The organism is Nocardia huaxiensis, assembly GCF_013744875.1.
Lineage (GTDB): Bacteria > Actinomycetota > Actinomycetes > Mycobacteriales > Mycobacteriaceae > Nocardia > Nocardia huaxiensis.
Map to the genome: position 1 here is coordinate 1,950,510 of NZ_CP059399.1, position 57,671 is coordinate 2,008,180.

The window sequence follows — 57,671 nt, forward strand, 5'->3', positions numbered from 1 at the left end:
CCCGCGACATCACCGGCAGCGACGTCGATTTCGGCGCGCTCACCCGGCAGATGTTCACCTATCTCGAAACCGCCGGTGTCTCGGTGCATCTGCGCAACGAGGTGCGCGGCCTGCGCCAGAACAACGACGGCTCCTGGCAATTGCGCATCCACCACCACACCGACAACGACCGGATCACCCATCGGGTCGACGCCCGCTTCGTGTTCGCGGGCGCGGGCGGCTGGGCGCTCAAGCTCCTGCAGAACGCCGGACTGCCGGAGGTGCAGGGGTATGGCCTGCTGCCGGTGAGCGGACGCTTCCTGCGCTGTGACAACCCCGAACTGGTCGACCTGCACGACGCCAAGGTGTACGGCCGCGCCCCCGCCGGCGCGCCGCCGATGTCCATGCCGCACTTGGACACTCGCCTCGTGGACGGTCGCCGCAGCATCCTGTTCGGACCCTTCCCGGGCATCAATCCCCGCTTCCTGAAACATGGTTCGATCCTGGACGCCCCGGGTGCCCTGCGCCCGAACAATATCGGCCCCCTGGCGTCGATGCTGAAGGGCAATACCTCCCTGGCCTGGCTGCTGGCCTCCCAGGTGGCCTCCACCCGCCGCAAGAAGTTCGCCGCCCTGCGCGAATTCGCCCCCGACGCCCGCACCGCCGACTGGGTCATGATCACCGCCGGTCAGCGCGCCCAGATCGTGAAACCCGATCCCGTCCGCGGCGGCGTCCTCCAATTCGGCACCGAAGTGGTTGCCGCCCAAGACGGTTCGATAGCCGCGGTGCTGGGGGCGTCCCCGGGTGCGTCGACCGCCCCGGCCATCCTCCTCGAGGTCCTGGAACGCTGCTTCCCTCGCTACCGCACGCTCTGGGCCCCGCGCCTGCGCGAGTTGATGCCCACCCTCGGTATGAGCCTGGGTGCCGACCCCCGCCTGGCCCGCTACACCCTCGCCCGCACCGCCGAAGCCCTGGGCCTGGCGGCACCCGAGCCCAGCGCCTGAAGGGGGTTCGGGGCCTTGCCCCCAAATCTCCCTCGCCCGCGTGCCGACGGCGCGCGTATGGACAACCCTGCCGACTCTCGGTATGAAACATAGAACACGTTTCAATTTTGCGGGGCGACGGGAGTCGAGATGGATATTGCCACCATGGGTGACCTGGTGATGGAGGGCTTCAAGAAGCTGGGCTTCATCCAGTTCGCCGGAATCGAGGCGGTCGAGTTCGCCGTCGGACGCAATGTCGTGCGCATGGCCGCCCGCCCGGAGCATCTCAATCACAATGGCGACCTGCACGCCGCCGTGCTCTTCGGCCTCGCCGAAACCGCGGCCATGGGCGCGTCCGTGTCCGGCATCGTCGACCTGATGGGCGAGACCTTCATCGTCGCCCGGGACGGCCGCATCGAATACCTGGCGCGTGCCAAGGGCGAGGCGGGTCCGTTCCTCGCCACCTCGGAGCTGTCGGCGGAGACCATCGAGAAGGTTCGCGCCGACATCCAGGCCCACACCGAGATCGAGCTCGCGGTGCCGGTGACCATTACCGACGACACCGGAAAGGCCGTAGCCGCAGCCACTTTCACCGCTGTCATGCGGCCCCGTCGCAAGTAGGGGTTCAGTGTTCGCTGTCGAGCATTGCCATCTGCTCGGCGGCGTACCGCGAACCGGCCACCTGCCCGGCGGGCACGGCCGCCTCGATGGCCGCCAGCTCCCCCTCCGACAGCCGGATATCCACCGCGCCAACGGCTTCGGCCCAGCGTTCCGGGCGGCGTGCGCCGATGACCGGCACGATGTCCGCGCCCCGCGACAGCGCCCAGGCGATGGCCAGCTGGGCCACGCTCACCTCGTGTTCGGCCGCGATCCGCGCCAGCGCCTCCACCAATCGCAGGTTGGCCGTGAGGTTCTCGCCCTGGAAGCGCGGGCTGTGCGCGCGGAAATCATTGGCGGCGAACGCCTGTCCATTCCGCAGCGAATCACTGAGCAGCCCCCGCGACAGCACCCCGTACGCGGTGATGCCGATACCCAGTTCCCGTGCGGTGGGCAGGATTTCGTCTTCGATGCCGCGCGAGATCAGCGAGTACTCGATTTGCAGATCGGCGATCGGATGCACGGCCGCGGCCCGGCGCAGGGTCTCCGCGCCGACCTCGGACAATCCGATGTGCCGCACGTATCCCGCCTGCACCAGCTCCGCGAGAGCGCCGACGGTCTCCTCGATCGGCACGGCCGGATCCAGCCGCGCGGGCCGATAGATGTCGATGTAGTCGGTGCCCAGCCGCTGCAGTGAGTACGCGAGGAAATTGCGGATGGCCGCGGGCCGGGTGTCCACGCCGCCGAAGCTGTGGTCCGGTCCGCGCAGTGCCCCGAACTTCACGCTGAGCAGCACATCCTCCCGTTTGCGGTCGGTGAGTGCGGTGCGGATGAGCGACTCGTTGTGCCCCATCCCGTAGAAGTCGCCGGTGTCGATGAGGTTCGCCCCCGAGTCGATGGCCGCGTGCACGGTCGCGATCGAGGTGGCGTCGTCGGACGAGCCGTACATGCCCGACATGCCCATGGCCCCGAGCCCGATACGGGAGACGACCGGTCCGGTCTTGCCGAGCTGAACCTGTGTGAGTGTCTTGGTCATGGCTTCGAGCCTGCGCGCCACATCGGGGGACCGGGAGAGGACGTCTTATCGGAGGATCGCCGATCCCTCGTTATGCCGTCGCGTACTACTCCAGTTCGTGCGGCGATGTCGTCAGCGCAACCGGGCAGGTTCGCCGGAGATCTTCCGGTCAAGCGCAGCGGGGGACTGACAACCCCTGGATAACCGTCCCACCGCGCGCGAGAGTGGACCCGTGGACCGAACCGAACTCGCGGACTTTCTGCGCCGCCGCCGTGAACAGCTGCAACCGGTCGCCGTCGGCCTGTCGGCCGGTGCGCGCCGGCGTACCCCCGGCTTGCGCCGCGACGAGGTGGCGCTGCTGGCGGGCATGTCGACCGACTACTACACGCGCCTCGAGCAGGCTCGCGGTCCGCGCCCGTCCACCCAGGTGCTGGCCGCGCTGGCCCGAGCCCTGCGGCTGACCGACGGCGAACGCGACCACCTCTATCACCTGACCGGCCATCAACCGCCCGCGCGCGGCGGCGATACGCATGTGACCCCGGGCCTGCTGCACGTGCTCACCAAACTGGACGACACTCCCGCCTGCGTGATCTCCGACCTCGGGGAAATCCTGGTGCAGAACCGGATTCACGCCCTGCTGTTCCAGGACTACACGCACCTGCGCGGCCTGGACCGCTGTGTGCCGTGGCTGTGGTTCACCGAGCCGCACCGCCGCGACCGCTTCCCGGAAGCCGACCGGGATGCCTTGAGCCGCAAGCATGTTGCCGATCTGCGTGCCACCGCCGCCCGCCGGTCGGGGGATTCCGACATCACCGAGCTCGTCGCCCGATTGCGCACGGCCAGTGCGGAATTCGACCAGCTGTGGCACGAGCACGAGGTCGGCACCGGCGCGGAACTGGTGAAACGCGTACTCCATCCGGAAGTCGGCCTGCTGGAACTGATCTGCGACCCGCTGGTCACACCCAGCGCCACCCGGCACCTGCTCGTCTACTACCCCAAGCCCGGCAGCGACACCCAGGACAAGCTGGATCTGCTGCGGGTCATCGGCACCCAGACCCTCACCGGCTCGTGAAATCCCTACTCGCCCTGCGGATGCCCGGTCGCGGTGGCGCTGCCGGGGGCCTCCGGGTTCTCTGATCGCACCAGCCGACGCGCCACCCAAATGGCCGCGAGCGCGGCAATGGCCGCCGCTCCGGCCGCCGTCTGGAACCAGAGGCCCGCGGCGGGATCCACCTCGGTGAGCATGCTCCCGTCGTCGTTTTGTGAATTGCGGACGATGGCTGCGCTGGTCACCACGATCAGCGTCATGACCAGGAGCAGCCCGGCGGCGATCGAACCGCGCAGGCGGGAACGTGCGCCGTCGAAGCCGCCGCCGCCGACCAGCGGTGCGGAGGCCAGTGCGGCGCCGACGGCGATCAGCACCAGCGGCACGCCGAGCACGTTCAGCCCGGTCGAGCCGCCGTAGTCGAACCAGGCGGTGAAATGATCCACCGGAGTCATACGCAGGCTGACCAGATCGAGTCGCCCGCTGTCCGCGAGCCCCTGCTGCCAGTCCTCGGATGCCTTCATGATCCGGAGTGTCAGCAGGGGCGCCAGCGAACCGAGTCCCGCCGTGACCGCGCCGGTCAGTAGGCAGACGCTACCGAGTCGATCTTCCGATAGCCGCTGTGCCGGTGTATCGCTGCCGGCATGTGGCACAGCGGATTCCGTTCCCCCCGGATACATACCCTCAGAACTTCCGTTTTCGTGGTTTCAGATGCAGTCCCGGCAGTGGCGGCGCGGGAATCCGCTGGTCCGGTGTGTGCCCGGCGATGTCGGCGAAGCGGTCGAGATCGTGGTTCTCCCAGTCGGTACGGGCGGATTCGATCTCTTCGTGACTGCGTGCCACGAAATTCCACCACATCACCAGGTCTTCGCCGAAGGGCTCGCCGCCCACCAGGAGCACGTGCGCACCCGCGGTGCTGGACAGCGGCAGCTCGGCACGATCGGAGCCGAGGTAGAACAGGCTGCCGGGCGTCACCGGGACGCCGTCGGCGGCAATCTCGCCGTCGATCACCAGGAGTGCGTGCTCGAACTCCGGATTCATCGGCAGCGACAGTCCGGCTCCCGCCGAAATGCGAAGGTCCGCACCGACAATCGGGGTGTACGCCGTGGCGGGTGAGGTCACGCCGCCCAGCGATCCGATCAGTACGGTTCCGCGCAGTCCGGGCAGCTCGAATTCCGGAAGATCCCGATGCTGTTCGAAATGCGGTGCGACATCCCGGCTTTCATCCGGCAGTGCGACCCACAGCTGCAATCCGTGTCCGGAGGCGTGTCCCGGCACCCGGTACTCCGAATGCGCGATCCCGTGCCCGGAGGTCATGATGTTCAGTTGCCCCGGCCAGATCTCCACATCCGAGCCGACGCTGTCGCGATGCCGGATGCGGCCGTCCAAAGGCCAAGTGACCGTTTGCAATCCGATGTGCGGGTGCGGATCGATATCGTGCCCCTGCGGTTTCGACGGTCCGCTGGAACCGAAATGGTCCAGGAAGCACCACGCGCCCACGGTCGGCAGATCGCGTTGCGGCAGCGACCGGTGCACGGTCACCCCGCGCACCCCGCCGAGTGGAACCTCGCGCGCGGGAAAGAATTCCGCGCGCGGCCCGGGTCGCCCGGAGCATTCGCACAGCGATTCCTCCGGCCGCGACTCCAGGTCGCTCATCGTTTGATGCCTTTGCCGACGACGTGCTCGTCGTAATCGGGGTGCTTGTCGAGCCAGCCTTTGATGAACGGGCAGCGCGGCACGATGACGCGCCCGCGCGCGATCACGTCGTCGATGGCGTCCTGTGCCAGCTTGTTGCCGAGACCTTTGCCGCTGAACGCGCCGTCCACCTCGGTGTGGATGAAGACGGTGTCGTTGTCGCGCTCGCGGTACTCGCTGAAGCCGGCGAGCGAGTTCCCGTACCAGACCTCGTACCGGTGTTGCTCATCGTTCCGAACGACGGTGGCCACCAATGCCTGTTCGCTCATTGGTCAGTTCTCCTTCCGCACCCGCACCGGATGTTTGCTCAGGATCGACACGCGATTGAACGCGCCGATCGTGGTCGCGGCCCAGATCAGGACAGACATCTGGTCATCCGACAAATGTTGCCGCGCAGCAGCATACTCACGCTCCAGGATCGTTTCCCCGGGAAGCGTGGTTACCGCTTCGGCGAGTGTGAGGGCCGCTTGCTGCTGTTCGGTATAGAGCTCGGGGGACCGGCGCCAGGCGTCCAGGACGGCGAGTTGCTGTGCGGTGACTCCGGCTTCCCGCGCGAGCCGCACATGCAGATCGAGGCAGAACGCGCAGGTATTGAGCTGTGAGACGCGCACATTCACCAATTCCATGACCGCGCGGTCCAGATCGGCGGTGGCGGCGGCATTGCGGATGGTCAGTGCGACGCTGTTGAGCGCGTGAAAGATTTCAGGATGCTGTTTGTCGAGCCAAATCCGGTCGTGATCATGAGACCCCATAGTGGAGGCATCGTAAGCACAGAAGTTGAAGCGTGCCCTCCGGTATGAATATTTCGGGCATAACCGGCGTGCCCGTGCTGTTCAGAGCAATCATGAGCGGCACCACCACCGTCGAGGCGAGCGTGCGCACCCGTGTGCGCATCCCGCTGACCTTCGCCGACGGCTACTCGACCACCGCGCACGCGGTCACCTTCGACGGACTCGCCGACGGACGCGAACACCTCGCCCTGGTCCTCGGCGAACCCGGGGCAACACCGCTGGTCCGCCTGCATTCGGAGTGTCTCACCGGGGATGTGTTCGGCTCCGCGCGCTGCGACTGCGGGCCGCAACTGCGCGAAGCCGTCGAACGCATCACCGAGGCCGGCGGCGTACTGCTGTACCTGCGCCAGGAAGGCCGCGACATCGGGCTCTACAACAAGCTCGACGCCTACGCCCTCCAGGATTCCGGCCTCGACACCTACCAGGCCAATACCGCCCTCGGCCTCCCCGAGGACGCCCGCGACTACACCGCCGCCGCCCAGATGCTCGGTGCACTCGGCATCGGCGAACTCGACCTGCTCACCAACAACCCCGACAAGGCGCGGCAGCTCGACGCCCTCGGCGTGCGCGTGCGCCACACCCTCCCCACCGGCGTCCACGCAACCCCGAACAACCTCCGCTACCTCCGCGCGAAGGCCGAGCACACCGGCCACACGATCGACCTAGCCGGTTGAGGGGTGAGGAAGGGGAACGGGGGCTGAGCCCCCGGACCCCCATAGGGCTGCGCCCGGCTCTTGGCTGCGCCTGAGCCCTTTGGGCTTTTGCTCGTTCAGCGCGAGAGGCCCGCACGGAACTCGTGCGGGCCTCTCGCTTTTGAATTGTGTCCCAGTGTTATTCGCGGCCGGCCGAGGTGAAGTTCATGTCGGCGTAGCGGTTTCCGGTGACCTGGGCGGCGATCGGTTCCAGGGTGGCGAGTTCTTCGGCGGTCAGGACGATCGTTGCGGCGGCGACGTTTTCGGCCAGGCGGTTCGGGCTGCGGGTGCCGGGGATGGGGACGACCGGGACGTTGTGGACGGTGGCGCGGGCGTGTACCCAGGCCAGGGCGACCTGCGCGGGGGTGAGGCCGCGCGCCTGGGCGATGGAATGCAGTGGTGCGAGCAGTTCCTCGTTGCGGGCCACATTGTCGTCGGCCCAGCGCGGCATGTGCTTGCGCACGTCGCCGTCGGACAGTCCGGCGGTGGCGGTGGCCGAACCCGTCAGGAAGCCGCGCCCCAGTGGCGAATACGGCACGAAGGTGACGCCGAGTTCGGCGGCGGCCGGAACCACGCCGTTCTCCACGTCGCGGGAGAACAGCGACCACTCCGACTGGACGGCCGCGATCGGGTACACCTCGTGCGCCGCCCGCAGTTCGGCGCCGGTCACCTCGGACAGGCCGATCTGCCGAATTTTGCCCTGCCGCACCAGATCCGCCAGCACCGCGACGGTGTCCTCGACCGGCACGCCCGGCTGCTTGCGGTGCATGTAGTACAGATCGATGACATCGATGCCGAGCCGCGACAGGCTGGCGTCCACCGCCTGTCGAATGTAGCCGGGGGAGTTGTCGATTCCGCGATAGGTCGGATCGTCCTGCTTGCGCACGATGCCGAATTTCGTTGCCAGCACCACGTTCTCGCGATTCGCCCGCACGAATTCGCCGAGGAACGTCTCATTGTGCCCGTCGCCGTACATGTCGGCGGTGTCGAACAGCGTCACACCGAGTTCGAGTGCCTTGTCCAGCGTGGCCCGCGCCGAGGTGGCGTCTGTCGGCCCGTAGAACTCGCTGATGCCCATGGCCCCGTACCCCTGCGCGCCGACCTCGACGCCGGCATTGCCGAGGGCGGTGACGGGAAGAATCTGCGTGGTGGTCATGCCTGAATCCCTTCGCTAGCGCGCCTTTTTCGACACGGTCCGCCAGTCGGCCGCCGGATTGCCCTCGTACAGGGCGATCTTGCAGTCGAGCACGGCCACTGTGTTCTGCAGTTCCTCGATCTGGGCGAGCACCTCTTCGCGGGTCCGCCGGAACATCTCGAGCCGCTGCGGGTACGTGGCATCCCCGGCACGTACCAGCTCCGCGTACCGCACCATGTCGGCCACCGACATGCCGGTCCGCCGCAGCTTCCCGATCAGCTCCAGCCAATCCAGGTCCCGGTCGCTGAACCGCCGCTGCCCGGTGTGATCCCGGCCCACGTAGTCCATCAACCCGATCCGCTCGTACCAGCGCAGCGTGTCGCGGGTGAGCCCGCACCGCTCGGAGACCTCTCCGATCGAGTACCGCGGCCGCTCGTAGTCGGCCCCGCGAACCACTTCCCGCTGCGCTGGAACGCCCACTGATCTCGCCCTTCCGTGTGGAACATCGACGACGCTAGTCACCTGGAGTGCACTCCAAGCAAGCTCGATTCTGCCGAACCCGCTAGTGCCGCGCCGCGCCGAGCTGCTTCGGCAGCCCGAACGCGACCGCGAAGGACGCCACGGTGAGCAGCACCGCCACCCCGGTGACCGTCCGCATCGCGCCGAGCGCCACCTCGGGCCCGTCGCCGATCGCGAATCCGCTGAAGAAGACCGTCCCCAGCGCGGCCACGCCGAGCGCCGCCGCGCCCTGCTGGAAGGACTCCAACAGCCCTGAGGCCGAACCGATCTCGTGATCTTCCAGTTCGCCCACGATGATCCCGAACAGCGGCACGAAGATCAGCCCCATACCGAGTCCGTAGCCCAGCAGGGCGGGCGCCAGCGCCGCCGGTGTGGGCGCGACGGTGCCGCCGAATTGGACGAACAGCGCGAGCAGTCCGGCCGTCATGCCCGCCAGACCCAGATGCAGCACACCGCGCCCCAGCTTGGGCGCCAGCGCCGCGCTCAGCCCGGAACCGAGGAAGGCGCCGACCGCCCAGGGCGCCATGGTCAGGCTGGCCCGCAGTGCGCCGTAGCCGAGGCCCATCTGCAGGAAAAGCCCGACGGCCAGCGAGAATCCGCCGATCCCGCCGAAGAACACGGTGACGAAAACAATGCCCGAGGTGTACGAGCGCTTCGCGAAGACGCCCAGCTCGACCAGCGCGACGCGGCCACTGCGCGAGCGCCGCACCTGATCGGCGGCGAACAGGGCCAGCACCGGAATCGAGGCGGTCAGCATGGCCATCGTCCACCACGGCCAGCCCAGCTCCCGGCCCTCCACCAGCGGGTACAGCAGCAGCGCCATGCCGGAACCGGCCACGAGCGCGCCGCGCAGGTCGAGGGTCAGTCCGGGCAGCGGTTGCGCGGCCGGCAGGATCCACGCCCCGAGCGCCAGTGCGACGATCCCGAGCGGCAGGTTCATCAGGAAGATGGCGCGCCATCCGGTGCCGAGCAGATCGGCGTCGACGAGCAGCCCGGCCACGATCGGCCCCGCGATGGTGGCGACCCCGATGAGCGGGCCGAAAGCCGCATAGGCTTTGCCGAATTCGCGTCCGAACAGGTCGCGGATGAGGCCGAAGCACTGCGGCACCATCACCGCGGCGAACAGCCCCTGGGCGACCCGTCCGATCAGCAGCAGCTCGATCGTGGTGGCGAGTCCGCACAGGATCGAGGCGACGAGGAATCCGGTCAGCCCGATCAGCAGGACCCGCTTGCGGCCGAACATGTCGCCGAGCCGGCCGCCGGTGAGCAGTCCGATGGCCATGGCGAGGGTGTATCCGGCGCTGAGCCACTGCACGGTCGCGACCGAGCCGCCGAGATCGTTGCGGATGGCGGGGGCCGCGACGGTGACGATGGTGGCGTCCAGCAGGTTGAGCAGGGTGGCGGCCAGGATGGCGATCAGCCCGAGCCAGCGTCGTGGCACCGCCGATTCGATTGTGGCGGTGGGGTTCTCGGCGGGCGGGCGTTCGACTGCGAGTGTCACGGTGGTCTCCCGGAAGCTCTGGATCTCAAGAACGGAATGTTTCGTTCCGTTCTGATTGAAACAGAATAATTCGTTCCGTTCAAGACTGGAACAGATCATTCCGTTCTGATACAGTGAGTGACATGCGGCCGATCGGGCCGCGCATCTCGAAGGGAAGAACTCATGTACCTCGTTGTCGGCGCCACCGCTCACTTCGGCCGCGACACTGTCGACGCCCTGCACGCCGCCGGCCTGCCGGTGCGCGGGCTGACCCGGCAGCCGGAGTCCGCGGGCCTGCCCGCGGGCGTCGCGGTGGCGGGAGACCTCACCTCGGAAGAGTCTCTGGTGCAAGCGCTTTCGGGCGTCGAAGCGATCTTCCTGGTGCTGCAGTACGGAATGGACGTGGCGCCCCTGCTGGCCGCCGCGCAGCGGACGGGCGTGCGGCGCATCGTATTCCTGTCCTCGGGCGCGGTGGTCGACGGTGACGAGCCGCAGCCCGACGTCATCGCCGAATACCACCGGGCGGTGGAGCGGGCCGTCGAGGCGTCCGGCATCGAATGGACGTTCCTGCGCCTGCTCTTCCCGGCCATCAACTCGCTGACCTTCGCCATGCAGCTGGCGGGCGGCGACGTGATCCGGGCCGCGTACGGAGCGGCCGCGGCATCGGTTGTGCACGAGAAGGATGTGGCCGCGGTCGCCGTGGCGGTGCTGGCCGGCGGGCACGCCGGGCAGATCTACAACCTCACCGGGCCGGATTCGCTCACCCAGGTGCAGCAGGTCGAGATCCTCGGGCAGGTGCTGGGCCGCCCGCTCACCTTCGAGGAACTCGACGACGCCCCGGTGCGGGAGCAGATGGCGCAGTTCATGGATCCCGCGTTCATCAATGCCCTGTTCGATCTGATGGCCGTGACGGTCGGCAAGCCCGCCGAGGTCAACGATGTCGTCGAGCGGCTCACCGGCCGGGCCCCGCGCGGCTACGCCGAATGGGTGGCCGACCACCTCGCCGATTTCTCCTGATCGATCGACGCGGCACGGGCGCAACGGCATTCGCGTCACACCGGGCCGTCGGCGCCCATGACGCCTATTGGACGCTGGCGGCGCAGCCGTCCTTGAACCGCGCATGGCCGGAGCGAATGCGGAGGTACGCCTACCCTGGGGGCATGTCCAAGGAAATCGATCGGCAGCGGGCTCGCACGGCGCTGGAGACGATCAAGGAACAGCCGGTCATCGCCGCCATCGCGGCGCTGCCGGTGCTGGCGATAGTGATCGTGGTGGGCGTGGTGACGAACTGGTTCGTCGCCCTGCTGCTGCTCATCGCCTTCGGCGGCTTCGTGGCGTGGAAGGGCAAGCTCTTCGGCTGAGTCCGGCCTAGCGCGGCACGTGGAATCTCACGAGATCTCCCGTGCCCGGGTCGGCGCTTGCCCAGGGCCGGTCGAATTCGATGACCGCGAGCGCCGAGGTGGGGAATTTGCGGCTCAGCTCCTCGGCGGCCGTGGAGCTGCGATTGCTCGCCAATTCCCATGCCGTCCACGGCATTCCGGGGGAGTGCCCGACCAAGAGCAGCGTCTGCACGGAATCATCGGTGAGCTGGATCATTTCGATGAGCGTGTGCGGAGACGCCTCGTAGATGGCCGATTCGAACGACACCGGGGCCTTGATGCCGGTGGCCTCCAGGGTCTCCCGGGTGCGGGTCGCGGTGGAGCAGAGCACCGCGTCGATGTCCGGCTGGGTCGCGCGCAGCCAATCGCCCGCCAGCCCGGCCTCGCGCAGTCCGCGCGGGGCCAGTGGCCGCTCGTGGTCACCCACTCCGTCCGGATAGCCGGATTTCCCATGCCGCATCAAGATGAGGGTTCGCGCCATGCGGGTTACGGTATTCGGCACGCCTGTGCCGAGAGGTGGCAACCCTCACACTCGAGGCACACTGAAGGTGACGTCACACCGGGGTGGCGAACTGCCCCGGAACGACACCTATATTAGAACGTGTTCTACCGACCCTGCTCGAACCCGAGCTGAGTAGCACCGCGACTGTTTCGAGGATCTGCGAGATATGGCCTATGTGATCACGCAGCGTTGTTGCAACGACGCCAGCTGCGTACCCGAGTGTCCGGTGGACTGCATTCGCCCCACTCCGGAGCAACGCGAGTTCGCCACCACCGAACAGCTCTACATCGACCCCGACACCTGCATCGACTGCGGTGCGTGCGTGGATGCCTGCCCGGTGGACGCCATCTTCTCCGAGGACGACCTGCTCGCCTCGCTGGGCCGGTTCCGCGACATCAATGCCGCCTACTTCCAACGGCATCCGCTGGAAACCAACTTCGACCCGCTGGTCGCCCCGAGCCGCGCGCCCAAGGAACTGGGCACGCTGCGGGTCGCCGTCATCGGTGCGGGCCCGGCCGCCTGCTATGCCGCCGAGGAACTGCTGCGCCGCGCCGATGTGGAGGTGGAGCTGTTCGATCGGCTACCCACCCCCTACGGCCTGGTGCGCGCCGGCGTTGCCCCCGACCATCCGGGCACCAAAGCCGTGGCGAACCTGTTCGAATCGGCCTTCCGGCGCGAGGCGCTGCAATACCGGCTGAATGTCGAAGTCGGCAAGCACATCTCGCACGCCGAACTCCTCGAACACCACCACGCGGTGGTCTACGCCGTGGGCGCGGCCACCGACCGCAAGCTCGGCGTGCCCGGCGAGGACCTGCCCGGCAGCTACTCCGCCACCGAATTCGTGGCCTGGTACAACGGGCACCCCGACTACGCGGACCGCGAATTCGACCTGTCCGGCGAACGCGCCGTCATCGTCGGCAACGGCAACGTCGCGCTGGACGTGGCCCGCGTGCTCACCGTCAGCCCGGACGAACTGGCCAAGACCGATATCGCCGACCACGCCCTGGACGCGCTGCGCCGCAGCAATATCCAGGAAGTGGTGGTGCTGGGTCGCCGCGGCCCGCTGCAGGCGGCCTACACCTCCTCGGAGTTCCTGGCGCTGGGGTACCTGAAGGGCGTCGACATCATCGTCGACCCGGAGGATCTCGTCCTCGACGCGGCCTCCCAGGCCGAGCTCGACTCCCCGGACGTGGAGCCGTCGCTGCAGCTCAAGTACACCCTCGCGCAGGAGTACGCGAACGGTTCACGCAATCCGGCCAACAAGCGGATCGTGTTCCGGTACCTGGTCTCCCCGACCGCCGTCACCGGCGACGGGAAGGCCGAAGCGGTCACCTACGTGCACAACGAACTCGTCGAGGAGAACGGGCGCACCATCGCCCGCGCCTCCGAGCGCACCGGGGTGCTCGACGCCTCGCTGGTGCTGCGGTCCATCGGCTACCGGGGTGAGCCCGTCGCCGACGTCCCGTTCGACGAGGCCAACGGCACCATCCCGAATGCGCAAGGGCGCGTGCTGCACCCGGACGGCGAACCGGTGCAGGGCGTGTACGTCTCCGGCTGGATCAAGCGCGGCCCGCGCGGCGTCATCGGCTCCAACCGGGTCGACTCGCAGGAGACCGTCGACAAGCTGATCGAGGACTTCACCCAGGGCAAACTGGCCGCGCCCCAGCGCAATCGCGCCGACCTCGACGCGCTGCTCGCCGAACGCCAGCCCGACCAGGTCGGCCGCGACGGCTGGAAGGCCATCGACCAGGCCGAGAAGACCGCGGGCAAGGCCGCAGGCCGCCCGCGCGTGAAGTTCACCAGCGTGGAGAACCTGCTCAAGGCCGCCAAGGGCTAGGCTGGTCCGCCTCTCCGCCATCTTGCGGACAGAGGCCCCCACCCGATGGGTGGGGGCCTCTGCCGTTCGTCATTGTCACGCGGCGCGAGTAGCTCAGCGCAGCGAGATGATCAAACCGTCCTTGGTGCAGGCGGATCCGCCGGCGGTGGCGGCGCAGTTCCAGCCCTGCACGGTCAGCGCGTCGCCGGTCGTGATGGTCTGCGCGTATTCCGTCGCCACATTGATGGCCTCGGTGCAGCCGACCACTCCGGTGGAGGTGCCGACCGCGACCACGGAGCGGGTGCCGCCGCCCGCGTCGGTGACGGTGCCGCAATCGACGTCGGCGATCGGCTTGTCGGTCGTGGTGGGCGGCGGGGTGGTGGTCGTCGGCGGGGCCGGGGGATTCGGCGCCGCGTCGCCGCGCAGGCCGATGAGGAAACCGTCCTTGAAGCAGATGTGCGGAACCGCGGTGTCCGGCTGCGGTTCACAGGTCCAGCCGTCCACCTCGACGGCGTCGCCGGTGCGGGTGGCATTGACGTAATCGCTGGCGACGGTGATGGCCTCGGTGCAGCCGGGGATGCCCGCCTGGTTGGCGTACGCGATCACATTGGCGCTCTTGCCGTTCGCGCCAGTGATCGGCCCGCAATCGACATCGTGCAGGGTCTGCGTGGTCGGCACCGGCGGCCGGGTCGGGTTGGGCGGCAGGGGCTTCGGTGCCGTCGTCTGACTGACGACCGCCGCGCCGGACGTGGTCGTCGCGGCCGCGGAAGTGGTCGTGCTCTTGGCCGAATCCGAGGACTTGCCGCAGGCGGTGAGCCCGACGACGAGCGCGGGCGCGGCCGCGAGCAGGGCGAGGTGAGCGAGCCTCATGGTGACGTCTCCTGTTCTCGATCACCCCGTGGTGATCCCTGCCGAGTGTGTCAGGCAAACAGGTAGCTATTGCGATTTTCGCTGGGAATGTCGTGGCGGCACGCGCTTCGGCGCTCAGCTCGGCAGCGGGCCGATCCGCACCGTCGTGGTCGTCACCCCGCCCACCACGAACCACAGCCGCAGCACCGGATGCCCGGTCCGATCGCCCGGCTCGTACCGGCTGCGCACACTGATGTGCTGGCGCGACAGCACCGGCGCGATGTACTCGATCACCGCGCGATGCGGCCCGGCCACCAGCTTCGGATAATCCACCAGATACTGCTCCACCGCCTGCCAGTACATGGCGTTGTTGACGTGGTTGTACTGGTCGATATCGGTGGCGCGCACCGGGAACGGCATATCCGTATCCGACTCCGGCGGCGTGTGATCGGTCAGCCACGGCCGCCAGCGCAGCCGATGCTCGTTCGTGGTGCGCGAGAGCGAGGCCAGCATGTCGTCGCTGATCCGCGTCGGCATATTGGTGAACTCGTTGATATTGATCCAGAACCCCTCGGTCTCGATGAGACCGCCGCTGTCACTGGTGATCCGCACCCGCATATTCGTCCACCGGGTCGACATGGCCGAGCACCAGCGCCGCAACTCCACCCGGTCCGGCCAGTGGATCGGCCGCACCACGTCCACCACCGTGCGCCGCACGATCCATGCCGGATCGGTGCGCTGGAACGCGCCGGAATGCATTTCCTCCCAGGCGATGTCCTGGAGATAGCGGGCGGTCGCGTCGAAACGCAGCCGCAGATACGGGTCGATGTCGCCGGCTCGGACGGGCCACGCCGTGGCGAAACCCGTGCCCTCCTGGGGAAGCGGGGCGAGTGGCTGATCGAGTGACACTGGTGCTCCTCGCGCTGCACGGGGTGCCGCGTTCTTGCGTTGCTGTTCCGACATGACTTTACGGGCCGTGCGTCCTACCCTCGCGTCGAGTCGGCTCAACTCTTTCCGGGGGCATGACAGTGCGCGCGCAGGCCCGTAGCCTGTTCTGTTGTATATCCACGGCAGCGGGGAGGCGAGCCGTTTGGCGGCGGGCGACAGGGCCGGCACGCGATTCGGGCAGTATGAGTTGCGCAGACTGCTCGGTGTCGGCGGCATGGGCGAGGTGTACGAAGCGCACGACACCGTGCGCGATCGCGTCGTGGCCGTCAAGCTGCTCGACGTCGAACTGGCCAGGTCGCAGACCTATGTGGAGCGCTTCCGGCGCGAATCCCGCACCGCCGCCAGATTGCAGGAGCCGCACGTCATTCCGGTGCACGACTGGGGTGAGGTGGACGGGGTCCTCTACATCGACATGCGGCTGGTGCGCGGCCGGGACCTGAAGGCGCACCTGCACGCCGAAGGACCACTCCCGGCGGCGCACGCGGTGTCGGTGATCGAGCAGATCGCGGCCGCGCTGGACGCCGCGCACGAGAGCGGCCTGGTGCATCGCGACATCAAGCCCGCCAATATTCTGCTGACCGGTGAATTGTTCGCGTACCTGGTGGATTTCGGCATCGCCTACGCGGAATCGGATGTGCAGCTGACCAGTACGGGCAGCGCCATCGGATCCTTCGCCTACATGGCGCCCGAACGGTTCGAACAGCACGCCATCGTCTCGCCCACCGCCGACATCTACGCCCTCGCCTGCGTGCTCTACGAATGCCTCACCGGCGAAGTGCCGTTCCGAACCGACAGCAATATGGCCACCATCCGCGCCCACATGCTCACCCCGCCGCCCCGGCCCAGCGTGCGCGCCGGCGTCCCCGACACCTTCGACCAGGTCATCGCGGTCGGCATGGCGAAGGATCCGGCGCGGCGCTACACCTCGGCGGGGCAGCTCGCGCGGGCGGCGCGCGCCTCGCTCCTGCGGGCCGAGCACTCGGATCCGACGCGGACCATGGTGCGTCCACCGCCCGCCGGATACCCGTCGCACGAGGCGGCCGCGCGGGGCTATCCGCCCGGTGCGGGCACCCCGCCGGAAGGGTATCCGCAGGGTTCACGCGGCGGGCCGCCGCTCGAAACATCCACTCCGCCAGGTGGATACCCGTTCAGCGGAGTGCCGGGTGCGTCCGGAGCCGGGTACTACGGAAGCGATACCGGCGGGTCGTCGGAACGACCGCTGCCGGATCATCCGTCCGGCCCGGTCGGCTACCGTGCCGGACCGTTGCGCGAACACCCTTCCGCCCCACTGCCTCTGCCGCCGCAGCAGCGCGGCTCCATACCGCTGCTGCTGGGCGCGCTGGCCGGACTGGTGGTGGTGCTGGCCGGAGTTCTCGGCTGGGTTCTGCTGTCGGACAACGGGTCCGACGGCGGCACCGCCACCGGCGGCGGCACGCAGGCGGGCACCACCTCGCCGGTCACCCAGCCGCCAACCACCGCGCAGCAGACCGCCCTCACCTCCGCGGCCACCACGAATCCGGTCGTGACCACCACCGTGGCCCCGCTCGCCGGCACCGTATCCGGAACGGACGGACAGGGTTTCATCGGCACCGCGGGCGCCCGCTGCAATGCCGACAACCCGGCCTACGCCATCGGCCGCACCTCGCAATCGCGAGTCGTGGTGTGCCGCACCGGAGTCGGCCGCTACTACTACAAGGGCGTGCGCATCAGCGACGGGGCCGGCATCGAACTCGACGACCCGGTGCCCGACGGCGCGGGCGGATTCACCGTCACCAACCCCTCCGACGGCACCCGATACCTGGTCACGCCGCAGGCCCTCACCATCGTCAAAGACGGCAATATCCTGGCCGATCAGCCCATGATCGAGTACGCCCACCGCTGACCTGCGGAAAATCCGCTCGGGACAATTCCCGCGGTCATGCGTTAAGTTCGCTGATATCAGCAGTGGGAATGATCGGAGTTGATCGACTATGCGCGCAGCCGTGGTGAGCAAGCTGGAAGGCCCGGAAGCCATCGAGGTCCTCGACATTCCGGAGCCTGCCGCCTATCCCGGCGGCGTCGTCATCGACGTGCACGCGGCCGGCATCGCCTTCCCGGACGTGCTCATGACGCGCGGCCAGTACCAGATGAAGCCGCAGCTGCCGTACGTCGTCGGCTGCGAGATCGCGGGCATCGTGCGCGAGGCCCCCGAGGGCGCGCACGTGCGGCCCGGTGACCGCGTGGTCGCGCTGACCCTGCTCGGCAATGCCGCCGCCGAAGTGGCCGTCACCCCGGCCGAAATGGTCTTCAAACTGCCCGACAACGTGTCGCTGGAATCCGGTGCGGGCGTGCTGTTCAACGACCTCACCGTGCACTTCTGCCTGCGCAAGCGCGGCCGCCTCGCCGAGGGCGAGACCGTGCTCGTGCACGGCGCGGCCGGCGGCATCGGCACCTCCACGCTGCGGCTGGCGCAGGCGCTCGGCGCGGGCCGCGTGATCGCGGTGGTCAGCACCGAGGAGAAGGCCGAAGTGGCGCGGGCCAATGGCGCGACCGATGTGGTGCTCACCGACGGCTGGCTGGACGCGGTCAAGGAGCTCACCGGCGGGCGCGGCGTCGACATCGTGCTCGACCCGGTCGGCGGCGACCGGTTCACCGACAGCATCCGCTCGCTGGCTTCCGGCGGCCGCCTGCTGGTGGTCGGCTTCACCGCGGGCGAAATCCCCACGGTGAAGGTGAACCGCCTGCTGCTCAAGAATGTCGAGGTCGTCGGCGCGGCCTGGGGGGAATGGGCCATGACCCATCCGGGCTACCTGCAGGAGCAGTGGGCCGAGGTGGAACCCCTGCTCGCCAACGGCAAGATCGTCCCGCCCGAGCCGGTGATCTACACCCTCGCGCACACCGCCGAGGCCGTCTCCGCGCTCGACAAGCGCACGGCCACCGGCAAAATCGTCGTCAGCCTGCGCTGAGTGTGAATCGTGAAGCTGTCCAACCGGGTTCTGAATCGCACCCTGCTCGCCCGCCAGCATCTGCTGGAGCGCTCCGATCTGAGCGCGGCCGAACTCTGCGATCACCTGATCGGATTGCAGGCGCAGGACATGCTGCCGCCCTTCGTCGCATTGTGGAGTCGCGTAAGGGATTTCGATCCGGCGGTGGTGTCCGCCGGGCTGGAGGACCGCTCGCTGGTGCGAATCACGCTGATGCGCGGCACCATTCACCTCGTCACCCCGCCGGATGCATTGCGGATCGCCCCGCATATTCAGCCGGAGCTCGAAAAGGTGCCCTTCCGTAAGGGTTTCAACTACGGCGCAATGGTCGGCCTCGATCCCGACGAGGTGCGCGCACACGGCGAATCCGTCCTCGGCGACGAACCCATGTCGGCGGCGGACATGCGGGAGCGTGCGGCCGAGCTCTACCCGGACCGCGATGCCGGAGCCATCCTGCAGACCTGGCTCTATCAGCTTCCCGTGCTCCAGACCCCGCCGCGCGGTCGCTGGAAGGACAGCAGCCGCCCGGTCTGGTCGCGGGTGGAACCCTGGCTCGGCGCACCCCTGGACCCGGACTATCCGCTCGAAGAGCTGCTCCTGCGCTACCTGCGCGCCTTCGGCCCCGCCACCACCATGGACATGCAGACCTGGTCCAAACTCACCGGCATGAAACCGGCCGTCGCCACACTCGGCGACCGCGTCCGCACCTACACCGACGACCGCGGCCGCACCCTCTACGACGCCGCCGACGCCGACCTCGCCGACCCGGACCAGCCCGCCCCCGTCCGCTTCCTCGGCTGGTACGACAACGCCCTGCTCTCCCACCAGGACCGCACCCGCATCATCCCCGACGGCGCCGCCCCACCCCTGCGCGCCTTCGCCAGCCAGGTCTCCGCCATCCTCGTCGACGGCTACCTCGCCGGCCTGTACAAAGTCTTCCCCGAGCGCGAAGCCGCCCGCCTGCGCATCATCCCCACCCGCGCCTGGACCCCGGCCGAACACACAGCCGTCGAAGCCGAAGCCCACGAACTCGTGAAATTCCTCGACCTCGACACCCCCGCCCGCGTCGAAATCCTCGATGTAGGAGCCGATCTGCGCCCCTGACCGGCTCGCGGATCCTGAGCGCTGGGGCGAAGCCCCTCAGCGTTTACGAGTTGTTCAATGCGCGTTGCGATATGCGGGCGCTTTGCTCGACCCCGACGGGGTGAGCGTCCGCAGCAGCGGCAGCGTGCGGTGCTCCACCACCGTCGACAGCACGATCACGCTGTGCGACCGCACCACCGAGGAACTCCGGTCGATGCTCAGCAGCACATTCTGCAGTCCCGCATGGGAATCCGCGCCGATACGGCACAGCACATCCCCGGACCCGGTGGTCGCGTACGCCTCCAGCACCCCCGGAATGTGCTCCAGATCCGCCGCCACCGCGTCCAGCGCCCCCTGCGAGATCTCCAGCGTCACGAACGCCTGCACATCGAAACCCGCTGCCGTGACATCGATCTGCGGATCATAGGAGGCGATCACCCCCGCCTCCTCCATGCGCGCGATCCGCGACTGCACGGTCGCCCGCGCCACCCTGGTCCGCCGTGACAGCTCCAGAATCCCCGCCTTCTGGTACTCGTGCATGGCGGTGAGAATGGCCAGATCCAGTTCGTCCAGCTTGGCGGGAGTGCGTGCCACGGCGGGACCTCCGCTCGATTCGGTGCGCCGACGATCCGACCGCACTCCCGGAGAGGTTCGAGGGCAAACCCTGGTGGGTCCGAGGGCGAGCCCTGTGAACCTCGGGGGTTCGAGGGCAAACCCTGGTGGGTCCGAGGGCGAGCCCTGTGAACCTCGGGGGTTCGGGGGCGGAGCCCCTGAGGGTCCCGGGAGTGGGTGGATCCTTCTATTCAAATTGTCCAGCACAATCCGGCAGATGGTGGCGTAATCCGCCAGGGTGTCTACCCGAATCGCACGATATTGCTCATTCCCGGCGGCAGCGATTTCCTAGGTTCATGAGCATCGAGGTAGCCGCCCACCGGCCCCCGGACCAGCCCGAACCCGACGATCTGCGCCGGCTCGTCGGCCTGGTCGATCACGATGCCGCCACCGACCCGTTCCCCGTGCTGGGCTGGGATGCGCTGGTGTGGGTGGTCGGCAATGCCACCCAGACCGCGCACTTCCTGGAATCCGCCTTCGGCCTGCGCTTGGAAGCCTATTCCGGCCCCGAGACCTGCAATCGCGATCACAAGGCGTTCGTATTGCGCAGCGGCGGCGTCAGATTCGTCGTCAAGGGTGCGGTGGATCCCGCGAGCCCGCTTGTCGCGCACCACGATCGGCACGGGGACGGGATCGTGGACATCGCCCTGGAGGTCCCCGACGTGGACCGCTGCATCGCCCGCGCCCGCGCGCAGGGGGCCACCGTCCTGGTCGAACCGCACGACAGCACAGACGAATTCGGCACCGTCCGCTCGGCCGCCATCGCCACCTACGGCGACACCCGCCACACCCTCGTGGACCGCTCCCGCTACGACGGCCCCTACCTGCCCGGCTACATTCCCCGCCGCTCCACCTACGCCCCGCGCGCCAAACGCGTCGTCCAGGCCATCGACCATGTGGTCGGCAATGTGGAACTGGGCCGCATGGACCACTGGGTCGAGTTCTACCGCCGCGTCATGGGTTTCGAGAATATGGCCGAATTCGTCGGCGACGACATCGCCACCGACTACTCGGCGCTGATGAGCAAGGTCGTCGCCAACGGCAATCATCGCGTGAAGTTCCCGCTCAACGAACCGGCGGTCTCGCGCAAGCGCTCACAGATCGACGAATACCTCGAGTTCTATCAGGGCCCCGGCGTCCAGCACATCGCCCTGGCCACCTCCGACATCCTCACCGCCGTCGACACCCTCCGCCACGAAGGCGTCGAATTCCTCGACACGCCGGCCACCTATTACGAGGATCCCGAACTGCGCGCCCGCATCGGCCGCGTCCGAGTCCCCGTGGCGGACTTGCAGTCCCGCGGCATCCTGGTGGACCGCGACGAGGACGGCTACCTCCTGCAGATCTTCACCAAGCCGCTCACCGACCGCCCCACCGTCTTCTTCGAGCTCATCGAACGCCACGGTTCGCTCGGCTTCGGCAAGGGCAACTTCAAGGCGCTCTTCCAGGCCATCGAACGCGAGCAGGCCGCGCGCGGAAACCTCTGATCACACGCATTCGCCGGGCGTCGGTAGAGTCGGCGCCATGCGGCTTGCGTCGGCGATTGTCACCGGGGTGTCACTCGCGTTGCTCTTGTCGGCATGCGGGGGAAACGGTGACGGCGATGACTCACCGACCGGCGTGCGGACCCCACCGAAGGTGGCAACGCTGGGACCGTTCGTGGGGGAGTGCGGTCATGTGACCGATGACGAGATCAGGCAGATCTCGGGGGTGTCCGGTTCATTGCAGGTGTACCGCAACTCGGTGGGCTGCCATTGGAAGGCGTCCGGCTCGAGCGCGGAGGTGACCTTCGCGTCCTATCGCGGCAGTCCGCTGGCGCGCGAGCAGGCGTGGGAGTCGCTGCAGGGCCGCAATCCGGAGGCGATCACGGTCGCGGGGAAGCCCGGATTCCAGGCGTATGCCATTTCGCTCGGCGGTGAACTGTGCGATTTCGCGGTGCAATTGGATGACGACTTCTTCGAGTGGTCGTTCGCGGGCCCGGTCCCGGCCGGGCAGACCGCGTGCACGGTGTCGCGCCAGTTCGCCGAACTGACCATGCAACGGCTCGGGTAGGGGACAGTCATGAAGCCTGACGCACGTGCCGTGTGCGGAGCCGCCGCGCTCCTGCTGCTGTCGGTGTCGCTGGCCGGTTGCGGTCGCACCGTCGAGGGCACCGCGCTGCCCGCGGGCGGCACCACCGGCACCCAGAGCAAGGTCAATACCAAGTTCGACAAGCTGCTGCGCGAATGCGAGGTGGTGACCGTCGACGAGATCGCCAAGGCGGTCGGTGACGGCACCCTGCCGCTGGGCTCGTTCAGCGGCGCGGTGTGCATGTGGGATCTGTCGGGCGGGTCGGCCGGCAGCGGCATGGTCACGCTGAATTGGTACGAGAACGGATCGCTCGCCAACGAGAAGTCGAACAACGATCGCCTCGGCTATGTGACGAACGACATCACGGTCGAGGGTCGCCGCTCGCTGGAGACCCGGCGCCCGAATGATCCTGACTCGTGCGGTGTTTCGGCTCCGGCCGCGGACGCCGGAATCGTCGGCTGGTGGGTCAACTACCGGGCCGGCTCCGCCCATGCCGACCCCTGCGCGGCCGCCGCCAAGCTGGTCGAATTGACCCTCAATGTGGCGCGATAAACCCCTCTACCAGCCCGGGTTCGGGGACCCCTTTTTGCCCCTCGAAAAGGCTGCGGGTATCGTGGACCGCTGTGCCCGGAAGCATGCGGGCAGGTTTGTGCGCAGTACGTAGGCCAGCGAGAGCGGCTGACCGTTTCGGCGTGTCCGGGTTTCGGATAACGCGCTGAGCACGACACGCCCGACCTCGTGGCAAGGAAATGCCGGGAGAACAGGGCGAAAAGCTCGAATGACACAGACATGAAGTTCCAGACACCTGGTTACTAATAAGGAAAGCCGGTCTATGCCAACCATCAACCAGCTGGTCCGCAAGGGTCGCCGCGACAAGGTCGCCAAGACCAAGACTGCGGCCCTCAAGGGGAGCCCGCAGCGTCGTGGCGTGTGCACCCGCGTGTACACCACGACCCCGAAGAAGCCGAACTCCGCGCTCCGCAAGGTCGCGCGTGTTCGCCTGACCAGCGCGGTCGAGGTCACGGCTTACATCCCGGGTGAGGGCCACAACCTGCAGGAGCACTCGATGGTGCTCGTTCGCGGCGGTCGTGTGAAGGACCTCCCGGGTGTGCGCTACAAGATCATCCGCGGCTCGCTCGACACCCAGGGTGTCAAGAACCGCAAGCAGGCCCGCAGCCGCTACGGCGCCAAGAAGGAGAAGAGCTAATGCCGCGTAAGGGCCCCGCTCCCAAGCGTCCCCTGATCAACGACCCGGTCTACGGCTCCCCGCTGGTGACGCAGCTGGTCAACAAGATCCTGCTGGACGGCAAGAAGTCGACCGCCGAGCGCATCGTCTACGGTGCCCTCGAGCAGGCTCGCGAGAAGACCGGCACCGATCCGGTCGTGACCCTCAAGCGCGCGCTGGACAACGTCAAGCCCGCCCTCGAGGTCAAGCCGCGTCGTGTCGGTGGCGCCACCTACCAGGTGCCGGTCGAGGTCCGTCCGGGCCGCGCCAACACCCTCGCGCTGCGCTGGCTGGTCAACTACTCCCGCGCTCGTCGTGAGAAGACCATGATCGAGCGTCTGGCGAACGAACTGCTGGACGCCAGCAATGGTCTGGGCGCTTCGGTGAAGCGTCGCGAGGACACCCACAAGATGGCCGAGTCCAACCGGGCGTTCGCGCACTACCGCTGGTGATTTGCTACCCGGCACCCCGTTCGGATGTGCCGGGATGCGAGTCACTGCCTGGCGTGGCACTTCGCAGCCACGCCAGGCGTTGACACAGTGATGACCGCTGGAGAAGCCAGGGTCGTTCCCGAAGATCCCAACTAGCTACGAGCGGGGAAGATTTCCGTGGCACAGGAAGTGCTCACCGACCTCAACAGGGTCCGCAACATCGGCATCATGGCGCACATCGATGCCGGTAAGACGACGACGACTGAACGCATCCTCTTCTACACCGGCATCACGTACAAGATCGGTGAGGTGCACGACGGCGCCGCCACCATGGACTGGATGGCGCAGGAGCAGGAACGCGGTATCACGATCACGTCGGCCGCGACGACCTGTTACTGGAAAGACAACCAGATCAACATCATCGACACCCCCGGGCACGTCGACTTCACCGTCGAGGTGGAGCGTTCGCTCCGCGTCCTCGACGGCGCCGTCGCGGTGTTCGACGGTAAGGAGGGTGTCGAGCCCCAGTCCGAGCAGGTGTGGCGCCAGGCCGACAAGTACGACGTCCCGCGCATCTGCTTCGTCAACAAGATGGACAAGCTGGGCGCTGACTTCTACTTCACCGTTCAGACCATCAAGGATCGCCTGGGCGCGAAGCCGCTGGTCATCCAGCTGCCGATCGGCGCCGAGGACACCTTCGAGGGCATCGTCGACCTGGTCGAGAACAACGCCAAGGTGTGGCGTGGCGAGACCAAGCTGGGCGAGTCCTACGAGGTCGTCGAGATCCCGGAGGATCTGAAGGAGCGCGCCGAGCAGTACCGCCAGGAGCTGCTCGAGACCGTCGCCGAGTCCGATGAGTCCCTGCTGGAGAAGTTCTTCGGCGGCGAGGAGCTCTCGGTCGAGGAGATCAAGGGCGCGATTCGCAAGATGACCGTCAACTCCGAGCTGTACCCGGTGCTGTGTGGTTCCGCGTTCAAGAACAAGGGCGTTCAGCCCATGCTCGACGCGGTCATCGACTACCTGCCGTCGCCGCTGGATGTCGAGTCCGTGCAGGGCCACGTGCCCGGCAAGGAAGAAGAGGTGCTGACCCGGAAGCCGTCCTCGGACGAGCCTTTCGCGGCGCTGGCGTTCAAGATCGCCACCCACCCCTTCTTCGGCAAGCTGACCTACGTCCGCGTGTACTCGGGCAAGGTCGACTCCGGCGCTCAGGTCATCAATGCGACCAAGGGCAAGAAGGAGCGTCTGGGCAAGCTGTTCCAGATGCACTCCAACAAGGAGAACCCGGTTCCCGAGGCCGTGGCCGGCCACATCTACGCGGTCATCGGTCTGAAGGACACCACCACGGGTGACACCCTGTGCGATCCGCAGAACCAGATCGTGCTGGAGTCCATGACCTTCCCGGATCCGGTCATCGAGGTGGCCATCGAGCCGAAGACGAAGGCCGACCAGGAGAAGCTGGGCACCGCGATCCAGAAGTTCGCGGAGGAGGACCCCACCTTCAACGTGAAGCTGGACCAGGAGACCGGCCAGACCGTCATCGGCGGCATGGGCGAGCTCCAGCTCGACATCTACGTCGACCGGATGAAGCGCGAGTTCAAGGTCGAGGCCAACATCGGCAAGCCGCAGGTTGCTTACCGTGAGACCCTCACCAAGACCGTGGACAAGTACGAGTACACCCACAAGAAGCAGACCGGTGGTTCGGGCCAGTTCGCCCGCGTCATCATCGGCCTGGCTCCGCTGGTGGACGCCGAGGACGGCGCGACGTACGAGTTCGAGAACAAGGTCACCGGTGGCCGCGTTCCGCGTGAGTACATCCCGTCGGTGGACGCCGGTATCCAGGACGCCATGCAGTACGGTGTGCTCGCCGGCTTCCCGCTGGTGAACGTGAAGGCCACGCTGCTCGATGGCGCCTACCACGAGGTCGACTCCTCGGAAATGGCGTTCAAGATCGCCGGCGCGATGGCGCTGAAGGAAGCGGCCCGCAAGGCCGGTCCCGTCATCCTCGAGCCCCTCATGGCTGTCGAGGTCACTACGCCCGAGGATTACATGGGTGAAGTGATCGGCGACCTGAACTCCCGCCGTGGCCAGATCCAGGCCATGGAGGAACGCAGTGGTGCCCGTGTCGTCAAGGCGCTGGTTCCGCTCTCGGAGATGTTCGGTTACATCGGTGACCTGCGGTCGAAGACCCAGGGCCGGGCGAACTTCTCCATGGTGTTCGCTTCGTACGCAGAGGTTCCGGCCAATGTGTCGAAGGAGATCATCGCCAAGGCGACCGGCGAGTAATTCGCTTCGGGACGGGTTTGCGAGAATCCGTCCCGAGTCGGTCGTCGAACGACCCCCTGTAATACAAACCGCACTGCTGCAAAAAAGCACGCACTAACTAGTCCAGGAGGACAACAGTGGCGAAGGCGAAGTTCGAGCGGACGAAGCCCCACGTCAACATCGGCACCATTGGTCACGTCGACCACGGCAAGACCACGCTGACCGCGGCGATCACCAAGGTGCTGGCTGACAAGTACCCGGACCTGAACGCGGCCTTCGCGTTCGACCAGATCGACAAGGCTCCGGAGGAGAAGGCTCGTGGTATCACGATCAACATCTCCCACGTCGAGTACCAGACCGAGAAGCGCCACTACGCGCACGTCGACGCCCCCGGTCACGCGGACTACATCAAGAACATGATCACCGGTGCCGCCCAGATGGACGGCGCGATCCTGGTCGTGGCCGCCACCGACGGCCCGATGCCGCAGACCCGTGAGCACGTGCTGCTCGCCCGCCAGGTCGGCGTGCCCTACATCCTGGTCGCGCTGAACAAGTCCGACATGGTCGACGACGAGGAAATCCTCGAGCTCGTCGAGATGGAGGTCCGCGAGCTGCTGGCTTCGCAGGAGTTCGACGAGGATGCCCCCGTCGTGCGCGTCTCCGGCCTGAAGGCCCTCGAGGGTGACGAGAAGTGGGCGCAGTCCGTTCTCGACCTGATGAACGCCGTCGACGAGTCGATCCCGGACCCGGTCCGTGAGACCGACAAGCCGTTCCTGATGCCGATCGAGGACGTCTTCACGATCACCGGTCGTGGCACCGTCGTCACCGGTCGTATCGAGCGTGGTGTGATCAACGTGAACGAGGAAGTCGAGATCGTCGGCATCCGCGAGAAGGTCACCAAGACCACCATCACCGGCATCGAGATGTTCCGCAAGCTGCTCGACAACGGCCAGGCGGGCGACAACGTCGGTCTGCTGGTCCGTGGCATCAAGCGCGAGGACGTGGAGCGCGGCCAGGTCGTCATCAAGCCGGGCACCACCACCCCGCACACCGAGTTCGAGGGCCAGGCGTACATCCTGTCGAAGGACGAGGGCGGCCGCCACACCCCGTTCTTCAACAACTACCGCCCGCAGTTCTACTTCCGTACCACGGACGTGACCGGCGTCGTGACCCTCCCCGAGGGCACCGAGATGGTCATGCCCGGCGACAACACCGAGATGAGCGTCAAGCTCATCCAGCCGGTCGCCATGGACGAGGGCCTGCGTTTCGCGATCCGTGAGGGTGGCCGCACCGTCGGTGCCGGTCGCGTCACCAAGATCGTCAAGTAAGACCCTGTTTTACTGAAAGGGCCGTTCCCCCATGGGGAGCGGCCCTTTCGCTATGCTGTGGCGGTGTCCAGGATTACGTTCGACCCGAATCAGCTCGGGGGCCGGCCGTGTATCCGCGGTATGCGGATCCGGGTGAAGGACGTTCTCGAACTCCTCGCCGCTGGTGAAACCGAGGACTCGATCCTCGAGGACTACCCGTATCTGGAGCGGGAGGATATTCGCGCCTGCCTGGCGTTTGCCGCGGCGGAAGCAGATCACCCGATCTTGCGGCCCGCATCTTGAAATTCGTCGTAGATGCCCAGCTGCCACCAGCGCTGGCCCGTGCGCTGGCTGCCGAAGGACATGAGGCTGTTCACGTCTGCGATCTTGGAATGACCTCTGCGTCTGATCGCGAGGTATGGAACGAGGCGCTCGAGCGCGAGGCAGTCATCGTGACGAAGGATGAAGACTTCGTCACGATCGGTCGTGCCCAGCCGAATGAGCCTGTGCCCGCGATTGTTTGGATTCGTATCGGAAATTGCTCGCGGAAGGCGTTGCTCGAATCGCTGTTGCCATTGCTGCCGACAGTGGTGGAGCTACTGGAGGCTGGGGAGCGCATCGTCGAGATACGGTCTCCGCAAACTCATTCCTGAGTGTTCTTGGCCTCGGCGCGTTCGGCGACGGGGTTGCCCTCCTCGTCGACCCAGTCGGCGACGGCCGTGCCCGCTACCGTGCCGTCGGTGCCGGGGAGCACGGTGTGCGGGCGGTCGTCGCGGTAGGTTTCGGCCATTCTGCGGGCTTCGTCGCGGCGTTTGTCCTGGACTTCGGGTTCCGGAATCACCTGCCGGTCATCCTGTTTCGCGGATTCCTGGTGGATCTGCCGTTCTTTTTCGGTCATGAGGCAGACCTGCCCGTCTGGGCGCGGGGCAAACCGTCAGGACAGGCAGGCGTCGGCGGGGGTGGCGCCGAGGAGGCGGCCGGAGTCGAAGGCGGCCGCGGCGGTGGGGAGTTGAGCGGGGCGGCCGGACGCGAGGATGCGGACGGTGCCTTTACCGATGGTGGGGCGGCCGAGCGCGTCCATGCGGCGCAGGGTTTGGGCGGCCACGGCTTCGGCGCTGTCGAAGATGCGGACGCCGTGCGGGAGGGCGGCGAGGATGGCATCGAGGACGAGGGGGTAGTGGGTGCAGCCGAGGACTATGCCCTCGGTGCCCTCGGGGGTGCGGGCCGCCGCGTCGGCGATGGCCTCGGTGACGGCGGGGAGGTCGCCGCGGTCGATGGCGTCGGCGAGGCCGTGGCAGGCGACGCCGGTGACTTCGGCGTCGCCGGCGAAGCGGGCGATCAGGTCGGCCTGATAGGCGCTGGCCGTGGTGGCGGCGGTGGCCCAGACCGCAACCTTGCGGCAAGCGGCGGCGGCGGGCTTGATGGCGGGGACGGTGCCGATCACCGGCACTTCCGGGCCGACCATGGCGCGCACGTGTTCCAGGGCGGTGACACTGGCCGTATTGCAGGGCAGCACAATGACTTCCGCGCCCTCACGCAGCGAGACGCGGGCGATGTCGAGCACCCGATCGATGACCCACTGCTCGGGTTTCGGGCCCCACGGCGCGCCGTCGGGATCGTTCTGCAGCAGCAGGTCGAGATCGGGCCGCAGCTTCCGCAACCATGCCGCGGTCGGCAGGAGCCCTAGTCCGGAGTCGATGAGCGCCACGATCACCCTTGTCACGGTAGTGAATGAGACACCCGGACCGGTAATGGGACCGCCCAGCGTCGCGCCCCGGGATGACGAAGGGCTGCTCAGGAGACGGGCTGGGCTCCCGCGAGCTGGGCGCGCATCTTCATGACCTTGCCGGCCATGCTGCCGCCGACCACGGCGACCAACTGGCCCGCGCGCAGGTAGTGCGCGAGGAACTTGCGGCCCTTGTCCTCGACGATCTGCACCTCGTCGGCGAGGGCGGGGATGCCGAGCACCTGGATCTTGAGGTCGTACTGGTCGCTCCAGACGTAGGGGACCTGTACGGGCGGCAATTCCTGGCCGAGCAGCGCCGCGGCGAGCAGGGTGGCCTGTTCGCCCGCATTGGTCCAGTGCTCGACGCGCTTGTTGCGTCCGCTGCGGTGCGGCCAGGCGGCTACGTCGCCGACCGCCCAGACGCCGTCGACGCCGGTGCGCCCGACTTCGTCGGTGAGGACGCCGCCGCCGTCGCCGGGCATGGCGAGCGGGATGCCGGAGCCGTCCAGCCATTCGGTGGCGGGCACCGAGCCGACGCCGACCACCACCAGGTCGGCGTCGATGACGCTGCCGTCGCTGAGCTGTACGCCGCTGACCGAATCGCCTTCGGCGGCGAGGCTTTTCACGCCGACGCCGCAGCGCAGCGCGACGCCTTCCTCCCGGTGCATGCGCGCCACCAGCGCGCCGACCTGTTCGCCGAGGGAGGCGGCCAGGGGAGTGGCCTGTGGTTCGACGAGCACGACCTCGAGCCCGCGGGAACGGAAGCTGGCGGCGAGCTCGCACCCGATGAAGCCCGCGCCCACGATGACGGCCTTGCGTGCGGTTGCCAGATGTTCGCGCAGCCCGGTCGCATCGGCGTGCGTACGCAGCACGTGTACGCCGCGCAGCTCATGGAAGCCGGGAATCCGCCGGGGTCGCAGCCCGGTGGCGATGACGAGCCGGTCGTATCCGACCCGGCTGCCGTCACTGAGCGTGACCTCGCGCGCAGCGGTGTCCACCCCGGTGGCCGTGGTCCCCACCCGCAGGTCGATGCGCTGTTCGGCGAAGAATTCGGCGGGGCGCAGGCAGGTGTCGTCGGTTTCGCCGCGGACGAACTGTTTGGACAGTGGCGGCCGGTCGTATGGTGCGCGGTCCTCGTCGCCGATCAGTACGAGTTCGCCCTCGTAACCGGCGTTTCGCAGCTCCTCGGCGGTTCGCAATCCCGCCAGCCCCGCACCAACAATTAGAACACGTTCTACCGACTGCGACATAGGGCAACCCTAGCCGTTCCGGTCGTCGCGCGGACGTGTGTCGTACACCACATCCGTAGTGCCGCCGAATCGTAGCCGAGGATTTATTGATCGGGCGGTCAATCAGGCATACAACGGGATCAGAACATCAATTTCCAGCCTTCGAGGAGGCACACCATGTTCACCGACCGCAAGGCACAGGATGTGTTGACCGTCGTTCTCGGCGCGGTCGCCGCACTGTCGCCCGTCTGGGTGGGGCACAACGATGACGCGCGCTGGTCGCTCGTCGTCCTCGGCGCCCTCATCGCGCTCGGCGGTCTCGCCCATCTGGCCGGCTACCTCGGCGGAATCGTCGACTATGTCGTGGCGGTGGCGGCCGTCCTGCTGTTCATCTCCCCCTGGGTGATGGGCTACACCGACTACTCCGGGGCCTCGTGGTTCGCCTGGGTGGTGGGTGCGCTGACCGCGCTGATGGCGGTCACGTCGCTGCCGCAGGTGTCGAGCCACCTGCACACGGCGCACTGAAAACCGATGCGGTACGCCGGTATCGGGCTCCGGTTCCGATATCGGCGTATTCCGCGGGATATGCTGTTCTTCTCCGGTCGTGAGGAGGACGTCGAGCTGATGCCACTGACGCGCTCGGGTGGCCGCCGGAGCAAGAAGACCGACGGCGACGCCCGCCAGCTCATCCTGGATGCCGCCGAGAAGTTGTTCGCGGCACAGGGTTTCGATGCGACCCCGACGGCCGCCATCGCCAAATCGGCGGGGGTGCCCAAGGGTCTGGTTTTCTACTATTTCCCCACCAAGGACGCGATTCTGTCGGCTCTGATGGCCGAGCGCGTGCCGCCGAATCCCATCGACGACATCTATTCGGTTGTGGTGTCGGGTGATCCGGCGAAGAGCCTGGTGAATCTGGATGCGGCGCTGAACCTGCGCGACAATCGGTCCTCGGTCTTGCGGGTCATCATGTGGCGGGAGGCGGATACCCACCCGGATGTGCGGAAACAGTTGCGCCGCATGCGGGATCAGCTGCTGGATGTGACGGCGCGGGTGCTGCAGGCCAGTGCGCCGACCCCGGTGCAGCCGGGCACGCTGCGGGCCTGTGCGGCGGCGTGGGTGTCGGCCATGTTCGCCATTGCCAGCACCGATCGCCTGCACGCCCTGGACGGCTTGACCTTGCCGACCGGCGACGAGATCATCAATGTGGCGCAGGTGGTGGCGGCCGGCATGACGCAGATGGGCTGAAATGTAAAGCCCCCGATACCCCGGCAATCCCCTCAATACCGTTGTTCGTGAATCGGTTTCGCCGTATCCCGAGTCGCATCCCCCCGAGCGGCCCGGTAAGAATGTCGCCCATGGACGCCGACTACACGACCAGCCTCGGGGAATCCCGCAATTCCCGTCCGGGCAGCTACCGCCTGACCAATCCGGTGGCCCCGGACCAGCCTCAATCCCCGAATCCGGCGCTCACCGGAATCGACACCGGCGCCCACAATTCCTTCACCCGCAATGGTTTCGACCACCCCGAGCCGCCGCAGCCCTGGGCCGCTCCGGTGCCGAACTTCACCGGCTCGGAGTCCGAGCAGGCGCCGGGTCGTCTCGGCCCGGAGGCGGAGGCCGTCCTGGGCCGGTTGGCGGCCGACCCCGACTCCGCTCTGGGCCGGCGCTTCTCCGATGCCGAGGTGACCGGGGGCCGTCCGGCGTCGGCTCCGGAGGCGCTGCCGAACCGCCGCGCGCCGCAGGAGTTCGATCCCGCGCTCTCGCGTGCCACGCAGCCGATCGATCCGGCGCTGCCGCGCGTCGCCCAGTCGATCGACTCCGCTGTGCCGGCTACCGCCGAGGGGGTCGATTCTCCGCTGTCCGGCGCCGTGCAGGACGTCGATTCCCTGCTGCCTCGTATCGCGCAGGGCCTCGACGCCATCATGGAGGCCGCGGCTGTGCCGGAGGCTCCCGCGGCCGTGCCCGTTGTCCCGGATCCGGTTCCGGCGGTGCGGCACGACGCTCCGGCGACCAACGGCCTGCCGCAGCGCGCGGCCCGGGAGATCACCACCGATATCCCGCCCCGCGTCTCGCAGCAGTCCGCGACGGGGGAGATCGCCGCCGTGCCGCGCACCGCGCAGACCTATGAATCGTCCTCGCGCCGTGCGCGTCCGGATGCCGGCGCGACTCCGGTCACCGCCGCCGCGACTTCCGAAGCCGCCCCGCGTCGCCGTCGCTCCGCCCCGGAGCCGGAATCGGTTCCGGCCCAGCCTGTTTCCAGGTCACAGGCCACCGGGTCCGGGGAATCCGGTTCCGCCGCCGCCGCGAAGATCGACCTGCACCAGATCATGAACCTGCTGGTTTCCAGCCACGACCTCGAGGTGGCCGCCGCGCGGGCCGAATCGGGGGAGATCACGGTCGCCGAGTTCGCCGCCATCGCACGCCGAACCCGTACGGCCGCAGTGGATCTGGTCGCCTCCTGGTACGGCGGCGCCGACCACATGCGCAAGTTCGGCGAGGTGCTGTTACAGGCCGCGGCTGAAACCGCTTGATGCCGGAACTCACCGATCGGAGTCGGTGAGTCCGAAAGACCCTCGGCGTGGATGCCGAGGGGTGTCGGAGGTGGGGGTGATGATGAGGACATGACCCAGGAACTCACCGCGGCGGCGGTGCAGGCGGCGTTGGCCGAGGTGTCGGATGCGGCGGACGCGATGCATCTGCAGCGGTTCTTCAAGACCGGGCCGGGGGAGTACGGCGAGGGTGACGTCTTCATCGGCGTGCGGGTGCCCGCGACCCGCAAGGTGGCGAAAGTGTTCGGGGGGCTGCCGCTTTCGGAGATCGACAAGCTGCTCGACAGTCCGGTGCACGAGCATCGGCTGGCGGGGCTGGTGATTCTGAACGCGTGGATGGCGAAGGCTTCTCGTGCGCGCGGTGGGGATGTCACGTTGCAGGAGAAGATCTTTCGGCTGTATCTGGCGGCGGTCGAGCGGGGGCGGGTGAACAACTGGGATCTGGTGGACGCGTCGGCCGAGTTCATCGTGGGGCCGTGGTTGCGGGAGCGGCCGCGGGACCTGTTGTTCGAACTGGCGCAACGGGATTCGCTGTGGGAGCGGCGGGTGGCGCTGTTGAGCACCTTCGATTTCATCAAGCGCGGGGATGCGAGCACGACCCTCGCGCTGAGTGAGCGGCTGCTGGACGATCGGCGGGATCTGATCCAGAAGGCGGTGGGGTGGATGCTGCGTGAGATCGGGAAGCGGGTGGACGCCGAGATTCTGGCCGGGTTCCTGGATGCGCATGCGGCCGGGATGGGCCGGACGGCCCTGAGTTATGCGACCGAACACCTGACCCCGGAGCGGCGTGCACACTATCGCGCACAGCGCTGACGGCGGCCACAGGGAGCGGGGCGTGTGACGACGCCCTCGGGGGTGCGGGAAAGCTGCTGGTCAGCGCGCTGAATCACACAAATGCCATGCCGGTAATTTGCTAGTTCACCTATTGTTCAGTTTGCGTTCAGTAATCGTTCACCTGTCGCAACCAAGCTGTGATGTGTCGAAACAGACCGAGTGCCTGTTTCAGGTGCTCAATACTCAACGCCGAGTCGGCATTCGAGTAGCGGTCTCACTACAACCCCCGGCGCAATTCCGGAGCGCTTCCCGGCGCTCGCGGTGATTCGTGCTGCCCAAAACACTTATGACACTTCGCAAATGCCTTCCGGTGGCGCTGGCCGCCGCCGCCCTGATCGCCGTTCCCGCGACCGCGTCCGCCGAGGCTCCCATCGCCGGTGTGCCGAACGAACTGCAGCAGCCCGCCCAGCAGGCGCAGCAGGTCGCCCAGGACCAGCTGAATCTGCTGCCGCAGGATCAGCAGGACCAGGTGCGCAACTATGTGCAGACCCTGCCGGCTCCGTTCAACGAACTGCTGCCGCCGGTCTTCCAGAACAATCTCGACGGCTGGATCAAGAACGCCCTGTACGTCATGAACAAGCAGGGGATTCCGGGCAGCTACGACGGTATCTTCCGCAACATCATTCGGGAGTCGGGCGGTAATCCGCAGGCGATCAACCTCTACGACTCGAATGCCGCGGCGGGTATCCCGTCGAAGGGCCTGTTGCAGGTGATCGATCCGACTTTCCAGGCGTACCACGTCGAGGGCACCTCGTGGGACATCTACGATCCGGTCGCGAATATCGCCGCCGCCTGCAATTACGCGGCGCACCGCTACGGCTCGATCGACAACGTCTTCGGCGCGTACTGACGCACTGACGCGCGACAATGGCGTCGCAACAATTCGGCCCCCGCATGTCCCATGCGGGGGCCGAATTCGATTGTCTGCCGGTACTTCTCAGAACTGAATCTTCAGGTGGTCGGTGACCGGCCGGGCCTGGCAGCCGAGAATGTAGCCATTGGCGATGTCCTCGGGGTCGAGGATTTCGGCGTTCTCCATTTCCACGGTGCCCTCGACGACGGTGCAGGCGCACGAGCCGCATTCGCCTTCGAGGCAGGAGTAGGGCACGTCGAGGCCCTTGGAGAGCATGATGTCGACCAGGGTCTGGCTGCGCGGCCAAGTCAATTCGTGGGTCTCGCCGTCGAGTTCGACTTCCACGCTGGCCGCGTCGGCGGCCTCCTCGGCGCTGATCTCGGCGGGTGCGACATCGGCGAACGGATCGCCGGACAGCGAGTTGAAGACCTCGGCGTGGGTGCGGCTGCGCGGTACCCCGAGTTGCGCGAGCGCGTCGTGCACCCGGTCCATGAACGGCTTGGGCCCGCACATGAAGGCCTCGTGCGCGGTGTAGGGGGACACCAGCGCGGCGAGCGAATCGGCGGTGGGCAGGCCCTGGAGGTGTTCGAGCCAGTGGATGACCACGAGCCGCTGCGGGTGCTTGTCGGCGAGTTCGCGCAGTTCGCCCGCGAAGATGACCGACCCGTGGTCGCGGTTGGCGTAGACCACGACGATCTTCCCGTTGCCCCGCGAGAGCGCGGATTTCAGGATCGACATGACCGGGGTGATGCCGCTGCCGGCCGCGAACAGCAGCAGGTCGGCGTCCAGGTTCTTGGGCGTGAAAACGCCCGACGGCGGCAGTACTTCGACGCTGTCCCCGGCTTTGATGTTGTCGCACAGCCAGTTCGAGCCGTACCCGTCGACGGTGCGCTTGACGGTCACCTTCGGCTTGTCGTCGGTGTAGGGGGAGCTGGCCAGCGAGTAGCAGCGGGCGACCGATCCGGTGAGGTCGCTGGGGATGCGCAGGGTCAGGAATTGGCCGGGCACATAGCTGAATCGCTCACGGAGTTCTTCGGGTACGTCGAATACCAGCGAGCAGGAGTCGGCCGTCTCGTTGATGACCGCGGATACCCGCAGCACGGCGGAGCGCGAGCTGTGCGGTACGTCGACGGTGGTCATGGTGTCCTCTCGCAAACTAGAACGTGTTCTAGTTTCACTATACGTGGCTGTCGCGCTGCCGGACAAGCTGGGCCTCCAGGCCGGCGATGAGCACGTCCATGGAGAAGTCATAGGAGTACTTCCCGCGCAGGTCGCCCATATGCTTCATGGCCCGCTCCACCGCCTCCGGCAGCACGCGATCCTGCAGGGCGGTGCGGTCGCGCGGATTCACCTTGCTGCGCCCGAACAGGTAGGTGTGGATCGTCGCATAGGCCGAGAGCACATTGCGCTCGTCGAAGCCCGCGTCGAACAGGATCTCCATCACGGCGGCGATCAGGTCGAGCTGTTTGCCGAGCATCTGCTCGATCAGCACATCGCCGAGTCCCGGGTGTTTGCGCAGCTTTTCGTCGATCTGGTCGACGATTTCGCGCAGCCGCATTTGCCAGGTGCCGAATTCCGGTGGGGGCTTGCGCACTCCGGTGAGTGCGGCCGTCGCCACCAGATCGAGTAGCTCGCGCTTGTCGGCCACGTAGTAATAGGGGGCCATGGGAGAAACCCCGAGTTCGCGGGAGAGTCGTCGCATGGAGAGTTTCTCCACGCCGTCCTGGCGGACCACTCGCAGAGCGGCCTCGACGATCTCGGCTTCCGACAGGGTGTTGCCGCCCCCGCTTGTCTGCATTCGCCCGACTCCCATACCACCTCGACCACCGCGGGTACGGATTCCCGTCCCCTGCCTGTTCAACTGCCGAATTTCCTCACGCAGTCTAAAGGCGCTGGGCCGTTCCCAGGGGCGCTGCCCCCGGACCCCCGGAATCGGGGGCTCCCGTCCCCGGCCCCCGGTCGACTGCGGAGGGTTGTCGACTGCGGAAGATTACTGCGCGGCCGGTGCGCAGTGCCTAGGAAAAGCCCGCAAACGGCGCGCCTTGAGGGTTGCTGAATGTGCGCTGCCTTAGCATTTCGGGAATGCGCCATGATCGCCTTCCCGATGGTTTCGGGGTGCGAATCGATCCCAGGGTGCGCACTTATTCCGGTGGACGGTACCTGGTCGGCGGCTCGCCGACGAGGTTGCTGCGGCTCGCGCCGGAAGCTGCGGCCATGATCGGTGACGGGTACCTCGAGGTGACCGGCCCCAGCTCCGCTCGGGTTGCCAGACGCCTGCTCGATTCCGGGGTGGCGAATCCCCGTCCGCGCCTGCTGCCTTCGGTCGACGACGTCACCGTCATCGTGCCGGTGCACAACGACGAGGCGGGCCTGCGCCGGCTGCTGAGCGCGCTGCGCGGGCACACCGTGATCGTGGTGGACGACGGTTCGGATCGCCCGGTGCGGGTGCCGCAGGCACGGCGCTGCCGGGTGACGGTGCTGCGCCGGGATCGCCGGCTGGGCCCCGCGGCCGCCCGCAATTTCGGATTGCGGGCCGCGGCAACGGAGTTCGTGGCCTTCCTGGACCCGGACGTGGTGCCGCGCACCGGCTGGCTGGAGGTCATGCTGGGCCATTTCAGCGATCCGAAGGTGGCGCTGGTGGCCCCGCGGATCCTGGCCATGGATCCGGATTCCACGGTGCTGGCGCGCTACGAGCACACTCGTGGCGCACTGCATCGCGGCCGCCGGGAGTCGGCGGTGCAGGCGCACGGCCCGGTGCCGTATGTGCCGAGTGCCGCATTGCTGGTGCGCCGCACCGCGCTGCTGGCCGACGGCGGTTTCGACGAGTCCATGGGCACCGGCGACGATGTGGATCTGTGCTGGCGGCTGGATCGCGCGGGCTGGCGGCTGCGCTACGAGCCGGCCGCCCGGGTCGCGCACAGCAATCCGGTGTCACTGCGAAAGTGGTTCGCGCACAAGGTGGCCCACGGCACCGGGGTGGCTCCGCTGGGCCAGCGGCATGCCGCGATGGCCGCGCCGCTGTCGCTGCCGGTGTGGACGGCGGTGACGGCGCTGCTGTTCGGCACGCTCACCCGCTGGGGTGTGTTCGGCGGCGTGCTGACCCTGGTGACCACGCTGTTCCGGCTGCGTCGCGTCTTCGCCGAACTGGACAATCCGACCCGCGTCGCCGCCATCTATATGGCGCGCGGATTCTCCGGCGGTGTCTGGCGGCTGGCGTGTGTGCTGTGCCGCGACTACTGGCCGGTGACTCTGCTGGGCATGCTGTGCTCGCGCCGGGTTCGTCAGATCGCGCTGACCATGGCGGTGGCGGATGGCTTGGCGGACTGGTTCATTCACCGCGAGTCGGGTTCCCTCGATCCGGCCCGCTATGTGCTGTGTAAACGCTTGGAGGACATGGCCTACGGCACCGGCCTGTGGTGGGGTGCGGCCCGGGTGCGCAGCGGTGCGGCCCTGCGCCCGACGCTGCCGCCGCACTAGCCCCGGAACCATCTGACCAAACGGCGTTTATCTAATTGCTAGCTAGCTCACATTTGCCTGGGCAACCGTCGAGGTGTGACCTGCGGGACAAACAATGGGCTTTCGACTTCGAGCCACTTTTCCGCCGGTACGCTCTGAGGCGGAAAGAAAGGCAAATGGTCAGCAATCTCGCAGGTGGGAGCCTTCCCCAGCACGGTGCCGGTTCGGGCAGTACGCAGCTCGGCGCACTGGAGGCCTATGCCGCACAGGCCCACGGATATTTGAGTGTGGGCGGCGATCAACTCGGTCAGCTCCCGGGTCTGCTTCGCCCCATGGTGCTGGAATCGTGGTTGCGCAGCGTGCGCGGCGGTGTCGATCCATTGGACGACAACGACGGTCGCGGTCTGCGCGGCGCAGATCTGCAGCGGTATCGCGACGCGCATCCGATCGCGTCGGCCATGCCACTGGTGGACAAGCTGCTGCTGCGTGATGCCACGAGCACGGGACTCATTGTCGTGGTGGCCGATCAGTTCGGCCGGGTGCTGTCGGTGCACGGCAACGCCGATCGGGTGCGCGCCGCGGCCGAGGCCGGCCTGCGCGAGGGCAATGATCTGAGTGAGCGCCGGGTGGGCACCAATGCGGTGGGCCTGGTGGTGCGCACCGGCCGTGCGGCCTGGATTCACGGGCCCGAGCATTTCCTGCATCGCATGCATCAGATCACCGGCGCGGCTGCGCCCGTGCACGATCCGGACGGCCGCCTGGTGGGCGTGCTCATGATCGCGGGCGGGGTGCGGGTGGCGCGTCCGGAGATTCTGGCCCTGGTGAAGGCGGCGGCGACGGCCGCGGAAATGGATCTGCTGCTGACCGCGGTGCGGTCCGGTCAGGATCGCCGCGCCGGGGCGGACGCGCCCGCGCCGGAGCGGCTCGGCCTGGAGGTGCTCGGGCTGGGGCAGCCGCAGTTGACGGTGGCGGGCGAGCGAGTTCCGTTGTCGCAGCGGCACGCCGAGATCCTGGTGCTGCTGGCCGAGCATCAGGAGGGACTGTCGGCGGACCATCTGGCGCTGCTGCTGGACGACGCGGATCTGGACAATGCCACCATTCGCGCGGCCATGTCGCGTTTGCGCTCGGTGGTGGGCCCGAATGTGTTCGGTTCGCGCCCTTATCGTTTGCGGGTTCCGATCGCCACGGATGTGGAGGCGTTGCGCGCGGCGCTGGATTCCGGGGATGTGGATGCGGCGGTCCGGCTTTATGCGGGTCCGGTATTGCCGCGTTCGACCGCGCCGGGAGTTATAGACATTCGCGATGAATTGCGCGTCCGATTGCGCACGGCCGTACTGCGTTCCGGCGACGCGACGGTATTGAGCCGGTGGACCGCCGGTGCCGAAGGTCGTGACGACGCGGCGGCGTGGGCGGTCTATCGCGCCACCGTTGACCGGGATTCTCCCTTGTATTCGCAGATCGAAGCCAAGATCCGGGTGCTCGATCGGCGCATGGGCGCCGATGCAACGCAGTTGCAACGTTTCGAGCCATAGTCTTCGCAACCGAAAGTGCGGTGTGTCACACCGCGGCTTCCGTGTGTGGCTGTACCCACATTTGCGCGGCGTTCATGGACTCTCCCGCGACCAACTAGACGCTCGTCCAACTTTTTTTCAGGAAAAAGTTCCGTTTTATTCTTACACCGCCTAGTGTTCGCAATGCATGGACGGCATCCATGTGATGCAGGCGACAGTGTGGCGCTCGCGAGGGAGTCGGCGAGCGGCGCGCGGCGGTGAAGTTGGAGGAGATCGACAGCAGGACAGGTCGATGCGGATGACCCGGAGGCACCCGCATCCCGGCTCGGGTACGTCGCGTACCGGCCGGCTCGCGCACTAGTTGGATCACGCGCACGGCGTCACGGAGGGCGCCCGCGCATTCGTCGAAACATATTGAGGCAGTAGCGGTTGACCGCGGCCTGGCACCGTCCCCAGCGGTACCCCAGGTCTATTTCGTGATGCCCGGAAGCGTTCGGCGGCACAGCATTTCGCCATATCTAGGAGGCTCTGGTGCAGGGTACGGAGTTGGGTGGGTTCGGGTCGGGCAGTGACCGCAAGGTCGCGGACGAGCATCGGCCGGACTGTTCGACGACACCGGATTCGCAGGCGCCGCAGCCTTTTCCGCTCACACCCGCCCAGCTCGGGCTCTGGTACGCGCAGCAGCTCGATCCGGAGGTGCCGATCAATGTGGCCCAGTACCTGGAGGTGCGCGGCGAACTCGACGCCACGGTGCTGGAGGCCGCCCACGTGCAGGCCATCCACGAGTTCGAGGCCGTGCTCATGCGGCCGGTCGAGGTGGACGGCGAACCCCGGCAGGTGCTGGATCCCGCACTGCGCATCCGGATTCCGCTGATCGATCTGCGCGGCGAGGCCGATCCGGTGGCCGCCGCGCACGCGTGGATGCGCGCCGACTACACCGCGCCGGTGGATCTGCTCACGGACGATCTGCTGCGGGGCGCGGTGCTGTGGATCGCCGAGCGCCACTACTTCTGGTACCTGCGTTCGCATCACATCGTGCTGGACGGATACGGCGCGCTCACCAACACCATGCGGGTGGCCGAGATCTACAACGCGCGCATGAAAGGCGAAGAGCCGTCGGTGGTTTCGCCGGGCGCCATGCGGCAGCTGGTGGAGCACGAGCTGGAGTACCGGGGCGCCGAGCGGTTCGCGACGGATCGCGAGTACTGGGCCGAGCGGGTGCGCGGGCTGGAGGCGACCACGCTCAATCGCCGGACCGCCGCGCCTGCCGCGGGGAATCTGCGCTTCGGTCGGCAGCTGCCGCAGCGGATCTTCGATCGTGTGAACGCGTGTGCGGCCGCGCACGATTCGAAGTTCGCGGTGGTCATGGTGGCGGCGTTCGGGCGGTATCTGGCCCGGCTCACCGATCGCTCGGATGTGGTGCTGAGCCTGCCGGTGACCGCGCGCACCACGGGTCTGTCACGCAAGTCGGCGGGCATGCTGTCGAATATCGTGCCGGTGCGGTTGTCGGTCGGCGACGAGATCACCTGGGGTGCGGCGCTGGCGGGCACGCAGCGGGAACTGTCGGGTGCGCTGCGGCATCAGCGGTATCGCGCCGAGGACATTCGCCGGGACGCGGACAGCACCGGGCAGCAGACCCGGCGGGCGCTGTTCGGTCCGCTGGCCAACATCATGCTGTTCGATCTGAGCCTGCCGCTGGCGGACGCGACCGCGAAATACCGGGTGCTGACCACGGGGCCGGTGGAGGACCTGAGTCTGCAGGTGTACTACGGCGACAGCAACCAGGTGTTCCTGGACCTGGAGGCGAATCCGAATCTCTACAGCGGCGACGAGCTGGCCCGGCACCACGCGCGGTTCCTCGGTTTCCTGGAGCGCCTGCTCGACCTGGACGCGGACGCGCCCCTGTCGGCGGCGGAGGTGACCACCGAGCTGGAACGTGAGGTGACACTGCGCATCTGGAACGACACCCGGCGTCCGGTGGACAGCGAGGCCACGCTGGTATCGCTGTTCCAGGCGCGGGCCGCGCGCACGCCGGACGCGGTGGCGCTGCGATTCGACGGCGAACCGGCGTGCGAGTTCACCTACGGTGAGCTGGCGCAGCGCGTGAATCGCCTGGCCCGGCATCTGGTTTCGCTGGGCGTCGGTCCGGAGTCGCTGGTGGCCCTGCACCTGCGCCGCTCGCCGGAGCTGGTGGTCGCGATCTACGCGGTGCAGGCGGCGGGCGGCGCGTACGTGCCGCTCGATCCGGATCATCCGGCCGACCGCAAGCAGTACGTGCTGGAGACCGCGCGGCCGGTCGTCGTGCTGACCACCGCCCGTGATGAGCTCGAAGTCTCGGGGGTGGTGCGCATCGATGAGGTGGAGCTGCCTGGGTACTCCGGCGCACCGCTGACCGACGCGGACCGCCTTGCGCCGCTGCGTCCTTCGAATACCGCGTACGTGATCTTCACGTCCGGCTCGACCGGCAAGCCCAAGGGTGTGGCCGTCAGCCATGCGGCGATCGTCAACCGGCTGGTGTGGATGCAGGCCGAGTACGCCCTGACCGCCGCCGATGTGGTGTTGCAGAAGACGCCCGCCACCTTCGACGTATCGGTGTGGGAGTTCTTCTGGCCGTTGCAGGTCGGCGCGCGCCTGGTGGTGGCGCGGCCGGACGGGCATCGCGAGCCGGCGTATCTGGTCGATGTCATTGCCCGCGAGGGTGTGACGGTCGCGCATTTCGTGCCGTCGATGCTGGCAGTCTTTGTGGCCGCGCTCGACCACGACACCGCGGCCCACCTGGGCTCGAGCTTCCGGATGGGGTTCGCGTCCGGGGAGGCGCTGCCCGCGGTGACCGCGCAGCGGTTCCGCGCTCGTACGGGCGCGGCGCTGCACAACCTGTACGGTCCTACCGAAGCGGCTGTGGATGTCACCTTCCACGAAGTCACCGACTTGGACACCGATTCCGTGCCGATCGGCGCGCCGGTGTCCAATACCCGGCTGTACGTGCTCGATTCACGTCTGCGGCCGGTTCCCGTAGGGACTCCGGGTGAGCTGTATCTGTCGGGGGTACAGCTCGCCCGGGGCTATGTGGCGCGGGCCGGGCTGACGGCGGAGCGCTTCGTGGCCGATCCGTTCGCCGGTGGCGCGGGGCATGGTCGTTGCGGTGAGCTCATGTACCGCACCGGTGATCTGGTGGCGTGGTCGGCCGACGGTGAGCTGATCTATCTGGAGCGCACCGATTTCCAGGTGAAGCTGCGCGGTCTGCGCATCGAGCTGGGCGAGATCGAGTCGGTGCTGGCGGCGGTGGCCGGGGTCCGGCACGCGGTGGTCGTGGTGCGCGACGAGCAGCTGGTGGCCTATGTGGTGCCGGCCGCCTCCGCTGCGGTGGACGCCGTGCGACTGCGGACCGCGGCGGCGGCGGAGCTGCCCGGGTACATGGTTCCGGCAGCGTATGTGCTGCTGGAAGCGCTGCCGCTCAATGCTTCCGGCAAATTGGACAGAGCGGCGCTGCCCGCCCCGGAGCGTCGCGTGCTCGAGTACCGCGAGCCGGTGTCGCCGGTGCAGCGCACGGTGGCGCGGGTGTTCGGTGAGGTGCTGGGCCGGGACCGGGTCGGTCTCGACGACGATTTCTTCGCGCTCGGCGGCAACAGCCTGATCGCCACCCAGGTGGGTGCGCGGCTGGGTGCGGAGCTGGGCTGCCGGCTGGGGGTGCGGGAGTTGTTCGCCGCCACCACGGTCGCGGAGCTGGCCGATCTCATCGACAACAGTTTCCTGGACGAGGACGCCGAACTCGACCCGGTGCTGCGTCCGCTGGTGCGGCCGGCGGTGCTGCCGCTGTCGCCCGCGCAGCAGCGGATCTGGTTCCTGAATCGGTTCGAGCGGTCCGGTGCGGACTACAACATGCCGTTCGTGCTGCGCCTGCGTGGCGAGCTGGATACGGCGGCGCTGCGCGCGGCGCTCGCGGATGTGGCGGCCCGGCACGAGATTCTGCGTACCGTGTTCCCGCAGACCGCGGACGGTCTTGCGTGCCAGCGGATTCTGCCGGCCGCGCAGGTGTCGCCGCTGGCTGCGGCGGAGCCGACCGCGAGCTACGCGCTGGATCTGGAATTGAGCGCTTTCGCCGCACGCGGTTTCGATCTGGAGTCCGAGATCCCGTTCCGGGCCCGGCTGTTCGAGCTGGGTGTCGGCGAGTACGCGCTCGCGGTGGTGCTGCACCACATCGCGGCGGATGGTCTGTCGCTGCCGGTGCTGGCGCGGGATCTGGTCGAGGCGTATTCCGCGCGGCGCGCGGGCGGGGTTCCGGCCTGGACCGCGCTGCCGGTGCAGTACGCGGATTACGCGCTGTGGCAACGGGAACGACTGGGTTCGGTCGAGGATCCCGATTCGCTGCTCAGCCGACAGCTCGCGTTCTGGACCGACGCGTTGTTCGGTGCGCCGGAGCAGGTGGACCTGCCCGCGGATCGGCCGCGCCCGGCGGTCGCCAGTGGCCGCGGTGGGGTGCTGACCGTCGGGTTGGCTGCCGATTTGCACGAGCGGATCGCGGAAGCCGCACGCGCACAGGGTGTTTCGACGTTCATGATCATGCACGCCGCGCTGGCGATGTTGCTGGCGAGGCTTTCGGGCACCGAGGACATCGTGATCGGCACCCCGGTGGGCGGGCGTGGCGAACGCGAATTGGACCAACTGATCGGCATGTTCGTCAATACGTTGCCGCTGCGCACCCGGGTCGACGCGCGAGAGTCGTTCACCCGGCTGGTCGCTCGGGTGCGGGAGGCGGATCTCGCCGCGTTCGCACATGCCGACGCGCCGTTCGAGCAGCTGGTCGAGGTTGTGAATCCGACCCGCTCGCAAGCCCGTCACCCGCTGTTCCAGGTGATGTTCTCGTTCACCGGCGCGGGGAATATCGGTGTCGAACTGCCCGGATTGCTTGCCACGGCAGGTACGCTGGACACCGGAGTGACCAAGTTCGACCTCTCGGTCGCGGTCACCGAAAGCTTCGCCGGTGCCGGTCCCGGGGAAGGTCCGGCACCGGCGGGGATCCAGGCGGAGTTCAGCTTCGCCACGGATCTGTTCGATCACGCCACCGTCTCCGAGTACGCGCACTGGTATGTGCGGGTACTCGAGGTGGTCACCGCCGACCCCGGAATCGTGGTTGCCGAGGTGCCGCTGCTGGATGCGGCCGAGCGTGCGCGGGTCCTGGAATCCGGCGTGGCCGAATCGATTACCGGCGGCGACAGCGTCATCGCGCTGTTCGAGGAGCAGGTGCGGCGCACGCCCGGTGCGGTCGCGGTGATCGACGGGCCGTGGGTGCTCACCTACGCCGATATGTCGGCGCATGTGAACCGGCTTGCCCGGCTGCTGGTTTCGCTGGGTGTCGGCCCGGACACGCTGGTGGTGCTGGGGATGCGCCGGTCGGCGGAGTTCGTGCTGGCGGCGTACGCGGTGCTGACGGCGGGCGGTGCGTATGTGCCGGTGGATCCGGATCAGCCCGCGGAGCGACTGCGGCACGTTATCGAAACCGCCCAGCCGGTATGTATTTTGACGACTTCGGCCGACGGCTGGGAGGCCGGCGCCGATGTCCGGGTGGTCGCGGTGGATACGGCCGAACTGTCCGGATTCTCCGCCGCTCCGGTGCTCGACGCCGAGCGGCACGGGCCGCTGCACCCGGCGAGCCTGGCCTATGTCATCTTCACCTCCGGCTCCACCGGACGCCCGAAAGGCGTTGCGGTACAGCATGCCTCGGTGGCGAACCAGATCGCCTGGATCGCCGACGAATACGACATCGGCGCGACGGACGTGGTGCTGTTCAAGACGCCCGCGACCTTCGACGTCTCGGTGTGGGAATTGTTCGCGCCGCTGTGCCGGGGCGGGCAGCTGGTGGTCGCCGAACACGATGGGCATCGCGACACCGCGTATCTGGCCGAGCTGATCGAGAGCACCGGGGTCACCATGACCTCGTTCGTGCCGTCCATGCTGACGGTGTTCGCACAGGCGGTGCGGGCCGCGGACATCGCTTCGCTGCGTGTGGTTTTCGTGGCCGGCGAGGCCATGTCGAGTGAGGCCGCCGCGGCCTTCGCGACCGTGAGCGGCGCGGCGCTGCACAATCTGTACGGTCCGACCGAGTTCACCGTGCACGCCACCTACGCGCCGGTGGATCCGGCCGGGACGGGACCGGTGCCGATCGGGCGGCCGGTGCGCGGCAGCGCGGTCTTCGTGCTGGACGAGCGGCTGCGCCCGGTGCCGGACAATGTGATCGGTGAGCTGTACCTGTCGGGTGTGCAGGTGGCGCGCGGCTACCACGGTCGTGCCGAACTCTCCGCCGAACGTTTTGTCGCCAATCCTTACGGACCGGACGGTTCGCGCATGTACCGGACCGGCGACCTGGTCCGCCGCACCCGCGCGGGGCAGCTGGAATACCTGGGCCGCAGCGACTTCCAGGTGAAACTGCGCGGCCAGCGCATCGAACTCGGCGAGATCGAAGCCGCCCTGACCGCCGCCGCCGATGTGCGCGCCGCCGCCGTGATCGTGCACAAGCACCGCACCGGCGAGCTCCTGGTCGCCTACGTGGTCACCGAGCTGCCCGAGCCGGACCTCACCGAAATCCTCGCGGAGCGACTGCGTTCCGCGCTCCCGTCGTACATGGTGCCCACCGCCTACGTCCGCCTCGACCGCATGCCGCTCACCCCCTCCGGCAAGCTGGACCGCAAGGCCCTCCCCGAACCCGAACTGAAGGCCCGCGCCTTCCGCGCGCCCGCCACCTCCGCCGAGTGCGCGGTGGCCCAGGTCTTCGCCGATGTCCTCGGCACCGACCCGCTGGGCCTGGACGACGACTTCTTCGCCCTCGGCGGCAATTCCCTGGTGGCAACCCAGATCTCGGCCCGCCTGGCCGCGGCCCTGCACACCGAGGTGCCGCTGCGCCTGCTGTTCGAATACCCGACCGTCGCGGGCCTGGCCGCGCACCTGCCCTCCGGCACGGCGGATTCCCGGCTCCCGCTGATCGCGGCCGAACGCCCCGCGCTCGTCCCGCTGTCCTACGCCCAGCAGCGCATGTGGTTCCTCGCCCGATTCGACCCGAACTCGGTGGCCGACAATCTGGTGGACGCCATCCGCCTGCGAGGCCCCCTCGACCCCGCCGCCCTCGCGGCCGCCGTCGCGGATGTGGTCGAACGCCACGAGACCCTGCGCACCATCTACCCGTCCATCGACGGCGTAGGCCACCAAAAGGTGCTGCCCGCCACCGAACCGACCTTCGACCTCCACCCCGAGCCGATCGCCCCGGCCGACCTGGAAGCACGCATCCGGGCCGCCGCCGCACAGCCTTTCGCGCTCGCCACGGAGCCCCCGCTCCGCCTGACCCTGCTGCGCACCGACAGTGAGCACATCCTGGTCTTCTCGGTGCATCACATCGCGGCGGACGGGTGGTCGATCGCGCCGCTGACCCGCGACCTCATGACCGCGTATGCCGCGCGGTGCGGCGGTGCCGCCCCCGCGTGGGCGCCGCTGCCGGTGCAGTACGCGGACTACACGCTGTGGCAGCGGGAATTGCTCGGCGATGCAGCCGATTCCGAGTCGCTGCTGGCGCGGCAGATCGCGTTCTGGCGGAATGAGCTGTCGGGGGTGCCGCCGGAGCTGGCGCTCCCGCTCGACCGGCCGCGACCGGCCACCCGCTCCGGCCTGGGTGCGCGCCACGAGTTCGCGCTCGACGCGGAGCTGCACCGGCAGCTGCGGGAAATCGCCGAGCAACGGCAGGCGTCACTGTTCATGGTGGTGCACGCGGCCTTCGCGGCACTGCTGTCGAAGCTGTCCGCACAGACCGACATAGCAATCGGCACCCCGGTGGCCGGGCGCGGCGAGCAAGCGCTGGACGGCCTGGTCGGCATGTTCGTCAACACCCTGACTCTCCGCACCGAAATCGATGCCGCCCAGTCCTTCTCGGACCTGGTGGCAACCGTGCGCCAGGCCGACCTGCGTGCCTTCGGGCAGGCGGATGTGCCGTTCGAGCGACTGGTCGAGGCGCTGAACCCGGTGCGCTCGCCGGGTCTGCACCCGCTGTTCCAGGTGGTGCTGGACTTCCAGAACACCGCCCCGGCGGCGCCGGAACTGGCCGGGCTGGAAGCATCCCGGCTGGAAATCGATACCCACACTGCCAAATTCGATCTCCAACTCACCGTGACCGAGACCGGTGACGGTGCACTGGACGCGGTGTTCACCTACGCCACCGACCTGTTCGACGACACCACCATCACCCTGTTCGCTCAGCGCCTCACTCGGCTCCTGGAAGCCGCTGCGGCCGAACCGAATCGGATCGTCGGCGATATCCCGATCCTCGATGCGGCCGAGCGTGAACTGGTGCTGGCACGCTGGAACGACACCGTGGCCACCTGGGACACGGAGGATTCCGCCACTCTGGCCGACCTGTTCGAGGCGCAGGTTGCCCGGACCCCGGACGCGGTTGCCCTCACCTTCGAGGGGACAAGTCTGTCCTACGGTGCGTTCGCCGCCGACGTGCATCGCTTGGCCCGCACGCTGATCGAAGCCGGCGTCGGCCCGGAAAGCCTGGTAGCGCTCGGCATCCGCCGCTCGTTGGACCTGCTTGTGGCCATGTACGCGGTCGTCGAGGCCGGTGGCGCGTACGTGCCGCTGGACTTGGACCAGCCCGCCGACCGTGTTGCCTATGTGCTCGACACCGCCAACCCGGTGTGCGTGCTGACGACCTCGCGCGATGGTTTCGAAGACCCCCGCCGCAGCGAAGACCCGACAAGGGTGGTGCGCATTGATGAGGTGGAGCTGTCGGGTTGTTCCGATGCTCCGCTGACGGATGCGGATCGTCGTGCGCCGCTGCGTGGTTCGAATACCGCTTATGTGATCTTCACGTCGGGTTCGACCGGCCGCCCGAAGGGTGTGGCCGTGTCGCATGCGGCGATCGTCAACCGCCTCGTGTGGATGCAGGCCGAGTATGGCCTGTCCGCTGAAGATGTTGTGCTGCAGAAGACTCCGGCGACCTTCGATGTGTCGGTGTGGGAGTTCTTCTGGGCGTTGCAGACCGGTGCGCGGCTGGTGGTCGCCGCGCCGGACGGGCATCGCGATCCGGCCTACCTGGCGCGGATCATTGCCGAAGAGGGCGTCACCACAACGCATTTCGTGCCGTCGATGCTTTCAATATTTCTCGGTGCGCTCGGGGAGAAGGCCGTGCGGCTGCCGCTGCGGCAGGTGTTCACCTCCGGTGAGGCGCTGCCCGCACCGGCCGCGCAGCGTCTGCGCGAGCTGACCGGGGCGCGGGTGCACAATCTGTACGGTCCCACCGAGGCCGCCGTGGACGTGACCTTCCATGAGGTCACCACCGCTGACACGGTGTCGGTGCCGATCGGGCGTCCGGTGTTCAATACCCGGCTGTACGTGCTGGATTCGCGGCTGCATCCGGTGGCTCCCGGGATCGCCGGTGAGCTGTACCTCGCGGGCGCGCAGCTGGCACGCGGGTACACCGGTCGCGCGGATCTGAGCGCGGAGCGCTTCGTGGCCGACCCGTTCACTCCCGGTGCGCGCATGTACCGCACCGGGGATCTGGTGAAGTGGACCGGCGACGGGGAGCTGGAGTACCTGGGCCGCACCGACTTCCAGGTGAAGGTGCGCGGGCTACGCATCGAGCTGGGGGAGATCGAGAGCGCGCTGCTGGCGCTGCCGCAGGTGGCGCAGTCCGTGGTTGTGGTGCGGGCGGACGCGGCCACGGGTGAGCCGCAGCTGGTCGGCTACGTGGTGTGCGCGCCGGAGTCCGAGGTCGAGGCCGATGCGGTGCGGGACGCACTGTCGCGGGTGCTGCCGGGCTACATGGTTCCGGCCGCTGTCGTGGTGCTGGACGAGTTCCCGGTGACCGCTACCGGCAAGCTCGATCGGAATGCCCTGCCGGCACCGGTTTTCGAGGTCGCGGCCTACCGGAAGCCGTCGACGGTGGCCGAGGAGGTCGTGGCGGGTGTGTTCGCCGAGCTGCTCGGGCTCGAGCGGGTCGGCGCGGATGACGACTTCTTCGCACTCGGCGGCAGTTCGCTGCTGGCCGCACGGGCGGTGGCGCGGGCCGGGGCGGCGCTGGAGGCCGAACTGTCGGTGCGTGATCTGTTCGACGCCCCGACGGTGGCCGCGCTGGCGGTTCGCGCCGCTGCCACGGCCGGTCAGGTCGCGCGTATTCCGTTGCGCGCCATCGATCCTCGGCCCGATTCGCTTCCGCTCTCCTTTGCCCAGCGGCGGATGTGGTTCCTCAATCGGTACTGGTCGGAGGTCACCGGGAACGGTCCGGGCGCGGCGGCGGACAATATTCCGCTGGCCCTGCGCATCACGGGGGAGATCGACCCCGCCGTGCTGAACGCCGCCCTGCGGGATGTGGTGCAGCGGCACGAAACCCTGCGCACCGTCTATTCGGACGGCCTGGACGGTCCCGAGCAGCGGGTGCTGCGGTCGGCCGCGACGGCGCTCATCAATGCCCGGGTGGAGGCGGACGAGCGGGAGAGCCGGATGCGCGCGCTGGCGGGCGTCCCGTTCGATCTGACCCGTGAAACGCCGTTGCGCGCAGCGGTATTCAGCACGTCGGACACCGATCACGTGCTGATGCTGGTGCTGCATCACATCAGTGCGGACGGCTTCTCGCTGGCCCCGCTGGCCGCCGATTTCCTGACCGCCTATACGGCGCGCCGGGCCGGCACGGTCCCGGAGTGGGAGCCGCTGCCCGTGCAGTACGCGGATTACGCGCTGTGGCAGCGGGATTCGCTGGGCTCGGAGGACGATCCGGCTTCCGCGCTGTCCCGGCAGCTGGAGTTCTGGCGCACCCGCCTGGCGGGTCTGCCCGATCAGCTGGAGCTGCCGATGGACCGGCCGCGTCCGGCGGTGGCGTCGCTGCGCGGCGGTACGCACCGGCTGGGCATCGACTCCGATCTGCACGGCGAGCTGGCGGAGTTGGCCCGCAAGCACGACACCACCCTGTTCAGCACCGTGCACGCGGCGCTGGCGGTGCTGCTGTCGCGGTTGTCGGGCAGTTCCGACATCGCCATCGGCACCCCGGTGGCGGGTCGCGGTGAGCAGGCTCTCGACGGTCTGGTCGGGATGTTCGTGAACACGCTGGTGTTGCGCAGCGAGATCGATCCGCGCGCCGGTTTCGACGCCGTGCTGGACGCGGTGCGGGAGGGCGACATCGCGGCCCTCTCGCACGCCGACGTGCCATTCGAGCGGCTGGTGGAGGTGCTGGCGCCGGCGCGCGCGCAGCACCGGCATCCGCTGTTCCAGGTGGCGCTGACCTTCCACAACTACGACCTGCCCACCGTGCAGCTGCCGGGCCTGGAGGTGCGTCAGGAGCAGGTGGACGCGGGCGTCGCCAAGTTCGATCTGCAGTTCACCGTCGTGGAACAGCGCGGCGCGGACGGCCGCGCGGGCGGCCTGGACATCGAGATCAGCTACGCCACCGATCTTTTCGACGCGGACAGCGTCGCGATCCTGGCCCGCCGGTTCGAACAGGTGCTGGCGGCGGTGGCGGCCGACCGGACCGTGGTGGTCGGCGACATCCAGCTGCTCAGCGGCGAGGAGCAGCGGCGGACCCTGCACGAGTGGTCGAGCACCGGACCGGACACCGCCGAGATCACCACGCTCGCAGTCCGTTTCGCGACGGCGGCGATCGCCGATCCGTTCGCGATCGCGGTGCGCGCGGGCGGCGTCGAGCTCACCTACGCCGAACTCGACGCGCGCTCCAATCAGCTGGCGCGCCGCCTGATCGCGGCCGGCGTCGGCCCGGAATCCCTGGTGGCCGTGGCGCTTCCGCGCACCGTCGAACTGGTGGTCACCCTGCTCGCGGTGATCAAGTCCGGCGGCGGCTACCTGCCGGTCGACCCCGGTTATCCGGCCGATCGCATCGAGTACGTGCTCGACGATGCGCGCCCGGTGTGCGCGATCACCAGCGGCGCGGCGGGACTGCCCGCGGGCTGGTTCGGCGGCCCGGTGATCGATCTGGACGCGGTGGCCTTCGACGACGCCGATGCCGCCCCGATCACCGACGCCGACCGGCGGGCGGCGCTGCGGCCCGATCACGTCGCCTACGTCATCTACACCTCCGGCTCCACCGGCCGTCCCAAGGGCGTCGCGGTCCCGCACCGGAATGTGCTGCGGCTGTTCGACAATGCGCAGGGCCACTACGGTTTCGGGGCTGCGGATGTGTGGACCATGTTCCACTCCTACGCCTTCGATTTCTCGGTGTGGGAGCTGTGGGGCGCACTGCTGTACGGCGGCCGTCTGGTCGTGGTCGACTACTTCACTTCGCGTTCGCCGCGGCAGTTCCGGGAACTGCTGGCCGCCGAGCGGGTGACGGTGCTGAATCAGACGCCGTCGGCGTTCTATCAGCTCATCGCCGCCGACGCGGATGCCGACGGCGGCGCGGACGAATTGTCCCTGCGCTGGGTGATTTTCGGTGGCGAGGCGCTGGAACCGCAGCGGCTCACCGGTTGGTTCGAGCGGCACCCGCACAACCCGGTGCTGGTCAATATGTACGGCATCACCGAGACCACCGTGCACGTCTCGCATCGCCCCATCGATGCCACGACGGGTTCGGCCAGCGTGATCGGCGGTGCGCTGCAGGGTCTGACCGTGCGCGTACTGGATTCCCGGCTGCGCCCGGTGCCCGTCGGCGTCCCCGGTGAAATCTATGTCTCCGGTGGGCAATTGGCGCGCGGTTACCTGAACCGCCCGGACCTCACGGCGGCGCGTTTCGTGGCCGACCCGTACGGCCCGGCGGGCGCCCTGGCCTACCGCTCGGGTGACCTGGCGCGCTGGACCGCGACCGGTGATCTCGAATACCTGGGCCGCGCCGACCAGCAGGTGAACCTGCGCGGTTTCCGGGTGGAACTCGGCGAGATCGAGGCCGCGCTGCTGGGCCTGCCCGAGGTTCGGGAGGCCGCCGTGGTCGTGCGGCACGACGAGACCGTGGGCGAGGATCGTCTCGTCGGTTACGCGGTCCCGGTCGCCGGCGTGACGCTGGATGCCGGCGAGCTGCGGCAGGCGCTCACCCGGTCGCTGCCCGAGCACATGGTGCCGGCCGCCGTGGTGGCGCTGGATCGAATCCCGTTGACCATCAACGGCAAACTCGATCGCGCCGCACTGCCCGCCCCGCAGTTCGAGGGCACCGCCTACCGCAAGCCGTCCACCTTCGCCGAGGAGATCGTGGCGGGCGTGTTCGCCGAACTGCTCGGCCTGGACCGGGTGGGGGCGGACGACGACTTCTTCGCCCTCGGCGGTAGTTCGCTGCTGGCGGCGAAGGCGGTCGCGCGCATCGGCGCGACCCTCGATACGACGGTCGGCGTGCGGGCGCTGTTCGAGGCGTCCACGGTCGCGGCGCTGGCCGCGCGGGCGAGCACGGAATCGCGTGGGGCGCGGCGGCCGGTGCTGGTCGCGGGCGCGCGTCCGGAGCGGTTGCCGCTGTCGCCGGCGCAGCAGCGCATGTGGTTCATCAACCGGTTCGATCGGACCTCCACCGCCTACAACATTCCGCTGGCGCTGCGGCTGTCCGGCGATCTGGATGTGACCGCGCTGGAGTCGGCGTTCGCGGAGGTCGTCGAACGGCACGAGACACTGCGCACGGTGTATCCCGAGACCCCTGCGGGTGCGGCCCAGGTGATCCTGCCCGCCTCGCGCGCGGTGTCCTCGCTGCGGCCGGTGCGGGTCGCGGAATCCGAACTGGCGCAGCGCGTCGCCGAGTTCGCCGCCACGACATTCGATGTGACGGTGGACGTTCCGGTCCGCATCCGCCTGTTCGAACTCTCCGAGTCCGCCGGTGAGTACGTGCTCGCCGCCGTGCTGCACCATATTTCGGCGGACGGCTCCTCACTGGTTCCGTTCGTGCGCGACCTGATGGCGGCCTATGCGGCGCATCTGTCCGGCCGTCGCCCGTCGTGGACGCCGCTGGCGGTGCAGTACGCGGACTACGCGCTGTGGCAGCATCGTCTGCTCGGCTCGGAATCGGACACCGGATCGCTTGCTGCCCAGCAACTCTCGTACTGGCGTGAAACCCTCGCGGGACTCCCGGATCAGCTGGACCTGCCGGCCGATCACCCGCGCCCGGCCAAGCAGAGCCTGCGCGGTGGGCGCGTTGAACTGCCCGTCGACGCCCAATTGCACGCCCGCCTCACCGAACTCGGCCGGGCACAGGGCGCGACCCTGTTCATGGTCGTGCACGCCGCCTTCGCGGCCCTGCTGGCCCGGATCTCCGGCACCGGCGACATCGCGGTCGGCACCCCGATCGCGGGTCGTGGCGACAGCGCCCTCGACGACGTGATCGGCATGTTCGTCAACACCCTGGTGCTGCGCGCCCGGGTGGATGCGGGTGCACCGTTCAGCGAACTGCTGGCCCAGGTGCGTGCCGCGGACATCGCCGCCTTCTCGCACGCCGACATCCCGTTCGAGCGACTGGTGGAGGTGCTCAACCCGGAGCGCTCCACCGCCCGCCACCCCCTGTTCCAGGTGGGTCTGTCCTTCCAGAACCACGAGCGCGCGCAACTGCGCCTGCCCGGCCTGGAGGTCTCGGAGATCGAATACGACTCCGGCGTAGCGCAATTCGACCTGCACCTGTTCGCCGTGGACAACTACGACGAGTCGGGTGCCCCCGCGGGCATCGACCTGACCCTCGGCTACGCCGCCGACCTGTTCACCGGGGCGACGGCCCAGCGCTTCGCCGACGCGCTCCTTCTCGTCCTGGAAGGCATCACCACCCGGCCGGATACCCGCGTCGGCGACCTCGACCTGCTGGGCGCGCCGATCCGGCGGCAGCTGCTGTCGGAGTGGAACGCCACCGCGCACCCCGTCGCCCGGGTGACCCTGGCGGACCTGGTGGACGCCCAGGTCGCGGCCACCCCGGACGCGGTCGCGCTGCTGGACGCCGCCGGCGAAACCAGCCTGACCTACGCCGAATTCGATGCCCGGGTCAACCGCCTGGCCCGCGAACTCATCGCGCGCGGTATCGGCCCGGAGGACCGTGTCGCACTGGCCATCCGCCGTTCACTCGACCTGGTGGTGGCCATGTACGCGGTCACCAAATCCGGTGCGGCCTACGTCCCGATCGACCCGGACCATCCGTCCACCCGGATCGCCCACATTCTGGAGACGGCCGCCCCGGCCTGCGTGCTGACCACCGCGCGTGACGGATTCGCGGATCCCCGTCATCTCGGAGATCCCCGTCATCCCGGCGTGCTTCTTGGCCGGGATCCACTCCAGTCCGGTGATGTCGCTGATCGTATGGATCCCGGCCAAAAGCATGCCGGGATGACGGAGGTCGTGCGGCCGGAGGTCGTGCGCACAGACGTGGTGCGCACAGACGTGGTGCGCATCGATGAGCTCGATCTGTCCGGTCATTCGGACGCGGCGGTCAGGGATGACGAGCGGGTGCGCCCGTTGCGGGAACAGCATCCGGCGTACGTGATCTTCACGTCCGGATCGACCGGCAAGCCGAAGGGCGTGGCCGTTCCGCATGCCGCGATCGCCAATCAATTGCAGTGGCTGCGGGTTACTTTCGGGCTCGGCCCGGTGGACCGCGCGCTGCTGAAGACGCCCGCGACCTTTGATCTGTCGGTGTGGGAGTTCTGGTCGCCGCTGGTCACCGGCGGCAGCCTGGTCGTCACCGCGACCGGGGACGAACGTGATCCGGATCGGCTGCGGGAGATCATCACCCGGCACGGCGTCACGGTGCTGCATCCGGTGCCGTCGCTGCTGGGCATGCTGCTGGCCGGTGGCCCGCTGCCGGCGTCGGTGCGCGCGGTGCTGGCGATCGGTGAGGCGCTGCCCGCCGCCACGGCCGTGGAATTCCTGGAGCAGCACGGGGATTCGAGTGCCCGGCTGTTCAATCTGTACGGCCCCACCGAGGCCGCGGTGTCCATCACCGCGTTCGAGGTGACCGAGCGGCCCGCGCAGGTGGTGCCGATCGGAGGTCCGGCGTGGAACAGCCGGGTCTACGTCCTCGATGCCCGCCTGCGGCCGGTGCCGGTCGGGGTGCCGGGTGAGCTGTACCTGGCGGGTGCGCAGCTGGCGCGCGGCTACTTCGGTCGCCCGGCCCTCACCGCGGAGCGCTTCGTGGCCGATCCCTTCACGGGCGGCCGTCTGTACCGTACCGGCGATATCGTGCGCTGGCGGGCGGACGGCGTGCTCGAGTACGTGGATCGCGCCGACTTCCAGGTGAAGATCCGCGGCTTCCGCATCGAACTCGGCGACATCGAAGCGGCCCTGCTGGCCATGCCCGAGGTAGCCCAGGCCACCGTAGTAGCCAAGTCCGACCCCCACACCGGTGACCGCCTGGTGGCCTACCTCGTTGGAGCGCTTGGGCAGTCTGCGCCAGGGGCGCAGGGTGGGCAAGCGCAGCACCCCGCAGCGGAGAGCGTCCTCGACACAACAACCGTGAAGTCCGCCCTGGCAGCAACCCTCCCGTCCTACATGGTCCCGTCGGTCTTCGTAGTCCTGGACACTCTCCCCCTCAATGCCAACGGCAAAGTCGATCGCGCGCGCCTACCCGAGCCCGTCTTCACCTCCGCCGCGTTCCGCGCTCCGGAAACAGCCCTGGAACGCCAGGTGGCGGCGGCCTTCGCCGAGGTCATCGGCACGGCCGACCCGGTCGGCCTGGATGCCGAATTCTTCGCCCTGGGCGGCAATTCGCTCATGGCGACGCGGCTGGCCGCCCGGCTCAGCGCGGACCTCGGTCTCCGAATTCCGGTCGCGGCGGTATTCGAGGCGACGACCGCGGGCGCGTTGGCGGAGTGGATCACGGCGGCCGATCTCCAGGCGGCGCAGTCGGGTCCGACCCGTCGCAGCGGCTCCGGAGCCGCGCCGCTCTCACCCGCGCAGCAGCGCATGTGGGTGCTGAATCGCTTGCAGCCCAATGCTTCCGCCTACCACATTCCGGCCGCCATCCGGCTCACCGGAGCGCTGGACGCAACGGCTCTCGCGGCGGCCCTGCGCGATGTGCTGGAGCGGCACGAGATCCTGCGCACCCGCTACCCGGAGATCGACGGCGAACCGGTCCAGGAGGTGCTGGGCGTGGATGCGGTGGCGGTGGACTTCGCGCCGGTGCCGGTGTCCCGGAACGAATTCGATGCGCGGCTGGCCGAACTGGTGTCCGCGGCGTTCGATGTGACCGCAGCGCCGCCGGTGCGGGTGTGCCTGTTCGAACTCGCGGCCGACGAACACGTGCTGGCCGTTGTGCTGCACCACATCAGCGCCGACGGCTACTCGATCGCGCCCATGACGCGGGATCTGGTTTCGGCCTACGGCAGCCGGACCGACGGCCGGGCTCCGGCGTGGACTCCGCTGGAGATCCAGTACGCCGACTACGCCGCCTGGCAGCGCGAAGCGCTCGGAGCCGAGGACGACACGGAAAGCACGCTGGCGCGGCAGATTCGATTCTGGCTGAACGAACTGGCCACGGCCCCTGAGCAGTTGGCGCTGCCGACCGATCGGCCGCGTCCGGCTCGACGCGACATGCGTGGCGCGGTCCACGATTTCGAGGTCGACGCCGAACTCGCCGGCCGTATGGCGGAACTGGCGCGTGCACACGGCAGCACGCTGTTCGGCGTCGTGCACAGCGCCTTCGCGATCCTGCTCGCGAAACTGTCCGGCCAGCCGGATATTTCGATCGGTGTCCCGGTCGCCGGTCGAGGTGACAGGGCGCTGGACGATCTCGTCGGCATGTTCGTCAATACCGTGGTGCTGCGCACCGAGGTGGACAGCCGCATGTCCTTCGCCCACCTGTTGCGGCAGGTGCGCGATCGCGATCTGGCCGCCCTCGCACACGCGGATGTGCCGTTCGAGCGCGTGGTGGAGGCGGTGCTGGCCGAAACCGGCCGCACCCGTTCCAGCGCCTTCACCCCGCTGTTCCAGGTCATGCTCACCTTCCAGAACATGCCCACCGGTGCGGTGACGCTGCCGGGCTTGGCGGTCGAGGTGCTGGAGCCGGAGCTGTCCGAGGCCAAGTTCGATCTCCAGCTGACCGGCATGGAGCGCTACGACGACAGCGGCCGGGTCACCGGCCTGCGCATGCAGTTCGCCTACGCCACCGATATTTTCGGCGCGGACACGGTGGACCTGCTGGTGCAGCGGCTGCTCCGGGTGCTCGACATCGTGGTCACCGATCCGGCGACGACGGTGCGCGCG

General features: G+C 68.2%; 44 protein-coding genes (2 of these 44 cut by a window edge). 27 read left to right on the plus strand and 17 right to left on the minus strand.

Features of this window, described 5'->3' with window-relative positions:
- Together mqo and H0264_RS08905 are read left to right on the plus strand one after the other, a co-directional pair.
- Positions 1–983 carry the 3' portion of a malate dehydrogenase (quinone) gene (gene mqo / locus H0264_RS08900; RefSeq protein ID WP_220139956.1) on the plus strand. 526 nt of this gene lie to the left of the window's left edge, so 983 of the gene's 1,509 nt are visible here — the last part of the coding sequence; its start codon lies beyond the left edge, outside the window; it ends in the stop codon at positions 981–983.
- 129 nt (positions 984–1,112) lie between these two features.
- Complete coding sequence (locus H0264_RS08905) at positions 1,113–1,583, plus strand: PaaI family thioesterase (RefSeq protein WP_181583521.1); 471 nt, start codon at positions 1,113–1,115, stop codon at positions 1,581–1,583.
- Positions 1,584–1,587: 4 nt separating this feature from the next.
- On the opposite strand, the gene H0264_RS08910 is transcribed toward H0264_RS08905, so the two are convergent.
- A complete protein-coding gene (locus tag H0264_RS08910; protein WP_181583522.1) occupies positions 1,588–2,595 on the minus strand; it encodes an aldo/keto reductase in 1,008 nt (335 codons plus the stop codon).
- Between the two features lie 211 nt (positions 2,596–2,806).
- On the opposite strand from H0264_RS08910, the gene H0264_RS08915 reads away from it, so the two are divergent.
- Entirely contained in the window at positions 2,807–3,646 is an 840-nt protein-coding gene (locus tag H0264_RS08915) for a helix-turn-helix transcriptional regulator (protein ID WP_181583523.1), read from the plus strand.
- Positions 3,647–3,651: 5 nt separating this feature from the next.
- Here H0264_RS08915 and H0264_RS08920 read toward each other — a convergent pair whose 3' ends face one another.
- The 4 genes from H0264_RS08920 to H0264_RS08935 form a co-directional block, all read right to left on the minus strand.
- Positions 3,652–4,143, minus strand: coding sequence for a hypothetical protein (locus H0264_RS08920; protein ID WP_181583524.1), 492 nt, complete (start codon positions 4,141–4,143; stop codon positions 3,652–3,654).
- A gap of 160 nt (positions 4,144–4,303) precedes the next feature.
- The gene (locus H0264_RS08925; protein ID WP_181583525.1) at positions 4,304–5,275 is read right to left on the minus strand and encodes a pirin family protein; all 972 of its coding nucleotides are present in this window, start codon (positions 5,273–5,275) and stop codon (positions 4,304–4,306) included.
- On the minus strand, positions 5,272–5,583 hold the full coding sequence (locus tag H0264_RS08930; RefSeq protein WP_181583526.1) for a GNAT family N-acetyltransferase: 312 nt from the start codon (positions 5,581–5,583) through the stop codon (positions 5,272–5,274). Before H0264_RS08930 ends, H0264_RS08925 begins: the two co-directional genes overlap by 4 nt.
- A gap of 3 nt (positions 5,584–5,586) precedes the next feature.
- A complete protein-coding gene (locus tag H0264_RS08935) occupies positions 5,587–6,066 on the minus strand; it encodes a carboxymuconolactone decarboxylase family protein (protein WP_181583527.1) in 480 nt (159 codons plus the stop codon).
- 92 nt (positions 6,067–6,158) lie between these two features.
- Between H0264_RS08935 and H0264_RS08940 the strand changes: the two genes are divergently transcribed.
- Positions 6,159–6,779: a GTP cyclohydrolase II gene (locus H0264_RS08940; RefSeq protein WP_181583528.1), complete on the plus strand. Its 621-nt coding sequence runs from the start codon at positions 6,159–6,161 to the stop codon at positions 6,777–6,779.
- A gap of 157 nt (positions 6,780–6,936) precedes the next feature.
- On the opposite strand, the gene H0264_RS08945 is transcribed toward H0264_RS08940, so the two are convergent.
- From H0264_RS08945 to H0264_RS08955, 3 genes are all read right to left on the minus strand, one after another.
- Entirely contained in the window at positions 6,937–7,953 is a 1,017-nt protein-coding gene (locus H0264_RS08945) for an aldo/keto reductase (RefSeq protein ID WP_181583529.1), read from the minus strand.
- A gap of 15 nt (positions 7,954–7,968) precedes the next feature.
- The gene (locus tag H0264_RS08950; RefSeq protein WP_231083439.1) at positions 7,969–8,412 is read right to left on the minus strand and encodes a MerR family transcriptional regulator; all 444 of its coding nucleotides are present in this window, start codon (positions 8,410–8,412) and stop codon (positions 7,969–7,971) included.
- 82 nt (positions 8,413–8,494) lie between these two features.
- The gene (locus tag H0264_RS08955) at positions 8,495–9,952 is read right to left on the minus strand and encodes an MFS transporter (protein ID WP_220139957.1); all 1,458 of its coding nucleotides are present in this window, start codon (positions 9,950–9,952) and stop codon (positions 8,495–8,497) included.
- A gap of 162 nt (positions 9,953–10,114) precedes the next feature.
- Between H0264_RS08955 and H0264_RS08960 the strand changes: the two genes are divergently transcribed.
- Both H0264_RS08960 and H0264_RS08965 read left to right on the plus strand, forming a co-directional pair.
- Positions 10,115–10,948, plus strand: a complete 834-nt coding sequence (locus tag H0264_RS08960; protein ID WP_181583531.1) for an NAD(P)H-binding protein — start codon at positions 10,115–10,117, stop codon at positions 10,946–10,948.
- Between the two features lie 143 nt (positions 10,949–11,091).
- Positions 11,092–11,292, plus strand: coding sequence for a hypothetical protein (locus H0264_RS08965; protein WP_181583532.1), 201 nt, complete (start codon positions 11,092–11,094; stop codon positions 11,290–11,292).
- Positions 11,293–11,299: 7 nt separating this feature from the next.
- On the opposite strand, the gene H0264_RS08970 is transcribed toward H0264_RS08965, so the two are convergent.
- The gene (locus H0264_RS08970) at positions 11,300–11,791 is read right to left on the minus strand and encodes a SixA phosphatase family protein (RefSeq protein ID WP_181583533.1); all 492 of its coding nucleotides are present in this window, start codon (positions 11,789–11,791) and stop codon (positions 11,300–11,302) included.
- 187 nt (positions 11,792–11,978) lie between these two features.
- Between H0264_RS08970 and H0264_RS08975 the strand changes: the two genes are divergently transcribed.
- Complete coding sequence (locus H0264_RS08975) at positions 11,979–13,649, plus strand: FAD-dependent oxidoreductase (protein WP_181583534.1); 1,671 nt, start codon at positions 11,979–11,981, stop codon at positions 13,647–13,649.
- A 93-nt stretch (positions 13,650–13,742) separates the two neighbouring features.
- On the opposite strand, the gene H0264_RS08980 is transcribed toward H0264_RS08975, so the two are convergent.
- Together H0264_RS08980 and H0264_RS08985 are read right to left on the minus strand one after the other, a co-directional pair.
- A complete protein-coding gene (locus tag H0264_RS08980) occupies positions 13,743–14,498 on the minus strand; it encodes a hypothetical protein (protein WP_181583535.1) in 756 nt (251 codons plus the stop codon).
- 114 nt (positions 14,499–14,612) lie between these two features.
- Entirely contained in the window at positions 14,613–15,386 is a 774-nt protein-coding gene (locus H0264_RS08985; protein ID WP_181583536.1) for an acyl-[acyl-carrier-protein] thioesterase, read from the minus strand.
- Between the two features lie 148 nt (positions 15,387–15,534).
- On the opposite strand from H0264_RS08985, the gene H0264_RS08990 reads away from it, so the two are divergent.
- The 3 genes from H0264_RS08990 (at position 15,535) to H0264_RS09000 (ending at position 19,492) form a co-directional block, all read left to right on the plus strand.
- The gene (locus H0264_RS08990) at positions 15,535–17,307 is read left to right on the plus strand and encodes a serine/threonine-protein kinase (RefSeq protein ID WP_420832050.1); all 1,773 of its coding nucleotides are present in this window, start codon (positions 15,535–15,537) and stop codon (positions 17,305–17,307) included.
- An 88-nt stretch (positions 17,308–17,395) separates the two neighbouring features.
- On the plus strand, positions 17,396–18,370 hold the full coding sequence (locus tag H0264_RS08995; RefSeq protein ID WP_181583537.1) for an NADPH:quinone oxidoreductase family protein: 975 nt from the start codon (positions 17,396–17,398) through the stop codon (positions 18,368–18,370).
- Between the two features lie 9 nt (positions 18,371–18,379).
- Positions 18,380–19,492, plus strand: coding sequence for a winged helix DNA-binding domain-containing protein (locus tag H0264_RS09000; protein ID WP_181583538.1), 1,113 nt, complete (start codon positions 18,380–18,382; stop codon positions 19,490–19,492).
- A 54-nt stretch (positions 19,493–19,546) separates the two neighbouring features.
- Here the strand turns inward: H0264_RS09000 and H0264_RS09005 are convergent, their stop codons facing one another.
- Complete coding sequence (locus tag H0264_RS09005) at positions 19,547–20,065, minus strand: Lrp/AsnC family transcriptional regulator (protein ID WP_181583539.1); 519 nt, start codon at positions 20,063–20,065, stop codon at positions 19,547–19,549.
- Positions 20,066–20,379: 314 nt separating this feature from the next.
- Between H0264_RS09005 and hppD the strand changes: the two genes are divergently transcribed.
- The 9 genes from hppD (at position 20,380) to H0264_RS09050 (ending at position 28,031) form a co-directional block, all read left to right on the plus strand.
- The gene (hppD, locus tag H0264_RS09010; protein WP_181583540.1) at positions 20,380–21,570 is read left to right on the plus strand and encodes a 4-hydroxyphenylpyruvate dioxygenase; all 1,191 of its coding nucleotides are present in this window, start codon (positions 20,380–20,382) and stop codon (positions 21,568–21,570) included.
- A gap of 37 nt (positions 21,571–21,607) precedes the next feature.
- Positions 21,608–22,135 (plus strand): DUF3558 domain-containing protein, encoded by a 528-nt coding sequence (locus tag H0264_RS09015; RefSeq protein WP_181583541.1) that lies wholly within the window; start codon positions 21,608–21,610, stop codon positions 22,133–22,135.
- Between the two features lie 9 nt (positions 22,136–22,144).
- A complete protein-coding gene (locus H0264_RS09020; protein WP_181583542.1) occupies positions 22,145–22,705 on the plus strand; it encodes a DUF3558 domain-containing protein in 561 nt (186 codons plus the stop codon).
- 280 nt (positions 22,706–22,985) lie between these two features.
- Entirely contained in the window at positions 22,986–23,360 is a 375-nt protein-coding gene (gene rpsL, locus H0264_RS09025) for a 30S ribosomal protein S12 (protein WP_014353064.1), read from the plus strand.
- Complete coding sequence (gene rpsG, locus H0264_RS09030; RefSeq protein ID WP_030517120.1) at positions 23,360–23,830, plus strand: 30S ribosomal protein S7; 471 nt, start codon at positions 23,360–23,362, stop codon at positions 23,828–23,830. Before rpsL ends, rpsG begins: the two co-directional genes overlap by 1 nt.
- Positions 23,831–23,986: 156 nt before the next feature.
- Entirely contained in the window at positions 23,987–26,092 is a 2,106-nt protein-coding gene (fusA, locus tag H0264_RS09035) for an elongation factor G (protein ID WP_181583543.1), read from the plus strand.
- A 116-nt stretch (positions 26,093–26,208) separates the two neighbouring features.
- Positions 26,209–27,399 (plus strand): elongation factor Tu, encoded by a 1,191-nt coding sequence (gene tuf / locus H0264_RS09040; protein ID WP_181583544.1) that lies wholly within the window; start codon positions 26,209–26,211, stop codon positions 27,397–27,399.
- A gap of 63 nt (positions 27,400–27,462) precedes the next feature.
- Entirely contained in the window at positions 27,463–27,681 is a 219-nt protein-coding gene (locus H0264_RS09045; protein WP_276514535.1) for a DUF433 domain-containing protein, read from the plus strand.
- Entirely contained in the window at positions 27,678–28,031 is a 354-nt protein-coding gene (locus H0264_RS09050; RefSeq protein ID WP_181583546.1) for a DUF5615 family PIN-like protein, read from the plus strand. The genes H0264_RS09045 and H0264_RS09050 overlap by 4 nt, the downstream gene beginning before the upstream one ends.
- Here the strand turns inward: H0264_RS09050 and H0264_RS09055 are convergent.
- From H0264_RS09055 to H0264_RS09065, 3 genes are all read right to left on the minus strand, one after another.
- On the minus strand, positions 28,022–28,276 hold the full coding sequence (locus tag H0264_RS09055; RefSeq protein ID WP_181583547.1) for a hypothetical protein: 255 nt from the start codon (positions 28,274–28,276) through the stop codon (positions 28,022–28,024). The genes H0264_RS09050 and H0264_RS09055 overlap by 10 nt on opposite strands.
- Positions 28,277–28,312: 36 nt before the next feature.
- The gene (locus tag H0264_RS09060) at positions 28,313–29,092 is read right to left on the minus strand and encodes a glutamate racemase (RefSeq protein WP_181585391.1); all 780 of its coding nucleotides are present in this window, start codon (positions 29,090–29,092) and stop codon (positions 28,313–28,315) included.
- An 80-nt stretch (positions 29,093–29,172) separates the two neighbouring features.
- Positions 29,173–30,354 carry an NAD(P)/FAD-dependent oxidoreductase gene (locus H0264_RS09065; RefSeq protein ID WP_181583548.1) on the minus strand — a complete coding sequence of 394 codons (1,182 nt, stop codon included), beginning with the start codon at positions 30,352–30,354 and terminating at the stop codon, positions 29,173–29,175.
- A 156-nt stretch (positions 30,355–30,510) separates the two neighbouring features.
- Here H0264_RS09065 and H0264_RS09070 point away from each other — a divergent pair, with 156 nt between their 5' ends.
- From H0264_RS09070 to H0264_RS09090, 5 genes are all read left to right on the plus strand, one after another.
- Positions 30,511–30,858: an SPW repeat protein gene (locus tag H0264_RS09070; protein WP_181583549.1), complete on the plus strand. Its 348-nt coding sequence runs from the start codon at positions 30,511–30,513 to the stop codon at positions 30,856–30,858.
- A gap of 99 nt (positions 30,859–30,957) precedes the next feature.
- Positions 30,958–31,578: a TetR/AcrR family transcriptional regulator gene (locus H0264_RS09075; RefSeq protein ID WP_181585392.1), complete on the plus strand. Its 621-nt coding sequence runs from the start codon at positions 30,958–30,960 to the stop codon at positions 31,576–31,578.
- Between the two features lie 110 nt (positions 31,579–31,688).
- Positions 31,689–32,864, plus strand: coding sequence for a hypothetical protein (locus H0264_RS09080; protein ID WP_181583550.1), 1,176 nt, complete (start codon positions 31,689–31,691; stop codon positions 32,862–32,864).
- 90 nt (positions 32,865–32,954) lie between these two features.
- The gene (locus tag H0264_RS09085; RefSeq protein ID WP_181583551.1) at positions 32,955–33,695 is read left to right on the plus strand and encodes a DNA alkylation repair protein; all 741 of its coding nucleotides are present in this window, start codon (positions 32,955–32,957) and stop codon (positions 33,693–33,695) included.
- Positions 33,696–34,002: 307 nt separating this feature from the next.
- On the plus strand, positions 34,003–34,566 hold the full coding sequence (locus H0264_RS09090; RefSeq protein ID WP_220139958.1) for a transglycosylase SLT domain-containing protein: 564 nt from the start codon (positions 34,003–34,005) through the stop codon (positions 34,564–34,566).
- A gap of 87 nt (positions 34,567–34,653) precedes the next feature.
- On the opposite strand, the gene H0264_RS09095 is transcribed toward H0264_RS09090, so the two are convergent.
- Both H0264_RS09095 and mftR2 read right to left on the minus strand, forming a co-directional pair.
- Entirely contained in the window at positions 34,654–35,709 is a 1,056-nt protein-coding gene (locus H0264_RS09095; RefSeq protein ID WP_181583552.1) for a ferredoxin--NADP reductase, read from the minus strand.
- Positions 35,710–35,746: 37 nt separating this feature from the next.
- The gene (gene mftR2 / locus H0264_RS09100; RefSeq protein ID WP_181583553.1) at positions 35,747–36,367 is read right to left on the minus strand and encodes a mycofactocin system transcriptional regulator MftR2; all 621 of its coding nucleotides are present in this window, start codon (positions 36,365–36,367) and stop codon (positions 35,747–35,749) included.
- Between the two features lie 284 nt (positions 36,368–36,651).
- On the opposite strand from mftR2, the gene mftF reads away from it, so the two are divergent.
- The 3 genes from mftF to H0264_RS09115 form a co-directional block, all read left to right on the plus strand.
- Positions 36,652–38,046: a mycofactocin biosynthesis glycosyltransferase MftF gene (mftF, locus tag H0264_RS09105; protein WP_181583554.1), complete on the plus strand. Its 1,395-nt coding sequence runs from the start codon at positions 36,652–36,654 to the stop codon at positions 38,044–38,046.
- A gap of 155 nt (positions 38,047–38,201) precedes the next feature.
- A complete protein-coding gene (locus H0264_RS09110; protein WP_181583555.1) occupies positions 38,202–39,557 on the plus strand; it encodes a GAF domain-containing protein in 1,356 nt (451 codons plus the stop codon).
- 510 nt (positions 39,558–40,067) lie between these two features.
- Positions 40,068–57,671 carry the 5' portion of a non-ribosomal peptide synthase/polyketide synthase gene (locus H0264_RS09115; protein WP_181583556.1) on the plus strand. It continues 435 nt past the right edge of the window, so 17,604 of the gene's 18,039 nt are visible here — the first part of the coding sequence; it begins with the start codon at positions 40,068–40,070; its stop codon lies beyond the right edge, outside the window.

Excerpts from the sequence above, each read along its gene's own strand:
- H0264_RS08905 (WP_181583521.1), top strand. The coding sequence starts at position 1,113 with ATGGATATTGCCACCATGGGTGACCTGGTGATGGAGGGCTTCAAGAAG.
- H0264_RS08910 (WP_181583522.1), bottom strand. The coding sequence starts at position 2,595 with ATGACCAAGACACTCACACAGGTTCAGCTCGGCAAGACCGGACCGGTC.
- H0264_RS08920 (WP_181583524.1), bottom strand. The coding sequence starts at position 4,143 with ATGAAGGCATCCGAGGACTGGCAGCAGGGGCTCGCGGACAGCGGGCGA.
- H0264_RS08925 (WP_181583525.1), bottom strand. The coding sequence starts at position 5,275 with ATGAGCGACCTGGAGTCGCGGCCGGAGGAATCGCTGTGCGAATGCTCC.
- H0264_RS08930 (WP_181583526.1), bottom strand. The coding sequence starts at position 5,583 with ATGAGCGAACAGGCATTGGTGGCCACCGTCGTTCGGAACGATGAGCAA.
- H0264_RS08935 (WP_181583527.1), bottom strand. The coding sequence starts at position 6,066 with ATGGGGTCTCATGATCACGACCGGATTTGGCTCGACAAACAGCATCCT.
- H0264_RS08940 (WP_181583528.1), top strand. The coding sequence starts at position 6,159 with ATGAGCGGCACCACCACCGTCGAGGCGAGCGTGCGCACCCGTGTGCGC.
- H0264_RS08945 (WP_181583529.1), bottom strand. The coding sequence starts at position 7,953 with ATGACCACCACGCAGATTCTTCCCGTCACCGCCCTCGGCAATGCCGGC.
- H0264_RS08960 (WP_181583531.1), top strand. The coding sequence starts at position 10,115 with ATGTACCTCGTTGTCGGCGCCACCGCTCACTTCGGCCGCGACACTGTC.
- H0264_RS08965 (WP_181583532.1), top strand. The coding sequence starts at position 11,092 with ATGTCCAAGGAAATCGATCGGCAGCGGGCTCGCACGGCGCTGGAGACG.
- H0264_RS08970 (WP_181583533.1), bottom strand. The coding sequence starts at position 11,791 with ATGGCGCGAACCCTCATCTTGATGCGGCATGGGAAATCCGGCTATCCG.
- H0264_RS08975 (WP_181583534.1), top strand. The coding sequence starts at position 11,979 with ATGGCCTATGTGATCACGCAGCGTTGTTGCAACGACGCCAGCTGCGTA.
- H0264_RS08980 (WP_181583535.1), bottom strand. The coding sequence starts at position 14,498 with ATGAGGCTCGCTCACCTCGCCCTGCTCGCGGCCGCGCCCGCGCTCGTC.
- H0264_RS08995 (WP_181583537.1), top strand. The coding sequence starts at position 17,396 with ATGCGCGCAGCCGTGGTGAGCAAGCTGGAAGGCCCGGAAGCCATCGAG.
- hppD (WP_181583540.1), top strand. The coding sequence starts at position 20,380 with ATGAGCATCGAGGTAGCCGCCCACCGGCCCCCGGACCAGCCCGAACCC.
- H0264_RS09015 (WP_181583541.1), top strand. The coding sequence starts at position 21,608 with ATGCGGCTTGCGTCGGCGATTGTCACCGGGGTGTCACTCGCGTTGCTC.
- H0264_RS09020 (WP_181583542.1), top strand. The coding sequence starts at position 22,145 with ATGAAGCCTGACGCACGTGCCGTGTGCGGAGCCGCCGCGCTCCTGCTG.
- rpsL (WP_014353064.1), top strand. The coding sequence starts at position 22,986 with ATGCCAACCATCAACCAGCTGGTCCGCAAGGGTCGCCGCGACAAGGTC.
- rpsG (WP_030517120.1), top strand. The coding sequence starts at position 23,360 with ATGCCGCGTAAGGGCCCCGCTCCCAAGCGTCCCCTGATCAACGACCCG.
- H0264_RS09055 (WP_181583547.1), bottom strand. The coding sequence starts at position 28,276 with ATGACCGAAAAAGAACGGCAGATCCACCAGGAATCCGCGAAACAGGAT.
- H0264_RS09065 (WP_181583548.1), bottom strand. The coding sequence starts at position 30,354 with ATGTCGCAGTCGGTAGAACGTGTTCTAATTGTTGGTGCGGGGCTGGCG.
- H0264_RS09070 (WP_181583549.1), top strand. The coding sequence starts at position 30,511 with ATGTTCACCGACCGCAAGGCACAGGATGTGTTGACCGTCGTTCTCGGC.
- H0264_RS09075 (WP_181585392.1), top strand. The coding sequence starts at position 30,958 with ATGCCACTGACGCGCTCGGGTGGCCGCCGGAGCAAGAAGACCGACGGC.
- H0264_RS09080 (WP_181583550.1), top strand. The coding sequence starts at position 31,689 with ATGGACGCCGACTACACGACCAGCCTCGGGGAATCCCGCAATTCCCGT.
- H0264_RS09085 (WP_181583551.1), top strand. The coding sequence starts at position 32,955 with ATGACCCAGGAACTCACCGCGGCGGCGGTGCAGGCGGCGTTGGCCGAG.
- H0264_RS09090 (WP_220139958.1), top strand. The coding sequence starts at position 34,003 with ATGACACTTCGCAAATGCCTTCCGGTGGCGCTGGCCGCCGCCGCCCTG.
- H0264_RS09095 (WP_181583552.1), bottom strand. The coding sequence starts at position 35,709 with ATGACCACCGTCGACGTACCGCACAGCTCGCGCTCCGCCGTGCTGCGG.
- mftR2 (WP_181583553.1), bottom strand. The coding sequence starts at position 36,367 with ATGCAGACAAGCGGGGGCGGCAACACCCTGTCGGAAGCCGAGATCGTC.
- mftF (WP_181583554.1), top strand. The coding sequence starts at position 36,652 with ATGCGCCATGATCGCCTTCCCGATGGTTTCGGGGTGCGAATCGATCCC.
- H0264_RS09110 (WP_181583555.1), top strand. The coding sequence starts at position 38,202 with ATGGTCAGCAATCTCGCAGGTGGGAGCCTTCCCCAGCACGGTGCCGGT.